Source organism: Phyllobacterium myrsinacearum, from assembly GCF_002980555.1.
In the GTDB taxonomy this organism is placed as follows: domain Bacteria; phylum Pseudomonadota; class Alphaproteobacteria; order Rhizobiales; family Rhizobiaceae; genus Phyllobacterium; species Phyllobacterium myrsinacearum.
Map to the genome: position 1 here is coordinate 278,158 of NZ_PVBT01000006.1, position 56,255 is coordinate 334,412.

A 56,255-nucleotide genomic window follows, 5' to 3' on the forward strand; every position below is an offset into this window, starting at 1 on the left:
CCGCAAGGCGACGGGGCGCGTGCGGCATGGCTTTCACGCTACGCCGCCTTTGCGGTCGCGGCCGGGCTTGATCCTGAAAAGGCTGCCAACATGCAACGGGCTGTCGACACGAAGACCCACATTCTTGCGCCCGAGGAGGACGAGGCGATCCTGATCGGGGCCGGTTTTGCACAGGTCGAGCTGTTTTATGCTGCCTTCAGCTTCCGCGGCTGGGTCGCCCATGCCTGACGGCCCGATCCGTGCCGCAAGCCACGCCATTCCCGGATTGGATAGGCTGCGCCGGGATACCGGGAGACAGGAGAATCAGATCAAGGGACGCGGCCATGTCGAATCAGCCTCTCCTCCCCCGCAACTCCGCCCGCCAGTTCCGGCCATTTCCATGGCGAAGCGAACGGCAGGCAGCAAAGTCGGCAGAAATGAGGTGGAAAAGGCCTGTCCCGCAGCGTTTGCCCGCCATTATTGATGTTTTCGGCGGGCTCACCGCTTGCACAAAATTTTGGATGAGGCCGAATAAAAGCCTTGCCAACAAAGGGTTTCCTCTTTAGTCAGCGTCCTTGGAGAGGTGGCCGAGTGGTCGAAGGCGCTCCCCTGCTAAGGGAGTAGGGCTCAAAAGGCTCTCGAGGGTTCGAATCCCTTCTTCTCCGCCATTTTCACGCTTATTTTCAAAGACCGTTGTTCCGCAGTGCAGGCGCTCGGACACTGCTGGCTGCTGCAGGACGCCCAGGCGGCTGACCTGCAACAGGGCAACCGGCCATAGAAAAGGCGGCTCTCGCGAGCCGCCCCTCTAGCGTTCAAGCGTTCCGATGGATATCAGAGACGGAAAACACCCAGCGGATACCAGTAGCCATCGCTGTGACGGCGGTAGCCGCGGCGATATTCACGGTAGCCACGCTGATTCTTCCAATATCCCGGACGATAATCGCGGTTGTTGAAATGCGGACGGCGGCGTTCGTCACGGCGGTCCCAGCGACGGTCGTCGCGGCGATCCCAACGGCGATTGTCGTGGCGGCGCCGCTCAACATACTGCACCTGCTCGACATTGGATACGACCGGCGTCTTCTGGGCCGATACCGGTGCCGCGTTCGAAGAAACGACCGAAGTCAATCCAACGAGAACCGCCAGCAAGCCAGCGGTAAACAGCGAAACAAGATTTTTCATAAGTCACTCCTATCGATTCACACCAGGGATAGGTGCGCCTTCAGTGATGAACAGAGTATGAACAGCGTTGCGTGCATCTCGTCCGCCGCCGCCCCGCGCACGGCTTATCCGGCTATCGCCGCAGGCCGGGGTCCCCGCAAACCGATACAGTTGCCCCAGGGATCGCGAACCTGACACATGGCAAGGCCATCCTGTATCGCCAGCGGCCCGCGATAGAGCGTGGCGCCCAGTTTTTCCATATGGGCGAGAGCCGCGTCAAAATCATCGACCGCCCAATAGACGACCGAGCCGAAGGGCCCCGCCCCCACCTGCGCGTCCGCAGGCACGATTTCAAGGCAGACGGAGCCGATCTGCAGGAACTCGAAATCAAACTCGTCGAGCCGCGTGCGGACAGCCTCAGGAAAACCGTGCTGATACCATGCGAGCCCGGCCTCGACATCGCTGACATGAACCAGAATTGCGGCGACGGGGTTTGCTGTCATGGGCATGGGTGCGCGATCTTCCGAGTGCTCTGTACGCGGGGGATAGCCGAGGGCGGCCATGCTGGCAATGCCGGACCGCGCCGCCGCTAGACCGCAATACCTGCCACGAAAAATCTCACGACAATGTGAAATGCACCCGCTTGCTCCTCTAGTCACTAGAGATACTACACCGATTGCAACAGCATGCACTGTCCCTATGCACAACAATGGAGACCAGAATGGCAATTGTTCCGAACATTGGCAGCCCGGTGAAAGCCCAGGGGCTTGTCTGCCCCGCCTGCGGGATCAGCCTGCTGATGGGTGACCGCCAGGGTGTTGCAGTCGATTTCTGCCCGCAGTGCCGGGGTGTCTGGCTCGAACGCGGCAAGCTGGACGACATCATCGAGCGCAGCGCGCGCTATGAAACGCGCGGCGCCCAGCAAACCATGCCGCAGGCACAACCGGTGCCGGCACCATGCCCGGAATCCGATGCATCGCACGGCTATCGCGACGGCGGGCACGGGTCGCATGGCGGGCGCCGCGGCAAGCACGGCTCCCTGCTCGGCCGCCTCTTCGACTGACGCGGCGTCCTGCGGTATTGCTGCTTTCCCGCCGATATGACGGCCGTCGGATTTGGTTATCCGGGCGGCCTGGGTTAAGTCTTTCAGACGGCTGCAAGTGCCGGGCGGCGGCTTCCAAGCCAAACGCTTTTCTGCGAAAGGAATGTTCATTGAGACCCATCACACCAAAACTTGCGGTTGCCGCATTGGCTGTTCTGAGCATTGCAGCAGTTACGCCGGCATGGTCGGCCTGCCGCTTCAACACAACCGTCATTGTCGAGGGACCGTCGAAGGCGCGCCTTCCGGCGGGATCGCAGCTCAGCCTGACGATTTTCGATGGCAATCTTGCTGACGCACCGATGTCGATGACCGCCGTCGCCACGGTTGAAAAGCGCGTTTCCGGCCAGCGTTTTCCGCTGCGGGTACCGGTCAGCGTGCGCAGCGACAAGAAATGTCCGGTCTGGCCTTCGCTTTCCGCCCGCATCGAACAGCGCGGCAAGCTGGCATTTCTCAACGATACCCAGACCCGCGTTCATCCGGGCAAGCGCACTCTTGTCAAGCTGATCGCTGTCAGCCGCTAAAAACGCGCCCTTGCCCCGGTCACGGCTGTTTGCAGGCCGTGGCCAGCAGCGCATTGATTGTTGCTATGCGCTCATCGGCAATGTCGCAGACATATTGAATTGCCGATTGCTGCCGCTTATTGCCGATATCGGCGGCTGCCATGAACAGCACTTCGACGAGATACTTCACTTCGGTCAGACGGTTTTGAGCATCAATGATTTTGCTTGATTCATGGCTCATGATAGGGCCTCAATAGGATTGAAAATTAATCTAAAAATGTTTCAGACAAACATAATAGACACCCAAGCAATAAGGCTGGGCGTCACTGTTTCAGCGGCAAAAAATCGCAACAGTGATACGGTACAGCCCCACTAGGAATGGCGTCAACAAAAATCATAACCGTGTAGCGAAAATGATCGATTTGCAATGCAAGATGGCCCGTGCGGCCTTGGGACTTGGGGTGCGTGATCTCGCGGCTCGTGCCCGCGTGTCGACGGATACAATCGCCCGGTTGGAACGGGGTGAGAAACTCAAGCCAGCGACCATCACGGCTATCGCAGCGGCGCTTGAAAAAGCGGGGGTTATATTTGAAGCGGATGGTGAGATGGTGAATGGCGGTCCGGGCGTAAGACTGCGGATGGATGAATGACCCTGCCCTCAGCTTTTCCCGCAAGAGGCTGACGCTAGTCTCCCGCCTCCCTTCTGATCTCCGCCGCTGCCGCCTCCAGCCCGGCCAGGGCAAAGCGCTGGAAATGGGCGATGATGGCGGTTTGCGGGCCGGGTTCCGGCGACTGAAGCTCCGGCAGCACCTGTGACAGCAATTGCCGGTTGCCGACCAGCAGGATGGCAAAGGGCGCCACGATGTTGAGCAGGCACCGCCCCACCGCCGGATGCTCCACCGGAACGCCGAGAATATCGGCGACAAGCCCGGCCACCACCTGTTTCTTCGGCAGAACTTCCTGCTGCAACAGCACGGGAAAGGCCTGGGATGGCGCAAGAATCTCGCGGCTCAGCACCCGCAGCACCCATGAGGACGACGCTGGCGCCGTGATTGTCCCGGCAATCAGCCCGATGAGGATTTTCAGCTTGTCGATGGAAGCCCCCGGCCCTTGTGCCAGCGCCACCAGCCGGTCGTAGGTCAGGAGCCGCCGGTGCGCCTCGACCAGCACCTCGGCATACAGTCCTTCAATGCCGCCATAATAATAATTCACCGCGGCGGAATTGCTCCCGGCCCGCCCGGCAATCTCCTTGCCCGTAGCGCGGTCAAAGCCTTTTTCGGCAAAAATTTCGCCCGCCGCTTCCAAAATCTGGGCCTTGGTCGAAGCGCCGTCTTCGCGCCGTCCAGGAAGTTTTCGAGGTGTTTTGCGTATCATGCCAGCACAGTAACCCAGATTTGAAAGGATTAAAAGTTCAAATTGAAATTCAAATTTGACATAATGTACGGGCGGCCTGTATGATGGCGCATGAGCAAAATTCTTCGCATTCTCATTTCGCTGATCCTCATTGCCGGCCTTGGCGGAGCAGCCTGGTGGTACTACCGCCCCTCGTCCGGCAATGACGCACTGACGCTGTACGGCAATGTCGACCTGCGGCAGGCATCGCTTGCCTTCAACGGATCGGAGCGGATTGCCGAGGTGCTGGCCGAAGAAGGCGATGTGGTGGGCAAGGGCCAGGTGCTGGCGCGGCTCGATACCAGCCGCCTTGCCCCGCAGGTGCAGCAGGCGGAGGCAACGGTTGCCGCCCAGCAGGCCGCGCTGCTCCAGCTGAAAAATGGCAGCCGGCCCGAGGAAATCGCCCAGGCACGCGCCAATCTGGCGTCGGCGCAGGCCGATGCGCTGAACGCCAAGGCGCAGTTCGAGCGCCAGAGCGTACTGACGGCGAACGCCACCGCCAGCAAGCAGGACCTTGATACGGCGCGCGCGGCGGCAGCGGTTGCCAACGCCAAGGTGGACGTGGCGCAAAGTGCGCTGGCGCTGGCCATCGCCGGGCCGCGCGTCGAGGAAATCAGCCAGAGCGAGGCGCAGTTGCGCGGCAGCGAGGCGCAACTGGCGCTCATGCGCCAGCAGCTTGCCGATGCGCAGCTGTTTGCGCCATTTGAGGGTGTCGTGCGCTCGCGGCTGATGGAACCGGGCGAGATCGCCGCGCCCGGCAAGCCGGTGTTTTCACTGGCAACGCGTGGCACGAAATGGGTGCGCGCCTATGTCTCCGAAACCAATCTCGGCCATCTGCGCCCCGGCATGCGGGCCAGGATCACCACGGACAGTTTTCCCGATCAGCCGCTGGACGGCTGGGTCGGCTTCATCTCGCCGGTGGCGGAGTTCACCCCGAAAACGGTGGAGACGACGGACCTGCGCACCAGCCTCGTCTATGAGGTGCGTGTCTTTGTCGAGGACCGGAAGGATGTGCTGCGGCTCGGCATGCCCGCCACGGTGCAACTGCTGCCGGAGGCCGCGCCGCACACGGCGGCACCCGAAACGGACACAAAACCATGACCGCCGCCGCGCCAGCCTCCCCCGTCACGGCGCGGTCCATCCACAAGACGTTCCACCGCGATACCGGCGAAACGGTCAAGGCGCTCGACGATGTCTCGTTTGAAGCGAGGCACGGGACGGTGACCGCCCTTGTCGGGCCCGACGGCGCGGGCAAGACGACGGTCCTGCGCCTGATGGCCGGGCTGATGGCGGCGGAAAGCGGCGAACTCAAGGTGCTCGGCATCGATGTCGCCGCCGATCCGCAGGCGGTGCAGAACCGTATCGGCTACATGCCGCAGAAATTCGGGCTCTATGAGGATCTGAGCGTTCAGCAAAATCTCGATCTTTATGCGGAGCTGCACGGCATCACCCCGGACCAGCGCCGCGCGATTTATCCGCGGCTGATGGACATGACCAATCTTGGCCGCTTCACCGACCGGCTGGCGGGAAAGCTCTCCGGCGGCATGAAGCAGAAGCTCGGCCTTGCCTGTACGCTGGTGCGCTCGCCCGAGCTGCTGCTGCTCGATGAGCCGACCGTCGGCGTCGATCCGCTGTCGCGGCGGGAATTGTGGGAGATCGTGCTCAAACTGGTGCGCGAAGACGGACTGACAGTCATCGTCAGCACCTCCTATCTCGACGAAGCCGAGTTCTGCGACCATGCGGTCGTCATGCATCTGGGCAAGGTGCTGGCGCAGGGCAAGCCCGACGAGATCACCGCCCGCGCGAAAGGCAATGTGTTCATCGCCGCGCCGCAGGACGGCATGAATGCCCGCTCGCTGCAGGCGCGGCTTTTCCGCCATGACGGCGTGGTGGATGCCGTGCCGGAGGCAGGCAAGGTGCGCATCGTCCGGCAGCCGGGTTTCAAGGGTAAACTCAGCGTCGACGGCCGGCCGGTGGCACTGACCGCAACGCCGCCGCGCTTCGAGGACGGCTTCATGGTGCTGTTCAGCGCCGTGGCGGGCGAAGGCCATTCCAGCAGCCTGGAGCTGCAGCGCTCGGCAGACCCGGCACGCAGGGACGAAATCTCCGTCGAAGTGCATGATCTCGTGCGCATGTTCGGCGATTTTGCCGCCGTGAACCACGTCAGTTTCCAGGTGAAGCGCGGCGAGATCTATGGGCTGCTCGGCCCGAACGGCGCGGGCAAGAGCACGACATTCCGTATGCTGTGCGGACTGATTCCTGCAACCAGCGGAACATTGCAGGTTGCAGGCGCGGATTTGCGCACGGCGCGGGCGCAAGCGCGGCAGAATCTGGGCTATGTCGCGCAGAAATTCTCGCTCTATGGCGACCTCTCGGTGGACGAAAACCTGGATTTCTTCGCCAGCGCCTATGGCCTGCGCGGTGCGAAAAAGCGCGAGCGCATCGACTGGTCGAAGCAACAGTTTGAACTCGGTGAACTGGCGACACTGCCGAGCGGCCAGTTGCCCGGCGGGTTCAAGCAGCGGCTGGCCATGGCCGCTGCGCTGTTGCACGAACCGGATATCCTGTTCCTCGACGAGGCGACGAGCGGCGCCGATCCCCTCGCCCGGCGCGAATTCTGGGGGCGCATCACCGCGCTGTCGGAGCAGGGCGTGACGGTCATCGTCACCACCCATTTCATGGAGGAAGCGGAATATTGCGACCGGATCATGATCATGGACGCCGGGCGCAACCTTGCCGAGGGAACGCCCGCAGACATTCGCGCCCACGCCAAGCCGCAGGCCGGACGCGAGCCGAATATGGAGGATGCGTTCATCGCCATTGTCGAGGAATCGCGCAGCGCCGCTGAAGTAAGGGGCAAGGCCGCATGAGCACGCCCGCCCCGGTCCAGCATCATGGCAGCCTGCGGCGCATTCTGGCGCTGGTGCGCAAGGAGTCCTGGCAGGTGATCCGCGATCCCAGCAGCATTGCGGTCGGCATTGTCATGCCGATGATGCTGCTGATCCTGTTCGGCTACGGCCTGTCGTTCGATCTGAAGAACCTGCCGGTTGCCCTTGTCATGGAAGACAATTCGGCAGAGGCGCGCGGCGCGGTGTCGGGGTTCGAGCTTTCGGACTATTTCCAGACCCATCCGGTCAAGACCATGGCGGAAGCCGAGCGGCTGCTCAAGGACAAGACCGTCAGCGGCATCGTGCGCATTCCGCCGCAATTTGCCCGAAACGTTGCGCTGGGCAATGGCGACATCCAGATCGTCGTCAACGGCACCGACGCCAATACGGCACGCATCTCGCTGGCCTATGCGCAAGGGGCGGTTGCCACGTGGCTGGCGCGGCAGGCGGCGGAAGGCAGGATCACAGGCAATGGCGCTTCCGTGGATATACAAACACGTCTCTGGTTCAACGAAGCCAATGAAAGCAGCTATTTCCTCGTGCCGGGGCTGATCGTGCTGGTCATGACGCTGATCGGCGCGCTCCTGACCGCGCTCGTCATGGCACGGGAGTGGGAGCGCGGCACTTTCGAAGCCCTGTTCGTTACACCGGTGCGGCCCGTCGAAATCCTGCTCGGCAAGATCATTCCCTATTTCATTCTCGGTATGCTCGGGCTGGCATTGTCCGTCGCCGGCAGCCAGATCCTGTTCCATGTGCCGCTGCGCGGCTCACTGTGGATACTCGTCATCGTCTCGATGCTCTATCTGATCGTGGCGCTCGGCATCGGCCTGCTGATCTCGTCGGTGACCAAGAGCCAGTTCGTCGCCAGTCAGGTCACCCTCGTCGTCACCTTCCTGCCTGCAATGATGCTGTCCGGCTTCATGTTCGACATCCGTAGCATGCCGCTCGTCATCCAGTGCATCACCTATATTTTCCCTGGCCGCTATTTCGTCAGCGTGCTGCAGACCCTGTTTCTCGCCGGCGATATCTGGGGGGTGATCCTGCCCAACGCCGCGGTGCTCGCGGTGATGGCAACGGTGCTGATGGCCGCGTCCGTGCGGGCAACACGCAAGAAACTCGGGTGAGGCAGCCATGATCCAGTCGCTCTTCCGCATCATCGCCCTTATCCGCAAGGAACTGCTGGCCATGCTGAAAGACCCCAAGAGCCGCATCGTTTTGGTGGTGCCGCCCATCATGCAATGCCTCGTGTTCGGCTATGCCGCAAGCTACGACCTCAACGATGTGCCCTACGCCCTTCTCGATCATGATCACAGCGCCGCCTCCATCGCGCTGGCCGCACGGTTCGATGGTTCCGCCACCTTCACCCGTGTGGCGACGCTGCAGCGGACAGGCGATATCGCCGGTTACATCAACAACAGGCGCGTTCTATTGGTGCTCGTCATCGATCAGGATTTTGAAAAGAACCTGATGGCCGGAAAACCCGCCCAGTTGCAGGTTATCGCCGACGGGCGCAATTCCAACACGGCGGGCACGGCGCAGGGCTATGTCAGCGCCATCGTGACCGATTTCACCCATCGCTGGCGCGCGGAGAACGGCCAGGCCGCCAATACCGGAATCACCGTGACGACACGCGCCTGGTACAATCCGAGCCTCGAGACGCGCTGGAACATGATCCCCTCGCTGATCGGCACCATCACCATGATGATGACGATGATGCTGACGGCCATGTCCGTGGCGCGCGAGCGCGAGGCGGGGACGCTCGACCAGTTGCTGGTGACGCCCTTCCGCCCCTCCGAAATCATGGTGGGCAAGGCCCTGCCGTCGATGATGGTGGGAACCACCCAGGCGACGCTCATCCTGCTCGTCGCGCAGCTGTGGTTCCAGATACCCTTCGCCGGGTCCTATCTCATCCTCTATATGGGATTGATCCTGTTTCTGGCGGCGGCCGTCGGCATCGGGCTTTTCCTGTCATCGCTGGCCGCCAACATGCAGCAGGCGATGATCTTTTCCTTCGTACTCCTGATGCCATTCATGCTGCTGTCGGGCCTGACAGCCCCCATCGGCAACATGCCGGATATCCTGCAGTATTTCACGCTGATCAATCCGCTGCGCTATGCCATCAGCATCACGCATCAGGTCTATCTGGAAGGCGCGGGCATTCGCCAGCTCCTGCCGGAAATGCTGGCACTCATCGGCATTTCGGTGGTGACACTGCCGGTTTCGTCGTGGCTGTTCCGCCACCGTCTGGTTTAGGTGCTTTAGCCCGGCCAGCAGCGCATGGCGATATCAATCAGCCTGTAAAGCTCTTCCCGCGCGGTTCCGCTCGATGCCTGTACCGCGGTACCTTGGGATATGGTCATGATGAACCGGGCGATGTCTTCCGCATCGCACTCGGTTTTGAGGTCACCCTCGCGCTTCGCCCGGGCAAAACGCCGCGCCAGCGCCTTCTGGCCCATATTGCGCTTTTCGATGATGGTCTTCTGGATGGCGGCGGCGGCATCGCTGCAGCCCATGGCCGCATTGATTCCCAGGCACCCCGAGGGGTTGCAATCGCAGGTCTGCGCGTCGGCAAAGCCGTGCAGAATATCCATGGCGACGGTGCGTGCATCCGGTTGTTCCAGCGCTTTCCAGAAAAACGCCATGTAATTCTGCTCATAGCGCTCGAGCGCCATGCGGAACAGTTCTTCCTTGTTGCCGAAGGCGCCATAGAGACTTGGCTTGGTGATACCCATGCCGTCGGTCAGGTCTGTGATGGATGTGCCCTCGTAGCCCTTGCGCCAAAAAAGTTCGAGCGCAGTCTGCAGTGCCTCATCGGCATCAAATTCCCTCGGCCGTCCCATGGACAAGACTCCCTAGAAGAAATATACCGCTCGGTATAAAATCCAATTGACAGCCGCTGTACCGCAGCCTTATATCTCGTTTTATACCGATCGGTATCGATCGTCAACGATCGAATTTGGTTTAGCCACTCCCAATGGCGATACAACTTTCAAAGCAGGATGACCACGATGTCAATCAGCACTTATAAAAGATCACTCTATGCCGGCGGCTTTATTGTGGCGCTCGCAGCCGCGGGCTCCACCCAGCTGTTCGACCTTGGCAAGAGCCATGCCGAAACCAGCAAACAGGCTGCTCCCGTTGCAACCCCGGTTTCCGTTGCCATTGTCCAGCCGAAGCTCATCACCCGGTGGAGTGAATTCTCCGGACGTCTCGAAGCCATTGACCATGTCGAGCTGCGCTCGCGCGTCGCCGGGGCGATCCAGTCCGTCGCTTTCAAGGAAGGCGCTCTGGTCAAGCAGGGCGATCTTCTCGTCAAGATCGATCCGGCGCCCTATGAAGCAGAGGTCGCCCGGGCAAAGGCCGCCGTCAGCGCCGCCGAATCAAAACTGTCCTTCGCCAAGAACGAACTGGAACGCGGCAAGCGCCTGATTGATTCGCGCACCGTGTCCCAGAGCGATTATGACCAGCGCAGCAATGTGCAGAGCGGCGCTCAGGCCGATCTCGAAGCCGCTCAGGCCGGTCTCAAGACCGCCATGCTCAACCTCGGTTACACCGAAATCCGCGCGCCCATCAGCGGCCGCGTCGGACGCATCGAAATCACCGCCGGCAATCTGATCGCCTCCGGCCCCAGCTCGCCGCTTTTGACAACCATCGTCTCGATCAGCCCGATCTATGCCAGCTTCGAAGCCAATGAGAACACCGTGGCCCAGGCCCTTGCCGACCTGCCGCAGGGTCTCAACAGCCGCGATTTCTCCGACCGCATCCCCGTCGTCATGGACGTGTATGGCCAGAACGACGTGAAGGGCAAGCTGCAGCTGATCAACAACAGCGTCGATGTCGCCAGCGGCACGGTCAAGGTGCGGGCGGTGTTTGACAATGCGGACGGCAAGTTCATGCCGGGCCAGTTTGCCAAGCTGCGCATGGGCACGGCCAATGAGAAGCAGGAACTGCTTGTCGATGAAAAGGCCGTCGGCACCGACCAGAGCAAGAAGTTCGTCATGGTGGTCAATGACAAGAACATCGTCGAATACCGCGAGATTTCGCTCGGGGCACCGGCAGAAGGCCTGCGCATCGTCACCAGCGGCCTGCAGCCGGAGGAAAAGATCGTCGTCAACGGCCTGCAGCGGATTCGTCCCGGTTCGCTCGTCGCTCCTGAAATGGTCGCCATGGGCACTGCAGCGCACAATTTGCAGGCCTTGGCCACCGATCCGGCCAAGACACAACAGTAATCGCATCAAAGCCCCGCAACGGGCAGGCGGATAGTGATATGAATATCTCCAATTTCTTCATCGACCGCCCGGTCTTCGCGGGCGTTCTGTCTTTCGTGATTTTCCTTGGCGGCCTGATCGCGCTGACGGCCATGCCGGTTTCGGAATATCCGGATGTCGTGCCGCCATCCATCGTGGTGCGGGCGCAATATCCGGGTGCCAACCCGAAGGTCATTGCCGAAACCGTGGCGACGCCCATCGAGGAACAAATCAACGGCGTCGAAGGCATGCTCTATATGGGCAGCCAGGCCACGACCGACGGCCAGATGACCCTGACCGTGACCTTCGCCATCGGCACCGACCCCGACAAGGCACAGCAGCTGGTGCAGAACCGTGTGTCGCAGGCGGAACCCCGCCTGCCCCAGGAGGTGCGCAGCCTCGGCATCACCACGGTGAAGAGTTCACCGGACCTGATGCTGGTGGTCAATCTCATCTCGCCCAACAACCGCTATGACATCACCTATCTGCGCAATTACGCGCTGATCAACATCAAGGACCGGCTCGCTCGCATCAATGGTGTCGGCGACGTGCAGCTGTTCGGTTCGGGCGACTATTCCATGCGCGTGTGGCTCGATCCGCAGAAAACAGCGGAACTCGGCCTTTCGGCAACGGATGTCCTCAACGAAATCCGGGCGCAGAACGTCCAGGCCGCCGCCGGCGTCATCGGCGCCTCCCCTAGCCCCAACGGCGTCGACCTGCAATTGTCGGTCAATGCGCAGGGCCGCCTGCAGACCGAGGAAGAATTCGGCCAGATCATCGTCAAGACCGCTGCCAATGGCGCCATCACGCATCTGCGCGATATCGCCCGCATCGAGCTTGGCGCTGCCCAGTATTCCCTGCGTTCGCTGCTCGACAACAAGCAGGCCGTCGCCATCCCCGTTTTCCAGGCGCCGGGCTCCAACGCCATTCAGATCGCCGACCAGGTGCGTGCGGTCATGGACGAGATGAAGCTGACCATGCCGGAAGGCGTCAGCTACGAGATCGTCTATGATACGACGCAGTTCGTCCGTGCTTCCATCGAGGCCGTCGTGCATACGCTGCTGGAAGCCGTGGTGCTCGTCGTTCTCGTGGTCATCCTGTTCCTGCAGACATGGCGCGCCTCGATCATTCCGCTGATTGCGGTTCCAATCTCGATCATCGGCACATTCGCCGTCATGCATCTCTTCGGCTTCTCGGTGAATGCGCTGAGCCTGTTCGGCCTGGTGCTCGCCATCGGTATCGTCGTGGATGATGCCATCGTGGTGGTGGAGAACGTCGAACGCAACATCGAAAACGGCCTGGCGCCACGCGCGGCGACCGTTCAGGCAATGCGCGAAGTGTCGGGTCCGATCATTGCCATCGCGCTGGTGCTGGTTGCGGTTTTCGTGCCGCTGGCCTTCATCAGCGGCCTGACCGGGCAATTCTACCGGCAGTTTGCGCTGACCATTGCCATCTCGACCGTCATCTCCGCCTTCAACTCGCTGACCCTGTCCCCGGCCCTCGCCGCCCTGCTTCTGAAAGGCCATGACGAGCCGAAGGATGCGCTGACGCGGTTCATGGACAAGACGCTGGGCTGGCTGTTCCGCGGCTTCAATGCGGTGTTCACGCGCGGCGCCAACGGCTACAGCCGCGGCGTGACCGCGGTCATCTCGCGCAAGACCGTGATGATGGGCATCTATATCCTGCTGATCGGTGCGACGGCCTTCATGTTCAAGAGTGTTCCCGGCGGGTTCGTGCCGCCGCAGGACAAGCAGTATCTCGTCGGCTTCACCCAGCTGCCGGATGGTGCAACGCTTGACCGCACGGAAGCTGTCGTTCGCCGCATCGGTGACATCGCCCTGAAGATTCCGGGCGTGCAGAGCACCATTGCCTTCCCCGGCCTGTCGATCAACGGCTTCACCAACAGTTCCAATGCCGGTATCGTCTTTGTCTCGCTCAAGCCATTCGAGGAGCGCAAGACGCCGGACCTGAGCGCCGGTGCGATTGCCAAGGCGCTGAACATGCAGTTGTTCGGCATCAAGGAATCGTTCAGTGCTGTCTTCCCGCCGCCACCCGTGCAGGGCCTGGGCGCCATTGGCGGCTTCAAGTTCCAGATCGAAGACCGCAATGGCCTCGGCTATCAGGCGCTGGACGATGCCACCAAGGCATTCCTTGCCAAGGCGGCCACCGCTCCGGAACTCACCGGCCTGTTCTCCAGCTATCAGATCAATGTTCCTCAGCTTTACGCCGATGTGGACCGTGCCAAGGCACGCCAGCTCAACGTTTCGCTGCCGGAAATCTTCAACACGCTGCAGATCTATCTCGGTTCCGTCTATGTCAACGACTTCAACAAGTTCGGCCGCACCTATTCGGTCCGCATGCAGGCCGATTCCGGCTTCCGGGCGAAGGCGGAAGACATTGGCGACCTGAAGGTCCGCTCGGGGTCGGGTGAAATGATCCCGCTATCGGCCCTGCTCAAGGTGGAGTCGAGCGCTGGACCCGACCGCGCCATGCGTTACAACGGCTTCCTTGCCGCCGATGTGAACGGCAACGCAGCGCCTGGTTTCTCTTCCGGACAGGCGCGTGCTGCCGTCGAACGCATCGCCGCCGAGACCTTCCCGGCCGGCATCGGCTATGAATGGACGGAGCTGACCTATCAGGAGATCATTGCCGGCAATTCCGCCTATCTGATCTTCCCGCTGTCGATCCTGCTGGTGTTCCTGGTGCTGTCGGCCCAATACGAAAGCCTGTCCCTGCCGCTGTCGATCATCATGATCGTTCCGCTCGGTTTGCTTGCCGCCCTCTTCGGCGTCTGGCTGACGGCCGGTGACAACAACGTCTTCACGCAGATCGGGCTAATCGTGCTTGTGGGTCTCTCCGCCAAGAATGCCATCCTGATCGTGGAATTCGCGCGGGAACTGGAGTTCGCGGGATCGACGCCGTTCAAGGCGGTGATCGAAGCCAGCCGCCTGCGGCTGCGCCCGATCCTGATGACCTCGCTTGCCTTCATCATGGGCGTGGTTCCGCTGGTCACGTCGACGGGTGCAGGTTCGGAAATGCGCAGCGCCATGGGCGTGGCGGTATTCTCGGGCATGATCGGCGTGACGCTGTTCGGCCTGTTCATGACACCGGTCTTCTACGTGCTCGTTCGCGCGATGACCGGCAACCGGCCGCTCAAGCATGCGAGTCAGGGAAGCCACTTCGATGGCGAATCGGGCCACAATTCGGCCACGGTTCATCCCGCCCCGGTTCCGGCCGAGTAGAAAAACACGCGCGGTGTGCAGGTTTTCCCGCCTGTGCACCGCGCGAATCAAGTCACTGAAACCACATTGTTTTCTTCTGCATTGACCGGCAAAAACCCCACCAAATGGGCCGTTCACAAAGACGTTTGGCACCGGAAAGTGCTTTTTGGGGTGACAAAAAGTTTCAAACTGTTACAGTTGCGTGACCAAGCCGACTATCGGCACTGACGAGCATGACCGGGTTTCGCGTTCCGCGGAGGTCGTTTAAATCAGGAGCAGACTTTGACAAGCGTTGCACCAGCCAATGACAACAGAAAGATCAGCGACGGGTTCTTCCCTCTGGTCGTGTTCCTTGTGGTCACCGAAATTGCAGCCACGGTGCTGCTGACTTTGCCAAATTGGTATTGAAACCCAAACCGGCGGAAACCAACATGTCCATCCTGCCCCTGCTGGCAGGAATGATCATTATCGTGATGCTCGCCGGGGTCCTCGTCATCTGATTGAGCCTTCTTTTTCAGGGTATTTCGTTTATCCGGCAATTCCTCCATGCAATCAATCAATTGGGATAACACGGGCGGGTGCTCTGTGATAATCTCGGTGCATTGAATTGATTTGGTCGCCGTCTTTCACCTCATAACGGCGACATGGAGAGCCCGATGAAACGTGCAACCTGTTCCGTGTTGCTTCTCATTCTGTTCGTTGCCGGATGCCAGACCATTACCCCGGAAGAGCGCCGCGCCATCGATGGCCGGACCTGTTCGTCCTATGGTTTCAAGCGGGGAACGGACGCCTTTTCCCGCTGCCTGCTCGACCTGGAGCTGGACCGCCGCGCCACAAACCGGGCCCAATTCGACGACATGCGGTTCAATTCGCCACCCCTGATTATCTATGGGGGCCGCCATTACCGCTGGTAAGATATAAACAGGGACAGCGATGTCCCTTGACGGGTTTTGAAACTTCACGAAAAGGTCGTGAACTCTTTTGGCACCCGTCAAAACACAGACGAATCAAAAAGGACATTATTGATGCGAAGCCTGTTTTTTGCCGTAGCGGTGGCTGCGGGTCTTTTTGCTGCTGAAAGCCAGGCACAAGGTACGCCCAATGCCACTGCCCCCGCTGCCAACACCCCGAGTGCCACTGCGCCAGGCGCCAATGCCCAGGCCACACGCTCCCGCTCCGAACAGGATGCCATGTCCACGCGCATCCGCAAGAACCGCCCCGCCAAGCGGACCTATGCGCGCGAAGAAAGCCGGCGGCAGCTGACGGCGGAATATAATCGCCGCGCCCGGGTTTTTGGCCGGGCCAGCGCCGACCGCTGGCTGGCGACCCAGCGCCCCTGACCACCATTGCCTCCCGCGCATCTGCCGGCCCCCCGCCGGCGGATTTTTTGTGTTGCCGGCCCGTCTTGACAAAGGCCGCCCGTTCGCACGACTATTGCCGGGCTGCGTAGGGCGCATCGGCACGAGGCCGAAAGGGCAATGCCCGCCTGCGTCAATTGACAACAGATGCGCCAATGCCGAACCTCGAAAACCTCAGAAAGCAAGCCAAGCAGTATCTGCGCTGGCATCGTGAACGGTATCATCCCGTTGCCGCCGAAATTCGGGCCGCCCTGCCGCGGTTCCGGCATCTCGATGACAATGATGTGCTGGATGCGCCATTCAGGCTCAGCGATGCGCAGGAACTTGTGGCACGCCAGCGGGGTTTCGAAGGGTGGCAGGCGCTCCTATCAGGAGCCCAGACCATGAGCACACCCAGCCAACAACCCGCGCCGCGCGCCGTCCTCAGTTCCATCGCTGCCCAGCTTTTCGTCGCCGATATCCAGCGGTCATGCGACTTCTATACCGGCAAGCTCGGCTTCGCCGTTGATTTCCTCTATGGCGAACCACCCTTCTACGGACAGCTCGGCCGCGACCGGGCCAAGCTTGCCTTGCGGCTGGTCTGCGAGCCCGTCTTTAACGGCGATATCCGCAGCCGGGAACATCTGCTTTCCGCCGCCATCGCCGTCGACAGCGCCGCCGAGATCAAGCAGCTCTTTCTCGATTTCCAGGCGGCGGGCGTGTCCTTTCACCAGACGCTGAAGAAGGAACCGTGGGGCGCGCGAAACTTCATCGTGTCCGACCCGGACGGCAACCTCATTCTGTTTGCCGGCCCGGCAGACTGAGCGGCGGGATGGCCTGCTCCACATATCCCGGCATTTTCACGGCTTGTTGTCTTGTCAGCGCCGGATTCCTGTGGATGTAAGGAACCATGTGATCAGGGAAAAGCAGCGGCGTGAGCAAGTTTCCATGGAATGACCGGGCAGGAAAACTGTCGGCCATCAAAATCGCAGCCCTCCTTGCTGCCTTTATCCCCCTGGTGTTCATCACCACGGGCTATAAGGTCAATATTCTCGGACCGCGGCCCATCACGGAAGCCATCCACCAGACCGGTGACTGGGCGATCCGCTTTTTCCTGATCTCGCTCGCCATAACGCCGCTGCGCCATATCACCCGCTGGAACAGGCTTATCCTGATCCGGCGTATCCTTGGCCTCACCGCCCTCGCCTATGCGGCCCTGCATTTTTCGCTCTATATCGCCGACCAGAACGGCAATCTGCTGCGGGTGGCCAGCGAGATCTGGCTGCGCATCTACCTGTTGATCGGCTTCACCGCATTGCTTGGCCTGGTTGCGCTCGGCGTGACCTCCACCGATGGCATGGTCCGCCGCATGGGCAGGAACTGGAACCGGCTGCACGCGCTCGCCTATCCGCTGGCGGCGCTCGGCGTCCTGCATTTTTTTATGCAGTCGAAGGCGGATGTCACGCAGGCAACGCTGATGGCGGGTTTTCTCATTGTGCTTCTGCTCTACCGCTTTGCCCATGCGCGGGGGTTTGCCCTGTCTTCGCCGTGGACGCTGCTTGCCATTGCCGTGCTGGCTGCGCTTGCAACCGCGCTTGCCGAATATGCATGGTTCGCGCTCGCCACCCGAATTCCGCCGACGCGGGTGCTGCTGGCCAACCTTTCCTTCGCCTATTCGATCCGCCCGATGTGGTGGGTGCTGGCGGCGGCGCTGCTTCCGGCCCTATGGGTTGGCATAAAGCCGGCGGCAGACCGGCAGGCGCGCAAACTCAATCCTGTTACACCGAAATAACAGACAGGTTTTGCTTTTCACCGCCGGAAAAACTGCTATCGCTGTGGCCATGGAACCGCAGCTTACACCCCTGATTGAATCGCTCCCCTCCACCGTGCCCTTCGTCGGACCGGAAACCCTGGAACGCCAGCGCAACCGGCCGTTCCGCGCCCGGCTTGGCGCCAATGAAAACGGGTTTGGACCGGCACCATCGGTGATCGCAGCCATGCGCGACGCGGCGCCGGAGGTGTGGAAATATTGCGACCCGGAGAATTTCGACCTGAAGGCGGCACTCGCCGCCCATCTCGCCGTCACCCCGCGCAATATCGTGGTCGGCGAAGGCGTCGACACCCTGCTGGGGCTGACCGTTCGCCAGTATGTGCGCGAGGGAACGCCGGTTGTCACCTCGCTCGGCGCCTATCCCACCTTCAACTTTCACGTGGCCGGGTTCGGCGGGCGGCTTGTGACGGTTCCCTACCGGAATGACCGGGAAGACCTCGATGCCCTGCTGGATGCCGTCATTCGCGAAAAGGCGCCGCTGGTCTATTTCTCCAATCCCGACAACCCCATGGGAACATGGCACACGGCATCGGAAATCAGCGCCTTCATCGCCGCCCTGCCCGAAACCACCCTGCTGATTCTTGACGAAGCCTATGGCGAGACCGCCCCGGCTTCCGCCCTGCCCGCCATCGACGTCTCGCGGCCCAATGTGCTGCGCATGCGCACCTTCTCCAAAGCCTATGGCCTCGCCGGCATGCGCTGCGGCTACGCCATTGGCGGGGAGCGCCAGATCACCGCCTTCGACAAGATCCGCAACCATTTCGGCATGAACCGTATGGTGCAGATCGCAGCGCTGGCCGCCCTTGCCGACCAACCCTATCTCAATGCGGTGGTGGCGCGGATCATTGCCGGGCGCGACCGCATCGCCGCCATCGCCGCCAGGAACGGCCTCGCTGCCATTCCGTCCGCCACCAATTTCGTCACCATCGATTGCGGACGCGATGGCACCTATGCCGCCAGCGTGCTGAGCGGCCTCATCGAGCGCGACATTTTCGTCCGCAAGCCCATGGCCCCCGTGCTTGACCGCTGCATTCGTGTCAGTGTCGGATTGGACGAGGAACTGGGCCTGTTCGAGGAAAAGCTCACCGAGACACTGGCTGCACTGAAGTAAATCTGGATCGCAGACTGCGAGAGCAGATCAGAACTGCACCGACATGGACTGGAACCGAATATGGCTTTGAATGGCGATACCCGCCCTGGTGATACCAACAGCGGCACCCCACACCGGTACGCGATCAACCGGACATTCGCGGCCCTTGGCGGCCTGATCGGCGCCGCCGGCATCGCCGCCTATGCCGCCGCCGCACACAGCGCCAGCGCCCATATGAGCACGATTGCGCCCATCTTGTTCATCCATGCCCCGGCTTTCCTCGCCCTTGCAATCCTGGCGAAAATCAGCCGCGCGGCCTATGGCGGCGGCCTCGCGCTTTTGCTCGGCCTCATCCTGTTCATCGGTGATCTCGCTTCCCGCGACATCACCGGCGACCGCCTGTTCCCCGGCGCCGCACCCGCAGGCGGCACACTGCTCATCCTTGGCTGGCTGCTCATCGCCGCCACGGGTTTCCGGGCTCTCGATTTCAAGCGGTAATCGCCTGTCTGTCCGCGCTCAACCTGGCCGAGCCGGGCAGATCACGTCGTCCCCTTCAGCCTGGCATTGCAAAGCTTGTAGTAACCACCGCCTTTCTCGATCCAGCGCATGCCGCCGAGTGTGTTGTTGTCCTTGTTGATGTGATACTGCTCCAGGCACGTATGCATACGCGCCCTGGCCGGTTTCTCCGCCGCGAACTTGCTTGAGACAGCGCTTGGAAACACCGGCGACTTCGTCACCCCGGCCGTCTCGCTGCCCTTTGGCGCGGCCTGCGTACCGGCCCCCTGCGCCTCATCCCCCACCGCCGCAAATGGCGCTTTCGCGCATTCCTCCTTGCGGAATTCGTTCCAGCTTTTCGCGCTGCCCGCCGCTTGTGCGGCTTTGTACTTTGCGCTGCATTCCTTCATTGAAACAGCCTGCGCCGGCACACCCCCTGCCAGCAGAACAATTGCAGCGGCCAGCGCAGGCAACAGATGTTTGAATTCTCGACCAACCATGGATTTCAACTCTCAGTCTTTTGAAAAACGCTATTCAATCAAAGGCATATTGAAGACTGGCAAAGGCATAGTGAAGACTGGCAATAAACTGAATCTACCCGATTTTGCGCCGCGCCACCACCAGGCGCCTCTCATCACTTCGTCTGATATCCTTCCCCTCGCAGTTGTGAAAACCGGTACCGGCAGTTGAATTTCCCGCTTGAATGAATTGAACGATCGTTTTATTAATGCCACATGGCGCGAACAATCGGCTCAGACGGCGAAAAGACTCAGGCAGCGATTCATACCGCGGCACGGCGGCTGATTGCCAAGGTGGGTTATGAGGCCATGTCGATGCGCCAGCTGGCGGAGAAAGTCGGCGTGCAGCCTGCCGCCCTCTACCGCTATCACCCCACCAAGCAGGACCTGCTCTTTGCCGTGATGCGCGACCACATGGACCGGCTGCTGGCGGCCTGGCAGGCCGAAAGCCGGGACGTGACAGTGCCGCTCGAACGTCTTGCCGCCTTCATCCGCTTTCACATCCGCTACCATGTGGAGCGCCGCGACGATGTACACATTGCCAATATGGAACTGCGCAGCCTGCAGGGGATGAAGCTGGCCATACTGGTGGCGCTGCGGGCGGTCTATGAGAACGAGCTGCGGCTGATCCTCGAGGCGGGCAGCACATCCGGTCAATTCGATATCGACGATATTCCGCTGACGACCCGGGCCATCATCGCCATGACCACCGGGGTGAATGTCTGGTTTCGCCCGGACGACAGGCTTACTGTCACGCAGATTGCGGAAAAATACGTCACTATGGGATTGCGCCTTGTGGGCGCCAAGAACTTCACGACAAAGGACATGGGAGATTAGGATGTATCAGTCAGGTCTGCGATTTGGACTTTCGGACGATCTTGAAGCGCTGCGCGAGACAGTGCACCGGTTCGCGCAGGAACGCATTGCGCCGCTTGCCGCCGAAACCGACCGGTCCAACCAGTTCCCCATGCATCTCTGGCAGGAAATGGGCGCGCTCGGCCTGCTCGGCATGACGGCAAACCCGGATTTCGGCGGCTCGGGCCTCGGCTATCTCGCCCATGCCATTGCCGTGGAGGAGATTTCCCGCGCATCGGCGTCCGTCGGCCTGTCCTACGGCGCGCATTCCAACCTCTGCGTGAACCAGATCAACCGCTGGGGCACGGACGCGCAGAAGGCGAAATACCTGCCAAAGCTGTGTTCGGGCGAGCATGTGGGGTCACTCGCCATGTCCGAACCCGGTGCCGGTTCCGATGTCGTGTCGATGAAGCTGCGGGCCGACAAGAAGAATGACCGCTATGTGCTGAACGGCAACAAGATGTGGATCACCAACGGTCCCGATGCCGATACGCTTGTCGTCTACGCCAAGACCGATCCCGCCGCCGGATCGCGCGGCATGACGGCGTTTCTGGTCGAGAAAGGCGTCAAGGGTTTTAGCACGGCGCAAAAGCTCGACAAGCTCGGCATGCGCGGCTCCAACACCTGCGAACTGGTGTTCGAGGATTGCGAGATCCCGTTCGAGAACGTGCTCGGCGAAGAGGGCAAGGGCGTGCGCATCCTCATGTCCGGCCTCGATTATGAACGGGTCGTGCTCGCCGGCGGTCCGCTCGGCATCATGGCCGCCTGCCTCGATGTGGTGGTGCCCTATGTGCATGAGCGCAAGCAGTTCGGCCAGCCGATCGGCGAATTCCAGCTGATGCAGGGCAAGCTTGCCGACATGTACACGACGATGAATGCCTCGCGCGCCTATGTCTATGCGGTTGCTGCGGCCTGCGACCGCGGCGAGACCACACGCAAGGATGCGGCCGGCTGCATTCTCTATGCGGCTGAGAAGGCCACCTGGTGTGCGCTCGAAGCCATCCAGGCGCTCGGCGGCAATGGCTACATCAATGATTACCCGACCGGACGGCTGCTGCGCGACGCCAAACTTTACGAAATCGGCGCGGGCACCAGTGAAATCCGCCGCATGCTGATCGGGCGCGAAATGTTCGGGGAGAGCGCGTGAATGGCATGAATTCTATTTTATGTCATTCTTTGGTAGAATTGCCATGTTTTATGAATGATGGCAGATTTCTGCCATTGTTCTCAAAAAGGTCTTCAACAATGGCACGCAAGAAGAATGAAGGTTTCCGTGAGGAACCGCAAGCGTTTGACCACGATGCCGACACCTCAAAGGCACCGTTTTCCTGGGCTGTGACAGCGACGATAGGTGATGGCGGCCGATTGGTTATCCCGGCCGAGATGCGCAAGCTCATGGATGTGAAGCCGGGCGACACCGTCGCCCTGCGCATGGTCGATGGTTATCTTCAGGTTGCCTCACAGAGTGCGACGTTGAAAAAGATCTGGGAGAGCGCCGAAAAGCTCAAAAGACCGGGTGTCAGCCTGGTGGATGAATTCATTGCGGATAGACTGGCCGAACAACGTGCATCCGATGCGCGGTTTGACCGGCTGGCACGCGAAGCTGCTGAAATTGGCAAGGCGCAGAAGAAATGACCACGGTGGTGCTTGATGCCTCGGCGGTGCTGGCGGTTCTTCTGCAGGAGCCAGGGGCGGAGCGCGCGCACGCCTGCCTTTCCGGTGCGCTCTGCACGACTGTCAACCTGGCAGAGATCTTGGCCGCCTGTGCCGACAAGGGGCTTTCTCTCACGGTTCCCGATGCACTGATGACCGGACACAGTGTCCGGTATGTTGATTTCGACAAGGATCTCGCGCTGACCGCCGCATTGCTCCGTCCGGCAACCCGTCACAAGGGTCTTTCGCTCGGCGACCGTGCCTGCCTTGCTCTTGCCATACGGGAAGGCGCCACTGCCATCACCACCGACCGCGCCTGGGCTGACCTTGATGTCGGCTGCCACATCGAAGTGATCCGATAGGAGAATACATGACCATACTTCAGTCCCAGATCACCACCACATCCGAAACCTTTGCCGCCAATGCGGAGCGCATGCGCGCCCTTGTCGACGACATCAAGGCCAAGGCTGCGCTGGTGAGCAAGGGCGGCACCGACGAAGCACGCAAGCGCCATACCGCGCGCAACAAACTGCTGCCGCGCGACCGGCTGGCTCAGCTGCTTGATCCCGGCTCGCCCTTTCTGGAAATCGGCCAATTTGCTGCCTGGGACATGTATGGCGACACAATCTCGTCGGCCGGACTGATCGCCGGGATCGGCCGCGTTGCCGGCAAGGAGGTGATGATCGTCGTCAACGATGCCACGGTCAAGGGCGGCACCTACTATCCGCTGACCGTGAAGAAGCATCTGCGCGCGCAGGAAATCGCCATGCAGAACAACCTCCCCTGCATCTATCTCGTCGATTCCGGCGGCGCGAACCTGCCGAACCAGGACGAGGTTTTCCCGGACCGCGAACATTTTGGCCGCATTTTCTACAATCAGGCGAACATGTCGGCGGCGGGGATTCCGCAGATTGCCGTGGTCATGGGATCGTGCACGGCGGGCGGTGCCTATGTGCCGGCCATGTCGGAAGAAACCATCATGGTCAAAGGCCAGGCGACCATCTTTCTTGCCGGCCCGCCGCTGGTGAAGGCTGCGACCGGCGAGGATGTGACAGCGGAGGACCTTGGCGGCGCCGAGGTGCATACGCGCGAGTCCGGCGTTGCCGATCACTATGCCATGGACGACGCGCATGCGCTTGCCATCGCCCGGCGCATCGTCGGAAACCTGAATCGAAAGAAAGAGATAGGGCTCGACCTTCGCAAAGTGAGTCCGCCCCTTTACGATCCGCGTGAACTCTACGGCATCGTGCCGACCGACCTGCGCCAGCCCTATGATGTGCGCGAAGTCATCGCCCGCGTGGTCGACGGTTCCGAATTCGACGAGTTCAAGCAGAATTACGGCACCAGCCTGATCACCGGCTTTGCCCATCTCTACGGCATGCCGGTCGGCATCATCGCCAACAATGGCGTGCTGTTTTCCGAGAGCGCGCTGAAAGGCACGCACTTCATCGAGCTGTGCACCCAGCGCGGCATTCCGCTGGTCTTCCTGCAGAACATCACCGGTTTCATGGTCGGCCGTTCCTACGAGGCGGGCGGTATTGCCAAGGATGGCGCCAAGCTGGTGACGGCGGTTGCCACGGCGCGCGTGCCCAAGGTGACGATGATCATCGGCGGCTCGTTCGGGGCAGGCAATTACGGCATGTGCGGCCGCGCCTTCTCGCCGCGCTTCCTGTGGATGTGGCCCAATGCCCGCATTTCCGTCATGGGCGGCGAACAGGCGGCAACGGTGCTGGCGCTGGTCAAGCGCGAGGGGATCGAGCGCAAGGGCGGTGACTGGCCGGCTGCCGAAGAGGCAGCCTTCCGGGCGCCGATCCTGGAAAAATACGAGCGCGAGGGCCATCCGCTCTACTCCTCGGCCCGCCTGTGGGACGACGGCATCATCGACCCGGCCAAAACCCGCGAGGTTCTCGCCCTTTCACTTTCCGCAGCCCTGAATGCACCCGTGGAGGATACCACATTCGGTATCTTCAGGATGTAAGGAGAAAACCATGACAAAAATGTTCTCCAGAATCCTCATTGCCAATCGCGGTGAAATTGCCTGCCGGGTCATCCGCACGGCACAGAAGATGGGCATCGGCACCGTCGCCGTCTATTCCGACGCCGATGCCGATGCGCTGCATGTGGCGATGGCCGACGAGGCCGTGCATATCGGCGGCTCCTCCGTATCGGATAGCTATCTGCGCGCCGACCGCATCATTCAGGCGGCCATCGATACGGGCGCCGAAGCCATTCATCCCGGCTATGGATTCCTGTCGGAAAACCCCGGCTTTGTCGATGCCGTGGTCAAGGCCGGCCTCGTCTTCATCGGTCCCTCGGCGGATTCCATCCGTGCCATGGGCTTGAAGGATGCTGCCAAGCGGCTGATGGAAAAGGCTGGCGTGCCTGTCGTTCCCGGCTATCACGGCGAAGCGCAGGAACTGGTCGTGCTCGCCTCCAAGGCGCGCGAGATCGGCTATCCCGTGCTGATCAAGGCGCGGGCGGGCGGCGGCGGCAAGGGCATGCGCAAGGTCGACAGCCCCGATGATTTCGCCGAGGCGCTGGGCAGCGCGCGGCGCGAAGCCAAGAGCGCTTTTGGCGACGACCGGGTGCTGGTGGAAAAATACGTCGCCAAGCCGCGCCATATCGAAGTGCAGGTGTTCGGCGACAATCACGGCAATGCGGTGCATCTCTACGAGCGCGACTGCTCGCTGCAGCGCCGCCACCAGAAGGTGATCGAGGAAGCCCCTGCTCCCGACATCACGCCGGAGATGCGCGCGGCGATGACCGATGCTGCCGTGAAGGCGGCCAAGGCCATCCACTATTCCGGCGCGGGCACGATCGAGTTCATCGTCGATGCCAGTCAGGGGCTGCGCCCGGACGGTTTCTGGTTCATGGAAATGAACACGCGCCTGCAGGTCGAGCATCCCGTGACCGAAATGATCACCGGGCTTGATCTGGTGGAATGGCAGTTGCGCGTGGCGGCAGGCGAACCCCTGCCGCTGACGCAGGCGCAGATTCCGCTGAATGGCCATGCCGTCGAAGCACGGCTTTATGCGGAAGACCCGGCCAAGGGCTTTCTGCCGGCCATCGGCACGCTGCATCACCTCACCTTCCCCGCCGCTGTCCGAGAAGGTACGGTGCGCATCGAAACCGGCGTTCGTCCGGGCGATACCATTTCCCCCTATTACGATCCGATGATTGCCAAGATCGTCGTCCACGCGAACGATCGTGCGAGCGCCCTGCGTGCCATGGAAGATGCCCTCCTGCACACGGAGATTGCCGGAACGGTCACCAATGCGGCGTTTCTGGCCGCACTGGCACGCCATCCGGGCTTTGCCGCCGGGGATGTCGATACAGGGTTGATCGACCGCGACCTTCACAGCCTTGTCGTTCCCGTGGCCATGCCCGCGGGCGCCCGGGAATTGGCCGTGCTTTATGCCAGCGGCCTCCTGACAAAGGTCGTCTCCGACGATCCCTGGACAGCCCTGCGCGGCTACAGCCATCTCGCGCCATCGCAATATCCGGTGACGCTGGGCGAGCCCGGCCATATCACCCGCTATGGCATTGCGGTTCTGGGCGATGACCGTTTCGAGGTCACCGCGCCCGATGACACCCTTGACCTGCGGGTCCGGCGCGATGGGAATGGCTGGCATATCACCGGCAAGGGCATCAACCTGCGCGCGAAAACCGCTGCAATCCCGCAAGGCATCGCAATCATCGCCAGGGGCGTCGTGGCAACCTTCGCGGTGCCGGATCCCCTGCAGCAGGCCGAAGAGGCGGGCGGCGCGGGCGACCGGCTGACCGCACCCATGCCGGGTCTGGTGAAATCCGTCCGGGTCTCCGCCGGCGATCTCGTCAAGAAGGGGCAGGTTCTCCTGGTGCTGGAGGCCATGAAAATGGAACACTCCATCACCGCCCCGCATGACGGCAGGATCGCCGAGATCGTCAGCGAGGGATCGCAGGTCAAGGAGAAGACAGCCCTTGTCCGCTTTGAAGAGACGGAAGCTGCCGTGTTGACCAAGATTTGAAGCAGAAATGACAAACAGTCGTGTTAGTCGTATATCTGTAACCAGCACCAGCCGCCTACTCAAGTCGCAGGAATTTCCCGTTCACAGCAGAGGAGATCGACCATGGCTACCAAATCACTGCAGACGATCAAACGCGCGCCCACCGCAACCCCCAGTGACCTCGGAGCAGAGGCAACCCGTGACATCGCAGCCGCCGTCAACGCGCTGCTTGCCGATACATTCGCCCTCTATCTGAAGACGAAGAATTTCCATTGGCACATGAGCGGCCCGCATTTCCGCGACTACCATCTGCTGCTGGACGAACAGGCCGCGCAGATTTTTGACATGACCGATGTCCTGGCCGAGCGCGTGCGCAAGATCGGCGGGACAACCCTGCGTTCCATCGGGCAGATTTCCGCCCAGCAGCGCCTGCTCGACAATGACGCCAATTTCGTCACGCCGGAGGACATGCTGGCCGAGCTGCGCGACGATACCAAGAGTTTCATCGGCTATCTGCGCCAGGTGCACGAGCTTTGCAGCGACTACCATGACAGTGCCACAACCAGCATCATCGAGAATTACATCGATGAATCCGAGCGCCGCCACTGGTTCCTGTTCGAAGCAACCCGCACGGGTCCCGCCAGCGTCTGATCGCAGAAAAGAGAAGATTGGCCTGAACAAACGGCATGGACCCCGCCCTCGCGGGCAAACGGCCGCATGCCGTTTCAAGCCTTTGCTGCTTCAATGGAACCAGTTCTGTTGAAGCAGCAAAGGCTCTAATCGTTCGCCTTGGTCATTTTCGCGCGCTTGTCGCGGTTCTGCGTATCGGCGATAAGGGCTTCCACGGCGGAAATATTCAACGCCAGCGTGGCTATCCTTCTCAGGGTGTTATTGTCAGGAAAACTATTGGTCTTTGCAGTCAAAATTATCAACTCTTTTTGAGCATGGCTCAACTTTGATAATAATGCCCCAAGCTCGTCCTGCATAACTTCCCCGTCTTCTTCAAGAATCAGAAAATTCCATAAACCGTTTACTTAACTGATATCCCAGTGTTCGCAACCCCTAAGAGTTGCGAAAGACTCACTAAAAAACCACATTAATTCGAATTAACTATCATAACTTTCATGACAAGTTTAATCATAGCATCTCACAGAAATTCACGCCACAAAGATAAAATAAACTAGATAATAATATTTAATACATAATCAATTCTATAAATAATAATAACTAATATATTTTAATCTATATATTCTTTAATATTTACAATAAAAATTCAATAATTACCTTAAGTTCATAAAGCACATCTCTTGCCCCTCATTTTGCACCCCTCCTCGATTAAAGCACAGCAATTCAAAACGTGCTGGGTTGCAACGACACCCTGCGAACAACGATATGCCACATCGCGACGCAGTCTAACGGCTAGGTTGCAATCAATCCGATAATCTCGTCCTGATTGCGTCAATAATGTGGAAATCGCAAAGAAGAGTGTGAGTGCCGGTCCGGCTGCGCCGTCAGCGATGACGTCTGTTCCCGCGCAGCAGGTATGCCCGCAGCCGTTTCAGGCGATAATAGCGGGCGATCCCGGCCACGTCCTGCCGCGTGACGCCAGCATCGCGCAGCAAATGTTCGTCCGGCTTGCACGACAGGGCCGCGAGTTGGCGCGCTTCCCGATCAGCGCTTTGCACAACCTTCCAAAGATTTGAAATCAGGCGGAAAACCGGCATGGCACTGGTCTCGAATGGTGAACGACCACCATGCTTGACCCAAGCATTGACATACATCAAACGAATAGAAATTATGCCTGTCATTCGAAATTTTAATCACAGGTGCCGCATGAATCCTCCGCTTGACAGTGACCTGCTGCGCACATTCCTGGCCGTGGCGACGGCCGGCAATGTCACCCGCGCGGCGGAAAAGATCGGACGCACGCAATCGGCCGTAAGCATTCAGATCAAGCGGCTTGAAGAGGTTCTGGGCGAAAGCGTTTTTGCCCGCGGCTCACGCGGCGTTGCGCTGACCGCCCAGGGCGAAGCGCTGCTCGTCAACGCGCAGCGCATCGTCGCGCTGCTGGATGAAACCATGGCGGCGATCCGGGCCAAGCCGCTTGGCGGCCCGGTGCGGATCGGCATTCCCGAAGAATATGGCTACACGGTGCTGCCGCGCGCGCTTGCCGCCTTTGCCAGCCAGCATCCGCAGGTGGAGGTAACGGTCAAATGCGGATATTCGGCGCAGCAACTGGCCGCGCTGGATGCCGATCAGCTTGACCTTGCCGTCATCTTCAACTGGGAGCCGCCGACAACCGGTGAGGTTTTGTTTGTCGACCCCACCGTCTGGGTCACGTCGGAGGTGCATTGCGTGCATGAAATCGCGCCCGTACCCATCGCGATCTACGAGCGCTCGGACTGGTGCCGGAAATTCGCCATCGGATCGCTGGAGCGCAACAGGATCGATTATCGCGTGGCCTATAGCTGCGATACGGGCGGTGGGCTGAAAATAGCCGCGGTTTCTGGCCTTGCTATCGCCCCGCTGGCGCGCAGCAATATTCCGCCGGGCTGCCGTGAACTGACCGATGCGGAGGGTTTCCCGGTCATTGATTCATCAAATGTGGTGCTGCGCCGCAATCCGCGGATGACGAGCCCGGCAATTGACGGCATGGCCAAGGTGATCCGCGATGCGTTCCAGCCCATGGGGTGAGCAATTCCCTAGGGAACCACTCTCTCGTGTCGAACCACGCAACGCGCGCCAATCATCGGCCATTCAGTGCGTGGTCATCCATTCGCGGGCTTCGCGCATGGCGGTCGCCAGATCGGCCTTGGTCATGGTTTTCACCAGTTCGGCCCGCAGCTCCGCAGCCCGTTCGCTGCCTTTGATTGCAGCGATGTTGAACCATTTGTGTGCGGCGACATGATCAACGGCGCAGTCACGGCCCGTGGCATACATGATGCCCATTTCGAAAAGGATGTCCGTTTCCGCGGTGCCGCCGACATGTCCGGCATCGATATTCTGAAGATCAAAGCGTGCCATTTTACCGAGTCCCTGTTTAAACCGATAAGCCCTGTTAGACTTCTGAGAACCGCCTGATTTGTTTGTTTTGGCGTGCTCTTTCGATGTTTTCGAGAATGCCACACAGCCCTCAAATTGCTGTTAAGGGGCATGATTAACTGGAGCCAAACAAAACAAAAACAACTGGTAAACTTCGGAATTCATTAAATATATCGCCCCAGCAATTGCAGGCATTTGGATCAAATTCGCTTAAAATGCCGTTATCCGATTTCAAGCCTTTGCTAACCAAGGCGCAGCTTCTTTTTGCCGGGCTTGCCTCCGTTCAGGCTTCAATCTCCCCACCGTTCCACGCCGCCCGGATGCAAAAAACCCCGGCCGCGAGCGCGCACAAGGCTTCCTTTCACGGTTTTTTTGAATTACGTTTACGTAAGGGACATGCAGATGGACGAGGAGAGATCCCATTTGCCGCACAACCCTTATCGGGAGGAACATATGAATCGCAAACTCTTATTGGCATGCGCCGGCGTCGTATTGATGGCAGGTCCGGCACTGGCCCAAGAACCGATCGTCGGAACGTGGAAGCGGCCGACCGGCACGCTTATCCAATACTCGTCCTGCGGAGCGGACAAGTATTGCGGCACGGTGCTGACCGGTGAATACAAAGGCAAGTCCATCGGTGAAATGTCCGGCAAGGGCGGAACCTATAAGGGGCAGGTCAACAAGCTCGACGAGGGCAAGACCTATAATGGCAAGGCCAGCGTCAGCGGCAACACCCTGTCACTGTCCGGCTGCGTTCTGGGCGGGCTCATCTGCAAGAGCGAAAGCCTGACACGCCAGTAATTTTCAAACCACTGCCCCCTGCGGGAGCGCACGGCTCCCGCAGGGGTTTGTTTGTCCGTGTCAGATATGGTCCGCAACGAGGCGCGCCACCTTCTGATGAATGAGGTTGCGGCTGTCCGGCGTCCCCTTGGGATCATAGAGATAGACGGTCAGCACAATGGGCTTGCGATCAGGCGGCCAGATCACCGCAACGTCATTGGCCATGCCGCTGTCGCTGGTTCCAGTCTTGTCGCCGACCTTCCAGTCTTTTGGCAGCCCTGCCCGCAGACGCTTGTCACCAACCTTGTTGCCGACCAGCCAATCGGTGAGCTGCTTGCGCGACGGTTCCGACAGGGCGGTCCCGAGAACGGTCTTTTCCAGATTTTCACGCATGGCGGCGGGCGTCGTTGTATCTCTCGGATCGCCGGGTTTGGCTTCATTGAGTTCAGGCTCGCGCCGGTCCAGCCGGCTGATCGTATCACCCAGACTGCGCGCATAATCCGTCATCCCCTGCGATCCGCCCAGCGCATCGAGCATCAGGTTTCCAGCAGCATTGTCGCTCCAGGTGATGGCCGCCTCGCAAATAGCCGAAAGCGTCATGCCGTCGGCCACATGCTTTTCGGTAACGGGTGAATAGGTCACAAGATCGGACTTCCCATATCGGATGACCCGGTCGAGTTTCTCCTTCTTCTGATCCACCCGTGAAAGAATGGCAGCGGCGGCAAAGAACTTGAACGTGCTGCACATGGCAAACAACTCTTTCTCGCGGTAGCCGATGCGTTTACCGCTGCCCGTATCGTGCACCGAAACCCCAAGGCGCGCACCGCTTGCCTTCTCCAGGTCTTTGAACGCGGTTTCGAAATCCCATTCCTGCGCCGCGCCGGCCGACCTGATCGGCAGCGACAGAGCCGGAACAACCAGCATCGACCCAACAAGTGCAGCGCGGCGTGTAATATGACCTGACATGCTTCATCTCCATCTCCGACATCGTGAATCGCAAGGCGGTCCTTGCCGGAGCGGAAACTGATGCCAGATGTGGCGCTTTCCAAGGAAAATGTGTGACGCAAAAAAGTGAGCCCCGGCAATGTTGACCTTGGCAAAATCAAAGTGTAATAAACCATCAGGTTATTTAACCTATCAGTTATGAGCAAACGGTTCGCCACAGGGAGCAAGAGCAATCATGACCGCAGCGCTGGCCCGCAGAGACAATGATCACGAACTGACAATCGTCCGGATCCTCGATGCACCTGTAGCGCTTGTCTTCAAGGCATGGTCGCAGCCGGAACATGTCATGCGCTGGTGGGGACCGAAGAATTTCACCTGCCCGAGCTGCCAGATGGATTTCAAAGAGGGCGGCGCCTATCGCTCGTCCATCCGCTCTCCCGATGGCGAGGAGGCCTGGATGGTCGGCCACTACACGCAAATCGTCGAGCCGGAGCGGATCGTCTTCACCTTTGCCTGGGAGGACACCGACGGACTGCAGGGGCCGCAGACACTGGTGACGGTCACCCTGAGCGCACAGGGACAACGCACAAAGCTCGTCTTCCACCAGGCACCGTTCGATTCCGCCGAAGATCGGGATTCGCATCAGAATGGCTGGACCGAATGCATGCAGCGCCTGGAAGCCTATGTCGAGCCGCTGGGCCGCCCCCACTGACGGACATATACCCTGCCTATGGACTGATTATCGCTGGAGCCAATATCGAGGAGGAAACGATGAACACCCATGCAACCCCTGACGGCCGCAAGGTCGTTTCCCGCGCCGAGTGGGACAAGGCCAGAAAGGCCTTTCTGCTGAAGGAAAAGGCGTTCACCAGACAGCGCGATGCCCTGAACCGCGAGCGCCGTGCGCTTCCGATGGTGCAGATCGAAAAGGATTATGTGTTCGAGGGGCCGGAGGGCAAACTTAGCCTGTCCGATCTCTTCGCGGGCCGCCGCCAGCTGATCGTCTATCATTTCATGCTGGGACCGGGCGAAGGCCAAGGATGCCCCGGTTGCTCCTTCCTTGCCGACAGCATCGGCAATCTGGCGCACCTGCACGCCCGTGACACCACGCTGGTGGTTGTATCGCGCGCGCCCCTCGCCGAAATCGAAGCCTACAGGAAACGCATGGGCTGGACATTCCCGTGGGTGTCGTCTCACGGCAGCGATTTCAACTATGATTTTCACGTGACATTGGATGAGGCCGTCATGCCGCCCGTCTACAACTACACAACGGCCGAGGAATATGAACGCAAGGGCATGCCCTGGTTCATGCGGGGCGAGCAGCCCGGAACAAGCGTCTTCCTGCGCGACGGCGATACGGTCTACCACACCTATTCAAGTTATGGCCGCGGCGGCGACCTGCAGCTGGGCACCTACAACTATCTCGACCTGACGCCGCTCGGCCGGCAGGAGGGCTGGGATGGCACGCCCGATCTCGACGGCCTCGGCAAGAACTGGGTCAAGCGCCATGACGAATATGCCGGCACGGCCAAATCCGCCGATGACGCGTGCTGCCACTGATTTGCCCAGGAGCTATCCGATGAAAAAAACCTATCATGGCAGCTGTCATTGCCAGGCCGTGCGTTTCGTATGCAGCATCGATCTCGATGCCGGTACGAGCAAATGCAATTGCTCGTTCTGCGGCAAGCTGCGGTTCTGGAAAGCCTTTATCGGCGGCGATGCGCTACAGATTCTCGCAGGGGCTGACAATCTCACGCAATATCAGTTCGGCAGCAAGACCATCACGCATTCCTTCTGCAGGACCTGCGGCGTCAAGCCGTTCGGACAGGGCAATCTGGAGGTGATGGGCGGGCCGTTCTATGCCGTCAACCTGTCCGTTCTCGATGACCTTTCGCTGGAGGAGCTGCTGGCGGCCCCATTGGAATATCAGGACGGCCTGCACGACAACTGGGAAGAGGCGCCGGCAGAAATCCGGCACCTGTAACATCATGAGAAATCCCCGGGATTGCAGCGGCAAATCCGGGGATTTGACGATTTTCTGCAGCTGCTTGCCGGTCAGCGCGCCCGTTGGCCGAACAGGATTTTCTGCGCTTCCTTGTCGTCGGCAAGATTACGGCGTGCTTCCTTGCCCAGATCCCTGCCCCTTTGAACAGCCGGCCGTGCAGCTACGGCCTCGAACCAGCGCTTGAGATTGGGAAAATCATTGAGATCCTGCCCCTGATTGGCGTAGGAGACAACCCAGCCGAATGACGCCATATCGGCGATGGAATAGTCACCGGCAAGATAGTCCCGGCCTTCCAGACGCCGGTTCATCACGCCATAAAGACGGTTGACCTCGTTGGTGTAGCGGTTGATGCCGTATTCGATCTTTTCAGGCGCATATTGCCGGAAATGATGTGCCTGCCCCGCCATCGGGCCGAGGCCGCCGACCTGCCAGAACAGCCACTCTTCCACGGCGACGCGCTTGCGCTCGTCCTGCGGATAGAACTTGCCGAACTTGCGGCCGAGATATTGCAGGATGGCACCGGATTCAAACACGGAGATCGGCTCACCGCCCGGCCCTTCCGGGTCGATGATCGCGGGCATGCGATTGTTGGGCGCGATCTTGAGGAATGACGGTTCGAATTGCTCGCCCTTGCCGATATTGACCAGCTTGAGATCGTAGGGAACCCCAAGCTCTTCCAGCATGATGGAAATTTTCCAGCCGTTGGGTGTCGGCCAATAATAGAGTTCAATCGGCTTCGTCTGCGTCGTCATATCGATCTCCCGGGAGCAAAGTCTATCCGGTCAAACATAGGTGCCCGATGCCCGATCGCAATAGCCGGAACCCGATTTTCGCGGACTTTGACGGGAGCTCTGAAACGAATTGAAATTTCAGGCTTTTTGCCATCTCCCAACTGACATCCGTTTTCACTATATTAAGGGCATGAACAATCGAATCGGAACAAAGAAACCCGTCGCCATCAGCATGCCGCCCCATGTTGAACCAGAGGAATTTACCGACGCGAAAGCCGCCGTACAGGCGCTGATCGCCCTTTACGAACGGAACACGCAGTTTCTGCGCGATGGCTTCGACAGGGTCGCCAAGGGCGAAGTGGAGAACAACACCCATTTTCGCGCCTTCTATCCGGAAGTGCGCCTGTCCACATCAAGCTATGCGCAGATCGACTCCCGCCTTGCCTTCGGCCACGTCTCTGCGCCCGGCCAGTACTCTGCCAACATCACCCGGCCAGACCTTTTTGAAAACTATCTGGAAGAACAGATCAGGCTGCTGATCCGCAATCATGGCGGCCCGGTGACCGTACAGGAATCGACCACGCCGATCCCCATTCACTTTGCCTTCCTCGAAGGCACCTATGTGGAATCCTCGGTCGCCGATGCATTTCAGCGCCCGCTGCGCGATCTCTTCGACGTTCCCGATCTCAACGCTACGGACGACCGGATCGTCAATGGCGAGTATGAGACCGACGATATTGACGGGATCATGCCGCTATCGCCGTTCACGGCGCAGCGCGTGGACTATTCCCTGCATCGCCTGTCGCACTACACCGCGACCCGCCCGGTGCATTTCCAGAACTATGTCCTCTTCACCAACTATCAGTTCTACATCGACGAGTTCTGTGCCCTGGCGCGGCGGCTGATGGCCGAGGGCGGCGGCGGCTACGAGCGGTTCATCGAGCCGGGCAACCTGATCACCGAAGCCGGTGACGATGCACCGACGTCGGGCGTACCGATTGGACGGCTGCCGCAAATGCCTGCCTATCATCTGGCGAAGAAAGACAATGCCGGCATCACCATGGTCAATATCGGCGTCGGCCCGTCCAACGCCAAGACCATCACGGACCACATCGCCGTTCTACGGCCGCATGCATGGCTGATGCTCGGCCATTGCGCCGGGCTGCGCAACACGCAGGCGCTCGGCGACTATGTGCTGGCCCATGCCTATGTGCGTGAGGATCACGTGCTTGACGACGACCTGCCGGTCTGGGTACCGATCCCGGCGCTGGCTGAAGTGCAGGTAGCGCTCGAACAGGCGGTCGCTGAAGTCACCGGACTTGAGGGCTACGACCTGAAGCGCATCATGCGCACGGGTACGGTTGCCACCATCGACAACCGCAACTGGGAACTGCGCGACCAGCGCGGACCGGTGAAGCGGCTGTCGCAATCGCGCGCCATTGCACTCGACATGGAATCGGCAACCATTGCCGCCAACGGCTTCCGCTTCCGCGTGCCCTATGGAACGCTGCTGTGCGTCTCCGACAAACCGCTGCATGGCGAATTGAAGCTGCCGGGCATGGCAACGGAGTTCTACAAGCGTCAGGTCGCCCAGCATTTGCAGATCGGTATTCGCGCCCTGGAGAAGCTGGCGGAAATGCCGCCGGAAAAACTGCACTCGCGCAAGTTGCGCAGCTTCTTCGAGATGGCCTTTCAGTAGTAGAGTAGGCTTTCTATCGGCGGGTTGCCCACCAAACCGGGCAAATCCTGCTTGGAAACGAAACCAAAATACGTTATTCTTCTGGAGTGGAGATGGACTTTCGCCCACCTCCTTTTTCTAGATCGTGAATTGAACCCGGATGACCAGCGTCCAGCTAGTCCGGGTTCTTTTCACTTCCAGTGTGATGCTCAGCGGCAGATACCACATCGCGTCACCTCCAGTTTTGAGAGCAAGGCCATTGCTATGGTCGGGTGGCCCATCCTCCCGATGCACCGGCTGGCTCGGTGCATGCTGCTTCACTCTCAAATGCCTGCGTGACGGGCACCTTTGCAAATTCCACGAAAACAGCAACGAATACAGGGTTGAGCGCTGAGAAGCTCTGCATTTCACGGTTGTTGCAGCAGGCCGTTTTGAAGTGATAGGCGGATCATCGACGGAAAATCGGCTTGGAATTTGGGCCAGAATACCGTATTCTTCTGGAGTGGAGATGGGCTTTCACCCACCTCCTTTTTCTAGGATATGAAATGAACCCGGAGGATCAGTGACCAGCTGCTCCGGGTTTTTTTCATTTCCAGCGTGATGCTCAGCGGCAGATACCACATCGCGTCACCTCCAGTTTTGAGAGCAAGGCCATTGCCATGGTCGGGTGGCCCATCCTCCCGATGCACCGGCTGGCTCGGTGCATGCTGCTTCACTCTCAAATGCCTGCGTGACAGGCACCTTTGCAAATTCCACGAAAACAGCAACGAATGCAGGGTTGAGCGCTGAGAAGCTCTGCATTTCACGGTTGTTGCAGCAGGCTGTTTTGAAGTGATAGGCGGATCATCGACGGAAAATCGGCTTGGAATTTGGGCCAGAATACCGTATTCTTCTGGAGTGGAGATGGGCTTTCACCCACCTCCGTTTTCTAGATAATGAATCGAACCCGGAGGGTCAGTGTCCAACTGCTCCGGGTTCTTTTCATTTCCAGAGTGATAACAAGCGGTCTATACCACATTGCTTCACCTCCAGTTTTGAGAGCAAGGCCATTGCCATGGTCGAGAGGCCCATCTTCTCGATGCACCGGCTGGCTCAGTGCATGCTGCTTCACTCTCAAACTCAGGATCACTCAATCCGCAACTTCGCAAATCCCGCACAAACAGCAACGAATGCAGGGTTGAAGTTTGAAGGCGGTGTGCATGTGAGAGTTGCGGTGATGGTCCGTCACGGAAGGAGCGGAGAATGCGATCCGGCATTCGGCATCTTGATTGCGTCGCAATTGACCGTTTAAAGCGTGACCATGACCACAACGACAAAATCATCCTGGATAAAGCTCGCGGCCGTGCTTGTACCGGTCCTGCTGTCGGTGCCGCTGGTGCTTGGATTTTTCGGTGCCGTGCATCCAGTTTTCGATGCCTTTGCGCACTTCCGCATGCACCTCGCCGCGCTCATGATCCTCACGGCACTGCCGGCCCTTTTCATGGGGTTGTGGCGGGAGGGTCTGATGACCATCATTCTGGCGGTCATGGCCCTGTCGACCGTGCTGGCCCCTGCTCCCGCACCCGCATCAGCGGGAACGCCGTCAGCCGCGGCGCCATCCAGCCAGCCGCAATACACGCTGCTGCAGTTGAATCTTCGCTTCGACAATGCCGACCAGACGCAGGCTATCCGTCTGATTGCGCAGCAGAGCCCCGACGTCATCACCCTGCAGGAGGTTTCGGACAGCTGGCGGGCGAAGCTTGCGGCGATCGAAGCGCGGTATCCCTACAATCTCTACTGCCCCAGCAGCAAACGCATCGGCGGCGTGGCGATCCTCTCCCGCCGCCCCTTTGCGCTGGGCACGACGCCGCAATGCATCGGCAACGCCCTTGCCGGCCTCGCACGGATTGATTTCGGCGGACGCACGGCACTGGTTGCCGCGCTGCACCTGGACTGGCCCTGGCCATTTGCGCAACCGGATAATGTCGAGGAAATGCGGCCCTATTTCGAACGGCTGCAGGGACCGATGATTGTTGCCGGTGATTTCAATGCGGCACCGTGGAGCCAAACCGTTCGCCAGATCGCCGCGGCCAGCAAAACCATGCCGGCAGATGGCTTGCGCCCGAGCTGGCTGATCAACGGCACGCTGGCGAAGGCGGCCAGATGGGTCGGCCTGCCGCTTGATCATATTCTCGTATCAAGCCGCATATCGGGCACGAGCGTCGAAACGCTCGGGCCGGCCGGCTCGGATCACCTGCCGCTGCTTCTGCGGTTCGCAATCGATGCGGCAGCCGATGACGGCCCGGATTTGCAGACTGTGATGCTTGGCCGCGATGCCACGGAGCCTCTGCTGCAGGGCCAGTAAAAAGCCCGGATCAACCGGGCTCTTCATCACATGCTGGTATAGACCGGCCCCTCACCGCCCTGCGGCGGCACCCAGTTGATATTCTGGTTCGGGTCCTTGATATCGCAGGTCTTGCAGTGAACGCAGTTCTGCGCGTTGATCACGAATTTCGGTCCGGTGCTTTCCTCGACCCATTCATAAACGCCCGCCGGGCAATAGCGCGTCGATGGCCCGGCAAAGACATCGTGTTCCGACGATTTCTGCAGCGCCGGATCCTTGACGATGAGGTGGACCGGTTCGTTTTCCTCGTGGTTGGTGTTGGACAGAAACACCGAGGACAGGCGGTCGAAGGTCAAGACGCCATCGGGTTTGGGATAGGCGATCGGCTTGTGCCTGGCTGCCGGTTCCAGCGATGCCGCGTCGGACTTGCCGTGCTTCCACGTGCCAAAGGGTGACCAGCCGCCGAAAATCGTGTTCAGCCACATATCGATGCCGCCAAGCACCACGCCGCCGACGGTGCCGAGTTTCGACCACATCGGCTTGACGTTGCGTACGCGCTTCAGGTCCTTGCCGATTTCGCTGGTGCGCCAGGCGTTTTCGTAGGAGATCAGCTCGTCATTGGCCCGTCCCGCCGCCAGTGCCTCGGCCGCATGTTCGGCCGCCAGCATGCCCGAGAGCATGGCATTGTGCGATCCCTTGATGCGCGGCACATTGACGAAACCAGCCGAGCAACCGATCAGCACGCCGCCGGGGAAAGACAGTTTCGGCACCGACTGCCAGCCGCCTTCTGTGATCGCCCGTGCGCCATAGCCAAGGCGCTTGCCGCCCTCGAACGTGCCGCGGATGGCCGGATGCGTCTTGAAGCGCTGGAATTCCTCGAACGGCGACAGATAGGGATTCTTGTAGTTGAGGTGCATGACGAAGCCGACGGCCACCGTATTGTCCTCAAGGTGATAGAGGAACGAACCGCCGCCCGTCTTCAGGTCAAGCGGCCAGCCGAAGGAATGTTGCACGAGGCCCAGCTTGTGCTTGGCCGGATCGATCTGCCAGAGCTCCTTCAGGCCGATGCCGAACTTGGCCGGTTCCTTGCCTTCGTCGAGCTTGAACTTGCTGATGAGCTGCTTGGCGAGCGAGCCGCGCGCGCCTTCGGCAATCAGCGTGTATTTGCCGAGCAGCGCCATGCCGCGCGTATAGGCCGGGCCGTGCGAACCGTCCTTTTCGATGCCCATGTCACCGGTGGCCACGCCGATGACCGCGCCGCTATCGTCATAGAGAACTTCGGAACCGGCAAATCCGGGATAAATCTCGACGCCCAGCTCTTCGGCCTTGGTGCCAAGCCAGCGGCAGACATTGCCGAGCGAAACAATGAAATTGCCGTGATTGTTCATCAGCGGCGGCATGGCAAAATTCGGCAGCCGGACGGAGCCCGCCGGTCCCAGAACCAGAAAATGATCCGCTGTCACGGGTGTCTTGAAGGGGTGCCCCTCCTCGTCCCGCCAGCCCGGCAGCAGCTTGTCAACGCCGATGGGATCAACGACCGCGCCGGAGAGAATGTGGGCTCCGACCTCGCCGCCTTTTTCCAGCACGACGACCGACAGTTCAGGATTGATCTGCTTGAGCCTGATCGCCGCAGACAGGCCCGATGGGCCGCCGCCGACAATCACGACATCAAACTCCATGCTCTCCCGCTCTGGAAGTTCGTGTGTCTCGCTCATGAAGTCCTCCTGAATGCTATGCCCCGCAAACACTTCGCCTGTGTTTTTCCCATTTGTAACGCAACAATAGCCGTATGACAGAGGCTAGCATCCATTCAAGATGCGGCCAATTGCCCTCATCCTACGACCATTTCCACAATTTATAAGTTACCTTGACGTAAACGTCAATATTTCGGCCGCCTATGCGACGGAATTTCCGATGTTCGGAGACGGAATGGCGGCTGTGACAGCAAGGGCGGGCAAGAGGCATTTGCCGGTGTCCTTCAGGTGCATGATCGTGGTTCGCCCTTCGACAAGCTCACCAGCAATCCGCAGGCAGATGGACCCAGTTGCGCCTTTACACATTTCGTTCATACTCGCATCAATTGAAATGTCTCGCATAAAAAACTGCTGGTGGATCGGGGATAACCAACAAGCGGAGACGGGATGAGATCACTTTGGATGATCTGGACAATGGGCAGCGTTCTGGCTGCCACGATGATTTTCACCCATTCTGCGGCGCAAGAGCAGAAAAAATGGACCGTTGGGCCCTATAGTTTTTCCGATGAAATGGGCGGGTTCAGCATCCGTTCGGTCACCGGCACCGGCACGACCGAAGATCCGATCGTCATCACCGAAGAGCTGAATGATATCGTTCCGGTCACGCTCGTCATTCGCAACGCCAGCGTGGGCCAGCCAGGATTCGCGCCCAAGGGTTTTGGCCTGCTGTTCCATCTGCAGATCCGGGCCGTCAACGGCAGCGGCCGTCCGTGGCAGGAGTTTTTCTTCGAATTGCAGTCATTGCTGGGGGAGCCGAGTGACTATAGTGACGGGCTTTCCTTCTGCCAGCCCTGCGACGTGACCGGGATGATTCACTCCAATCTGTTTGCCGCCTACGACGATGATTTCGAGCCCTATGACCGCATGCTGTTTCATGATGGCAAGGTAGACCCGAAGGCAAATGTGACGATGGATTTCCCCATTGGCGATTTTACCCCCAAGCGCATATTTTATCTGGTGCAGGAGCCGCGCATTCCCTCCACCTGACCTTGCAATCACGCGCGCAATTTGCGACTTGAAGGGAAGGCCCGCTCCAATCCGGGTTCAAGGATCAGCCATTGCCCGACCTGCGTGAACTCTTGCACTTTTATGCCGAAGCCGGTGCCGACACACCGCTCGAAGACGTGCCGGTCGATCGCTTTGCCGCCGTGGAGCCCGCCCGCCAGCCTGTTCAGCCGCCGCCTGCTGCAACGCGCCAAGCCGCACCGCAGGCCGAGCGGCCGCGACCGGAACCGCAACCGGTGGCAGCGCCGGCTTTGAACAAGACCTCCGTTCCCGACGACACCAAGATTGCGCTGGCGCGCCAGCTCGCCTCGAGCGCCACGACGCTTGAACAGTTACGCGAGCAACTCGCATCCTTCGACGGCTGCAATCTGAAATTCACCGCCAAGAACCTGGTGTTTGCCGATGGCAATCCGCACGCCCCCATCATGTTCGTCGGCGAGGCGCCCGGACGCGAGGAGGATCTGGAAGGCGTGCCATTCATTGGCCGTTCCGGACAATTGCTCGACCGCATGCTCGCCGCCATCGGCCTTGACCGCACCGGCGTCTACATCGCCAATACCATTCCCTGGCGCCCGCCGGGCAACCGCACGCCGACGCCGCTGGAAACCGAGATTTGCCGCCCCTTCTTCGAACGGCAGATCGAACTTGCCGCCCCCAGACTGCTAGTTGCCCTCGGCGGGCCTGCCGCCAAGGCGTTGACCCATGCGCCGGAAGGCATTTTGCGGCTGCGCGGCAACTGGAAGACCCATCGGACCGCAGCGGGCATCGACATCCCCGTCATGCCGACGCTGCATCCGGCCTATCTCCTGCGCAATTCGGCCCAGAAACGCTTTGCCTGGCGTGATTTCATTGCCGCCAAAATGCAGTTGCGCGCCCTCACGCAATAATCCATATGCCATGCCGCAAAACTGGAATGACAGTGTCGTAATTTCCGGCTCTGAAGCCCGGTGAAACCTGTACTTTCCGGTGCAGAAACGCAGGGTACCCACATGTTTCGCCAGCTCTTGCCGATCACGGCGTTGTTGACCAGCACCTTTCTGATGCTGACCGCCGGAGGTTTGGCAGGCATTCTGCTGCCGTTGCGCGCCGGGATGGAAGGCTGGTCGCCGACCACGGTCGGCTGGCTTGGCACGGGCTATGCCCTCGCCTTCACCGGCGGCTGCATTGTCGTTCCGCGGCTGGTGCGCCGCGTCGGCCATGTCCGCGTTTTTGCCGTTCTTTTGACCCTGCTCAGCATGTCGATGCTGCTGCATGGGCTCATCATCGATCCCTGGGCCTGGACCCTGTTCCGGGCGCTTGCCGGTTTCTCGCTGGCCGGCAGCTACATGGTGATTGAAAGCTGGCTGAACGAGCGCGTGACCAACGCCACGCGCGGCATGGTGTTTTCAATCTACATGATCGTGTCGATGATCGGCCTGCTGGTCGGGCAATACATCCTGCCGTTCGGCAATCCGGCGACACAGGCGCTGTTCATGATCGGGGCGCTGATCTATGCGGCGGCCCTCGTGCCAACCGGGCTATCCAATGCCCAGTCGCCGCGCCCGCTGACCGAGGTTTCGCTCGACCTGCCCGGCCTCTACCGCAAATCGCCCGCGGCGATGATCGGCTCGCTGATTGCCGGTATCATTGCAGGCGCGTGGAATTTCCTGTCAGCGATCTATGGCCGCGAAATCGGCCTGTCGACCTTCGATATCGCCACGATGATTGCCAGCGCCATGATCGGCGGCGCCATCTTCCAGTATCCCATCGGGCGCATCTCCGACTTTGTCGACCGGCGCTATGTGATGGTGGTGGCCGGTATGGTCGGCGTGCTGTTGTCCGTGACCATGATCATCGTGCAGCCTGTAACCCCCTGGGTCATCTATTCCCTGATGTTCGCCTTCGGCACGGTGCTGTTTCCGATCTATTCGCTCAACGTCGCCCATGCCAATGATTTTGCCGAGCCGAGTGAATTCGTCAAAGTCTCGAGCGGGCTGCTGATCGTCTATGGCATCGGCAGCATGATCGGCCCGCAGATTGCCGGACGGCTGATGGATGTCACCGGCCCCGCCGGGTTCTTCATGACCATGGCGGGCTGCTATGCGGCCTATGGTTCCTACGCCTTCTGGCGCAGCCTGCGCCGGGCCCGGCAGGTGCCATCCGAGCGGCCGGATTTCGTCTACCGCGCGCCGGACAGGCCGCAGACGCCGGAAACCCTTCAGCTCAACCCGGCCATCAGCACGGCCAAGGACGACTAGGTCAGCCCTGCGGCGTCGAGGCCTTGCGCGCCCTCGCCCGGGCAAGCCCGAGCTGGCGCTCGCGATAGATAATGAAGATGCCGGCACTGATGACGATGACCGCACCCGTCATCATTTCGCTGGACGGAATATCGCCGAACAGCATGTAGCCGATGACCAGGCCGAGCAGCATCGACGTATATTCAAACGGCGCGATGGTCGACATGTCGGCATGCCGGTAGCTCTCGGTCAAAAGGATTTGCGCCACGCCGCCGGCAATCCCGGCCATGACCAGGAATGTCGCCTGCACCGGCGTGGGCCAGACCCAGCCGAAAGGCAGACTGACCAGAGCGATCACGCTTGAGGCAATCGAAAAATAAACGACGATGGTCGGGGTGCGTTCGGTCTGGACCAGACGCCGCACCAGCAGCATGGCGATGGCCGCGAGCCCCGCCCCGCAGAGGGTAGCCAGCGCACCAACGGCCTCTTCGCCGCCGAATTCGCTTGCGCCGGTGAAGAAGGTCATGCGCGGCCAGAGAATGATCAGCACGCCGATGAGCCCGACAAACACCGCGCTCCAGCGGTAGAGCCGCACCGTCTCGCGCAGGAAGACCGCGCTGCACAATACGGTCAGCAGAGGCGTGGCATAGCTGAGGGCAATCGCTTCCGGCAGCGGCAGCTTGGTAAGGCCGTAGAAACTGGCGCTCATGGCGCTGACGCCGACAAAACCGCGCCAGAAATGGCTGAAGGGTTCATTCGTCTTGAACGCGACGTTCAACTGGCCCTGCCACGCGATGAAGACGATGACCGGAAAGATGGCGAAGAAGGAGCGGAAGAACACCAGCTGTCCGGCGGGGATGCCATCCGACGCCTTGAGCAGGCTGGACATGCAGACGAAGACGCAGACCGAAGCGACCTTGAGGCCAATTCCGAGCATGACATTGGTGCTGCGCACCTTATCCGTGAGGGGTGGTCCACCGTCTTTCTGGTGAACGATAGTTGTCACGACTGGTTTTCCTTGAGGGAGCGAACGGAGAGAAACAGAATTGATATATCTGTATAGGTTACTTTGAAGAATCCTTCCAGATACCAATGCGATCACGTTGCATGTTTCAAGCACATACGGAAGTGAACAAAAGCAACAGCATACGCGGAAAAAGCCGGCCGCTTTGTTGTGCGGCGGGACAAACACGGTTACGGTCCGGCACCACAAAAAGGACAGTTTCCCAATGCGTACCGATACCGGCCAGATCTTTCATCTTGAAGATTACAAGCCAACCGATTTTCTTATTCCTGAAACCCATCTCGAATTCTCGCTCCATGCGGAGCGCACCATCGTCAGGTCGACACTGCATATCGAACGCCGGCCGGGTGTTGCCGCCGATGCACCGCTTGTCCTTGACGGTGACGAACTCACACTCCTCGACATCAGCATCGATGGCGTCGCATTGGGCGACAATGCTTACGTCGCAACGCCGGATCGCCTTGAAATCAGTGCCCTGCCCGAGAGCGGCACGTTCAAGCTGCAGATCACCACGCAGGTCAATCCGACAACCAACCGCCAGTTGACCGGCCTCTACCGCTCCAGCGGCGTCTACTGCACCCAGTGCGAGGCGGAGGGTTTCCGCCGCATCACCTATTACTATGACCGTCCAGACCTTCTGTCGGTCTATACGGTGCGCGTCGAAGCCGATGCCGGGGAAGCGCCGCTGCTTCTGGCCAACGGCAATCCGGGCGAAAAGGGCGCCCTTCCCGATGGAAGGCACTTTGCCGTCTGGCACGATCCCCATCCCAAGCCTGCCTACCTCTTTGCACTTGTGGCGGGCGACCTCGGCGTCATCACCGACCGTTTCACCACCGCCTCTGGCCGTCCTGTCGATCTTGGCATCTATGTGGAGCACGGCAAGGAACCGCGCGCGCTCTATGCCATGGATGCGCTCAAGCGCTCGATGAAGTGGGACGAGGAGGTGTTCGGCCGCGAATATGATCTCGAGGTGTTCAACATCGTCGCCGTGTCCGACTTCAACATGGGCGCGATGGAAAACAAGGGGCTCAACGTCTTCAACGACAAATACGTGCTCGCCGACCACGAAACCGCGACCGACATCGACTATGCCGGCATCGAAGCGGTGATCGCCCATGAATATTTCCACAACTGGACGGGCAACCGCATCACCTGCCGTGACTGGTTCCAGCTGTGCCTGAAGGAAGGCCTGACGGTTTACCGCGACCACGAATTTTCCGCCGACATGCGCTCGCGCGCCGTCAAGCGCATCGCCGAGGTCAAGGGCCTTAAGGCCCACCAGTTCCCGGAAGATGCCGGGCCCCTCGCCCATCCCGTGCGCCCGCGCCAGTTCCGCGAGATCAACAATTTCTACACGGCAACCGTCTATGAAAAGGGCTCGGAAGTCGTGCGCATGATCCGCACCATCCTTGGCGCCGAACTCTTCCGCAAGGGGATGGACCTCTATTTCGAGCGTCATGACGGCGACGCGGCGACAATCGAAGACTTCATCAAGGTGTTCGAGGATGCCTCCGGCGAGGATCTGAGCCAGTTTGCCCTGTGGTATGATCAGGCGGGTACGCCCAACCTTGCCGTCACCTATGATTACGACCAGGCGACGCAGACTTTTGAAATCGAGATCGAACAATCGCTGAAGGCCACCCCCGGACAATCGTCGAAGAAGCCCATGCACATCCCCGTGCAGTTTGCCCTGCTGGGCGCCAAGGGCCGCGAGCTGAAGCCGAAATCCGTCAAGGGCGGCACGGTCAAGGGCGATGTCATCCACCTGTTCAAGCGCAAGGAGCGGTTGAGCTTTTCCGGCATCACCGAACGGCCAGTGCCGTCGCTCTTGCGCGGCTTCTCCGCTCCGGTCACCATGACCAGCGAACTCACCCGCTCCGATCTGACCTTCCTTGCCCGGCACGACGGCGATGCCGTCAACCGCTGGCAGGCGCTGACGCAGCTGCTCACGGCGAAACTGACCAGCAACGCCAAGCGCGTGCGCGGCGGCAAGTCCGCCACCATTGAAAGCTCGTCGATCAAGCTTCTCGGCGAAATCGCCTTCAACAGCAATCTGGACGAGGCCTTCCGGGCGCTGTGCCTTGGCCTGCCATCGGAAAGCGATATCGCCCGGGAACTCGGCAGCAATATCGACCCCGACGCCATTCTGGGCAGCCGCGAGGCATTCATTCGCGCCGTTGCCGAAACCCATGCCGCCAAATTCGATCAGCTGTATGACGATCTTGACCACAGCGGCCCGTTCCGGCCCGATGCGGCCAGCGCCGGGCGGCGTTCGCTGCGCAATGTGCTGCTCGACTATCTCAGCACTGCCGACGGCAGCCCGAAACGCGCGGCGGCCCAGTTCAGCCATGCGGACAATATGACCGACCGCGTCGCGGCGCTGGCGGTGCTCGTGCAGCGGTTCGGCGACAGCAGCCAGACAAAGAGTGCGCTCAAGGCGTTCGAGGACCGCTTCGGCAATGATGCCCTCGTCATGGACAAATGGTTCATCGTCCAGGCGACCCAGCCGGGCGAAGGCGCCCTGGCCCGCGTCCGCCATCTGATGACCCACAAACTGTTCTCGCTCGACAATCCCAACCGGACGCGCGGCCTCATCGGCGCCTTCTCCAGCGGCAACCAGACCGGGTTCAACCGTGCCGATGGCGAGGGCTACAGGTTCTTCGCCGAGACGATCCTGACCGTCGACAAGAAGAACCCCCAGCTCGCGGCGCGGCTCCTGACCGCCATGCGGTCCTGGCGGTCGTTCGAGGCGGTGCGGCGTGAGCATGCGCGTGAGGCCCTGGCCTCCATCGCCGTGGTCAAGGACCTCTCCGCCGACGTCAGCGACATCGTTCAAAGGACGCTTGCCTGAGCCGGCTTCGCACCGGTTTTGCCTCAAGATTCGGCTGCCTCCTCCCCGTTTTGATGCCCCGGCCGGTTATCCACCGGCCGGGGTGTCGTTTTACCCCTCGCCGGCCTTTTCCGGACTTGGAGTCTTTTCAAAGGCTTAGTCGAACCGGCTGCAAAACTGATTCATGCCTGCCACAATGATTGCTAAATATTTAACAAAAGGACTGGACACACCGAATCAGTTTTGATTCACTACAGGTGCTTCGGATGTGCGGCGTGGCGAAGCAAATCACTGATTATAAAGGCAATTGAGGGGGCCATTCGATGGCAAATGCGGACGCGTATCGCGCGCCGACGGGGAAGGATTATGCCGGAAAGCGGGAGACTGCGCGGGGGCGCACCCGTCTTTCCGGTCATATCAAACTTCTCGCTGACCCTGCCTACGGCAAGCTGCTGGCGGCCGAGCCTTACCTGCGCCGTGCCATTCCGCCGCTGATCATTGTTTTCCTCATCATCCTTGCAACAGCCCGTGCGATGTCGCTCCTGTCCTGGCGTGACGATACGGAGCGGACAGCCCGCGCCACGCTGGCGCTGGCCGCGAGCCACATGGCAAGCATCATCGACAACCGCATGAAGGCCGGCCAGAAACTCGACAGCGGCGAGCTGCAGAACATCATCGCCGAAATGCGCTCCAACGACCTCATCCCGCATGGCATGTGGATCGCCATTGCCTCGGGTGAATCGAAGATCGTCGCCTCGTCGGATGGCGGCGACCGCTGGCGCGACAAGAACCTCGAAAGCTTCGTCACCGACGGCCAGCCGCTGTTCCTCTTCGGCGAGCGCGCCGGGGTGATGGAAGTGCGGATGAACGGCACGAAGGGTCTTGCCGCCTTCAGCCGGACCGGCAGCGGCGGCTATTCCGTCTTCGTCATGCATCCGGTTGACGCGATCTTTGCCGAATGGCGGCGGATGATATCCGTCAATGTCACGCTCTTCGCCGGAACCGCCGCGATCATGCTGGTGGTCCTCTATGCCTATTTCAGCCAGTCGGCCCGGGCGCAGGATGCCGATGCGCTCTACCAGCACACCCAGGCGCGGGTGGATACGGCGCTTGCGCGCGGGCGCTGCGGGCTGTGGGATTGGGACATGGCGCGCGGCCGGGTCTACTGGTCGCGGTCCATGTATGAAATGCTCGGCTATGAAGCCTATGACGCGATCCTGTCGCTCGGCGATATCTCGTCCATCATACACGAGGACGACGACAAGCTTTACAGCCTGGCCGCCCAGGTGGCGGCGGGCGAGATCAGCCAGATCGACCGGGTGTTCCGCATGCGCCACGCCGAGGGCCACTGGGTCTGGATGCGGGTGCGCGCGCAGGTTGCCGATGCCACTGTCGGCGATACGCATCTCGTCGGCGTTGCCGTCGATGTCAGCGAACAGCACCGTTTTGCCCAGCAGACCGCGCAAGCCGACCAGCGCATCCGCGAGGCCATCGAGAGCATTTCCGAAACCTTCGTTCTCTGGGATGCGGACAATCGCCTCGTCATGTCCAACAGCAAGTTCAACGAATATTCCGGCCTCGCCAATGAATGCCTGCTTCCCGGCATCGGCAGGGATGAACTGGAGCCGCGCATCCGTGCGGTTGCGTTTGAAAAGCGCATGGCCAACGAGCATGGCCGCGCCGGCGCCCTCACCTTCGAACGGCAGCTGGCGGACGGCCGCTGGCTGCAGGTCAATGAACGGCGCACGCAGGATGGCGGGCTTGTTTCCGTGGGCACGGACATTACCCAATTGAAGGTGCACGAGGAGCGGCTGGTGGACAGCGAGCGGCGCTTGATGGCGACCATTCACGACCTCAGCCTTGCGCGCAAATCCGAAATCGAGCGCACGCTCGAACTCACCGAACTCAACAGCAAATATGCGGTGGAGAAGGAACGCGCCGAGGCCGCCAACCGGGCGAAATCCGAATTCCTCGCCAACATGTCGCACGAGCTGCGCACGCCGCTCAACGCCATCATCGGCTTCTCCGAAATCATGCATTCCGGCACGTTCGGGCCGCTCGGTTCCGACCGCTACGAGGAGTATGTGCACGATATCCACACCAGCGGCAATTACCTGCTCAACGTGATCAATGACATTCTCGACATGTCGAAGATCGAAGCCGGTCACTTCTCGCTCGACCGCGAGGAGATCGACCTTTGCCCGCTGATCAACGAGACGGTGCGCGTCGTCTCGCTGCAGGCGCTCAACAAGGACGTGAAGGTCGAGACGAAGATCGCCGACAGCGTCACGCTCAATGCCGACCGGCGAGCGATCAAGCAGATCCTGATCAACCTTCTGTCAAATGCGGTCAAATTCACCGATACGGGCGGACGCATCTCGGTGCGGGCGCGCAAAGTGTCGGGCGCGCTGGTGTTCACCATCGAGGATACGGGCTGCGGCATCCCGAAATCGGCGCTGAAGAAGATCGGTCAGCCGTTCGAACAGGTGGAAAACCAGTTCACCAAGACGCATACGGGTTCGGGCCTCGGGCTTGCCATTTCCCGCTCGCTGACTGAGCTGCATGGCGGCGCGCTGAAAATCCGTTCGACCGAGGGCGTCGGCACCATCGTCTCCGTGCGCATCCCCACCCGGACCATCGGCCCGGTGCGGGAGGAATGGCCGGTTTAGAACGCTCTATTTTCCGTTGGATTTACTCGCCCGGACGTCACGCAGCACCGCGTTGAATGTCTTGCGGACCGATTTGGCCGTGTCTTCCAGATGGGTTTCCACCCGCCCGAGGTCGGGAAGATCGCAGGCGCGGCAGAGCAAATCGCCAAGACCGGGCGGAAAATCCTCGCGCCGTGTGTCGCTGTTCAGGCAAAGCCGGATGATCTGCGTCAGTTCCGTATAGAGATTGGCAGCGCCCACCAGCTGATCCGTCACGTCGGGCGCGGCGAAACCCGCCTTGAGTTTCGTCAGCACCTCGGCCGTCGAATGAGCAATGATCGGGCCCTCGACATTGCCGGTAAGCACGGCGAACTGGGCAATGAATTCCAGATCGATGATGCCGCCGGGGATCAGCTTCATGTCCCAGGCATCGCGCGGCGGCTTCTCGGTTTCCAGCAGCGCCCGCATTTCGGCTACGTCCTTGGCGATCTTGGCCGGATCGCGCGGCAGCGCGAGAATGGCGCTGATATCCGTCTCGATCTCGCCGAACAGCGCGGTATCGCCCGCCACCGGCCGCGCCCGCGTCAGCGCCATGTGTTCCCAGGTCCAGGCTTCGGTACGCTGATACTTACGGAAGGAATCGATGTGCGTTGCCACAGGCCCCTTGTTGCCGGAGGGGCGCAGACGGAAATCCACCTCGTAGAGAACGCCCTCCGCCGTCGGCGCGGACAGCGCTGCAATCAGGCGCTGGGTCAGCCGCATATAATATTGCGACGGCGCCAGCTGCTTTTCGCCATCGGACTCCTCGGCATCCGCATCGTGATCATAGAGCAGGATGAGATCGATATCGGACCCCGCCGTCAGCTCGCGGCTGCCGAGCTTGCCCATGCCCAGAATGGCGATGCGCCCGCCCGACACCACGCCATGCTTGCTGGCAAATTCGTCAATCACCGCCTGCAGGGCCCGGTCGATGACGAGATCAGCGAGATCGGAAAAGGCTTTGCCGGCCCGAATACCGTCAATAGCGCCGGTCAGAAGCCGGATGCCGATGAGAAAGCGGTGCTCCGCCGCGAAAATCCGCAGGCGGTCGAGAATATCCTCATAGACCTGGGCAGGCCCGAGAAAGTTTTCCAGCCGGTCGGCCAGATAGGCGCGGGTCGGGATATCGGCGAAGATGGCGGGATCGAGCATACCATCGAAGACATGCGGTTTGCGTGTGATGATGTCTGCAAGGCGCGGTGCCGCGCCCATGATCAGGACGAGCAGGTCGAGCAGCCGCGGGTTGGACTGCAAAAGGCTGAACAGCTGGATGCCCGCGGGCAGGCCCTTGATCATCTCGTCGAAGCGCATCAGCGCTTCATCGGCCCGGCTCGTCGCACCAAACGCCTTGAGCAGCACCGGCGTGAGTTCAGTCAGGCGTTCGCGCGATTCCGCCGATTGGGTGGCGCGGTAGCGGCCGAAATGCCAGGTGCGGATGACGCGGCAGATATCGCTCGGGCGCTCGAAGCCGAATTTTGTCAGGGTTTCCAGCGTGTCGGGATCGTCGACATCGCCGGTGAACACCAGATTGCCGGCCTCGCCCGCCAGCTCCTGCGCCTGTTCGAACAGCGCCGCATAGTGTGTCTCGACGGTTTTCAGCGACTGGCGGAAATCGGCGGCAAAGGTCTCGCCGTCGCGATAGCCCATCATGTGGGCCACCCGCAGGAAATTCTCGTCGTCTTCCGGCAGCATGTGGGTCTGCTCATCGGCGATCATCTGGATGCGGTGTTCCACATCGCGCAGAAACCCGTATTTCTCCACCAGCGTGTCGCGTGCCTCCGCACTGATCCAGCCAAGACCGTTGAGCGCCGCCAGCATGTCCACCGTGCGCGAGCCGCGCAGCTGCGGAAAGCGGCCGCCGGCAATCAGCTGCTGGGTCTGAACGAAAAATTCGATTTCACGGATGCCGCCCCGGCCAAGCTTGACATTGTGCCCGCGCACGGCAATTTCGCCGTGGCCCTTATGGGCATGGATTTGCCGCTTGATCGAATGCACGTCGGCAATGGCCGCATAGTCGAGATATTTGCGCCAGACATAGGGCGCAAGCTCCGCCAGCACCTGCTTGCCCGCCGCGATATCGCCGGCGACGGGCCGCGCCTTGATCATGGCCGCGCGTTCCCAGTTCTGGCCGCGCCCCTCGTAATAGTTGAGCGCTGCACCGACGGGAATTGCCAGCGGGGTTGATCCGGGATCCGGGCGCAGGCGCAGATCCGTGCGGAAGACATAGCCGTCGGCGGTGCGGTCCTGCAGAATGCGCACCAGACGCCGCGTCAGCCGCGAAAACGTTTCGACGCATTCATAGGGATCGGGAATGGCCGGGCTGTGCTCGTCAATGAAGACGATCAGGTCGATATCGGAGGAATAGTTCAGTTCGAACGCGCCGAACTTGCCCATGGCGAGGATGATCCAGCCGCACTGCTTTTCCGGGTGTTGCGGGTCCGGAAGCTTGAGTTTGCCGGACTCGTGCGCATCGCGCAGCAGGAACCGCACCGCCGCCCGCACGCTTTCTTCCGCCAGCCGCGACAGCCAGCGGGTTGTTTCTGCCGTATCGAACACGCCGGAAAGATCGCCCAGCGCAATCAGCACATGCCCCTCCAGCTTCAGCTGGCGCAGGACAGCCATGATGCCGGTTTCTGTGATGTTTTCGGCTTCCGAGCTTGCCGCCACACTCTGCATGAGCGCCTCAAGACGCTGTGCCAGCGGCATGGCGAACAGCGGTTCCAGGATGGCAGGGCGGCGGATGAAGACCGTGCGCAGATAGGGCGAAAGGTCGAGGACAGCCGCGAGGAAGGCCGCCGCCTGTGCATGGCCCTTCACACCGGCGGTGGCAGGGCATTCCTTGTCGGCTGCGCTGCCGGCAAGCTCGGCCAGAAAGGCGGCAGCCGCCTTCTTGTCCAGCGGTGTCAGCGGGCGCAGATCGCGGGCGAAAAACGCTGCATCATCAAGGCCGGATGCCCTGGTCCTGACATTCATTTGGTCTCCTCCCCCACCGGGAAAGCGAGCACAGCGCGCAGCCCCGGAGCATTGTCCTGCAATTCCAGAGTACCACCGTGCAATTTCATCACCGCCTTGGCAAGACTGAGACCCAGTCCTGACCCCGGTTGCGAACGGCTTTCCTCAAGGCGCACAAAACGCTCCGTGGCCCGATCCACCTGATCGGGCGGGATGCCCGGGCCATTGTCCGCGACAATCACCCGGATGGTGTGGTCCTGCTTTTCCACAGCGAGGGATATTTCCACCGGCTTTTCACCGCCGCCGGCATATTTGATGGCATTGTCGACGAGATTGGAGATGGTCTGCCCGACCAATTCGCGGTTGATGCGGACCGGCGTTGCATCCTCCGCACCCAACGCGAAGCGGATGCCCGCGTCTTCAGCCGTGGGCTCGTACAGCTCGTAGACGTCCTGCACAACAGTCGAGAGCGGCAACAGCTCCATCGTTTCGGAGGAATAACCGGATTCCAGCCGCGAGATCATCAGAATGGCATTGAAGGTGCGGATCAGCTGGTCGGAATCGGCAATCATCCCGTCCAGCGCAGCCCGATAGGCCTTGGTGGTCGTGGCATTGGCAAGGGCCGATTCCGCCCGGTTGTGCATGCGGGTCAGCGGTGTCTTGAGGTCATGCGCAATATTGTCGGAGACGTGGCGCACCCCCTCGTTCAATTCCTGAATGCGCGCCAGCATGCCGTTGAGATTGGCGGCCAGACGGTCGAACTCATCACCCGAACCGCTGACGGGCAAACGCCCGGCGAGATCGCCGCCCATGATACGCTGCGACGCGGCGGAAACCTCGTCGATCCGGTGCAATGCGCGCCGCCCGACGAAAAACCAGATCAGGAATGCGCCGATGCCCATGATGCCCAGCGCCGCGCCGAGCGAGCGCCGGACCACGAGCCTGATCTTTTCCGGCTCGCCCAGATCGCGGCCGACCATGACACGGATGCCATTGGGCATGACGATCACCCGCGCGATGGCGGTGTGCACCTGCGGATCGCTGCTGGTTTCGCCGTAGCGTTCATAGGCAATCGGCCGCTCGATCCAGCCATCGGTCTGCAGAACGCCCGCCTCGATGCTCTGGACATTGCCGGCGACGATGCGTCCGGCGGGATCGGCGACGAGATAGAGATAGGCGCCGGGCTGACGGCTGCGCCGGTCAACCGAGCGCACAAGACCGGCAATACCCGCACGCTGATAGGACTGGCCGACGCTTTCGACCTCCTCGTTGACAGCGGCCTCAGTCTGGGATGTGAGAAGATTGACGGAAAGACTGGTCATGTAGAAGACCAGCACGATGGCGCAAACGGTAAAGAGCAGAAGATACAGCGCTGACAGCCGGACGGCTGTCATTTTCATCATGGCAAGAAATCGGCTCATGCATCGAGTCCGCCAGCCTTGAGCATATAGCCGGCGCCGCGCACCGTGTGCAGCAGGGGCGTTTCAAATCCCTTCTCGATCTTGCCGCGCAGGCGCGAGACATGCACGTCGATCACATTGGTCTGCGGGTCGAAGTGATAATCCCAGACATGCTCGAGCAGCATGGTACGGGTCACCACCTGACCGGAATGGCGCATCAGATATTCCAGCAGGCGGAATTCGCGCGGCTGCAGGACAATGGCCTGTCCGGCACGCTTGGCCGTGTGGGACAGGCGGTCGAGTTCCAGATCGCCGACCCGGTACATGGTTTCCGCCTCTTTCGGGCTGGAACGGCGCTGCAGCACTTCGATGCGCGCCAGCAATTCCGAGAATGCGTAGGGTTTGGTGAGATAATCATCCCCGCCGGCGCGCAGGCCGGTCACCCGGTCATCCACCTGGCCCAGCGCGGAAAGAATGAGTGCCGGCGTATCGATGCCCTGGGCGCGCAGGGCCGCGACAACGGACAGGCCGTCACGGCGCGGCAGCATGCGGTCAACGATCAGCGCATCATAGCTGCCCTGCTCGGCCAGGGCATAGCCGGTCTCGCCATCCCCCGCCAGATCGGCGGAGTGACCCGCCTCGGCAAAGGCCTTTTCCAGATAACGGGCCGCTTCACGGTCGTCTTCAATAACGAGAATCTTCATGGCAATTATACTAAGCCGGTTTTGAGACGGAGGTAAGCACCATTGCGATGGCACCCTTTACGGCAAGCTGGCAGCAGATCTGTCGACAATCTGCTGCCCTTTGCTTTGGCGCTAACGGGGGACAGGTGCAGCGCCGCTGCAATCCCATCCTGACCGGTTAGCCCTGGTTGATGGGCAGAGCGATGAACCGCGACTGGTCATTGGTCTGCACCTGCAGGAGAACTGCCTTGCGGCCGCTCTTCGTCGCTTCGGCAATCGCCGCATCGATGTCGGAGCCGCTCTTGACCGGCTTGTTGTTGACCGAGACGATGATGTCGCCGGTCGTGATGCCCTTGTCGGCGGCATCGCCGGAGCGATCCACGTCGGTCACCACGACACCCTTGCCATCGTCGGAAGGAACAACCGTCAGGCCGTAATCATCCAGCACCGAAGCCGGGTCCTGATGCTTGCCGCCGCTGTCCTTGTTCGATGCCTGTTTGTCATCGCCGGGCATCGACTTGATGGACACATTGAGCGACTTGGCCTCGCCCTTGCGCCAGACTGTCAGTTCGGCATCCTTGCCCGGATTGATCGCGGCAATCTTCTTGGCCAGATCACGCGGATCGGAAACCGTGTCGCCATTGACGGCGGTGATCACGTCGCCCGACTGGATACCGGCCTTGGCGGCAGGACCATCGGACTGCGGTTCGGCAACCAGCGCACCCTTTTCTTCGGAAAGACCGAGCGATTCGGCAATTTCCTTGCTGACGGGCTGTATCTGCACGCCGATCCAGCCGCGCGATACGGTGCCGGTCTTGATCAGCTGGTCCACGACCATCTTGGCCGTCGTCGACGGGATGGCGAAGGCAATGCCGACGCTGCCGCCGGACGGCGAGTAGATTGCGGTGTTGATGCCGACGACTTCACCGTTCAGGTTGAAAGCCGGCCCGCCGGAATTGCCCTTGTTGACGGCCGCATCGATCTGCAGGAAGTCGTCATAGGGACCGGCGCCGATATCGCGGCCGCGGGCCGAGATGATACCGGCCGTCACCGTGCCGCCGAGACCGAACGGATTGCCGACCGCAACGACCCACTGGCCGACACGCATCTTGTTGTCGTCGCCGAAGGACACGTAGGTGAACTTGCGCTTGTCATCGACCTTGAGCACGGCGAGATCGGTGCGCTTGTCCTTGCCGATCAGCTTGGCATCGAGTTCGGTGCCGTCATTGAGAACAACCGTATAGGTGCTGCCATCTTCGACCACGTGGTCGTTGGTGACGAGATAGCCATCCTCCGAAATGAAGAAACCCGACCCTTGAGCGGTGGGGCGCATGCGGTCTGGACGGTTCTGGTGATCGCGCGGACCCTTGCGCTGCTGCATGCCGCGCTGGCCGTTCGGACCGCCGAATTCATAGAAGAAGCGCTTGAGCGGATGATTGTCGGGAAGCTGGTCGAAGCCGGGAATGCCCGACCCGTCATCGGCGGTCTGCTGGACCGAACTCTTCACCCGGACGCTGACAACAGCGGGACTCACCTTTTCAACGACATCGGCAAAGCCGGGCTGCTGCGAGCCGTCAACACGCACGGCTTCAGCCTGCGCAGGCACAACGGCAGCGAGCGGGCCAGTCGCCAGCAGTCCCCCGGCGAGCGCCGAAGCGAGCAGCGCGGCAGCAATGCCCTTGCGGTAAGTGGAGGACGTACGATTGTTAGACATAAAACTTTCTCCTTGGACGCCCGATCGGAAATCCGACCGTTTAATAACCAACAGTGATACAGATAAGAACGTTACGCCGCCATTTCCGCAACATGACAAATTTGTAAGATAATTTTCTGGCGCTGCGATTCGTCAGTCACTGGAGGATAGTCCATATGCCATCAATGCCGCCGCTCGGATCTACAATGCGTACGCACCAGCCCTATCCGGGCGTTTATGCATTTTACGATGGCA

At 60.5% G+C, this 56,255-nt stretch carries 54 protein-coding genes and 1 tRNA gene (2 of these 55 only partly in view); 37 read left to right on the plus strand and 18 right to left on the minus strand.

The annotated features are described in order from the left end of the window. Together C5750_RS19860 and C5750_RS19865 are read left to right on the plus strand one after the other, a co-directional pair. Window positions 1-228, plus strand: the 3' end of a protein-coding gene (locus C5750_RS19860; protein ID WP_105735954.1) for a class I SAM-dependent methyltransferase. It extends 444 nt beyond the left edge of the window; the window shows 228 of its 672 coding nt (coding positions 445-672); the start codon falls outside the window, past its left edge; its stop codon occupies window positions 226-228. 328 nt (window positions 229-556) lie between these two features. Beyond that, a tRNA-Ser gene (locus C5750_RS19865) sits at window positions 557-647 on the plus strand. A gap of 163 nt (window positions 648-810) precedes the next feature. Here C5750_RS19865 and C5750_RS19870 read toward each other — a convergent pair. Then, a complete protein-coding gene (locus tag C5750_RS19870) occupies window positions 811-1,158 on the minus strand; it encodes a hypothetical protein (RefSeq protein WP_105735956.1) in 348 nt (115 codons plus the stop codon). A 104-nt stretch (window positions 1,159-1,262) separates the two neighbouring features. Continuing rightward, window positions 1,263-1,646 (minus strand): VOC family protein, encoded by a 384-nt coding sequence (locus C5750_RS19875; RefSeq protein WP_245421173.1) that lies wholly within the window; start codon window positions 1,644-1,646, stop codon window positions 1,263-1,265. Window positions 1,647-1,858: 212 nt separating this feature from the next. On the opposite strand from C5750_RS19875, the gene C5750_RS19880 reads away from it, so the two are divergent. Both C5750_RS19880 and C5750_RS26635 read left to right on the plus strand, forming a co-directional pair. Further along, a complete protein-coding gene (locus C5750_RS19880) occupies window positions 1,859-2,200 on the plus strand; it encodes a TFIIB-type zinc ribbon-containing protein (protein ID WP_105735958.1) in 342 nt (113 codons plus the stop codon). A 149-nt stretch (window positions 2,201-2,349) separates the two neighbouring features. Next, window positions 2,350-2,760 (plus strand): YbaY family lipoprotein, encoded by a 411-nt coding sequence (locus C5750_RS26635; protein ID WP_158531342.1) that lies wholly within the window; start codon window positions 2,350-2,352, stop codon window positions 2,758-2,760. A 19-nt stretch (window positions 2,761-2,779) separates the two neighbouring features. On the opposite strand, the gene C5750_RS19890 is transcribed toward C5750_RS26635, so the two are convergent. Next, window positions 2,780-2,980, minus strand: coding sequence for a hypothetical protein (locus C5750_RS19890; protein WP_105735962.1), 201 nt, complete (start codon window positions 2,978-2,980; stop codon window positions 2,780-2,782). Window positions 2,981-3,152: 172 nt separating this feature from the next. On the opposite strand from C5750_RS19890, the gene C5750_RS19895 reads away from it, so the two are divergent. Continuing rightward, window positions 3,153-3,389 (plus strand): helix-turn-helix domain-containing protein, encoded by a 237-nt coding sequence (locus C5750_RS19895; protein WP_105735964.1) that lies wholly within the window; start codon window positions 3,153-3,155, stop codon window positions 3,387-3,389. Window positions 3,390-3,423: 34 nt separating this feature from the next. Here the strand turns inward: C5750_RS19895 and C5750_RS19900 are convergent, their stop codons facing one another. Continuing rightward, entirely contained in the window at window positions 3,424-4,113 is a 690-nt protein-coding gene (locus tag C5750_RS19900) for a CerR family C-terminal domain-containing protein (protein WP_105735966.1), read from the minus strand. 90 nt (window positions 4,114-4,203) lie between these two features. Between C5750_RS19900 and C5750_RS19905 the strand changes: the two genes are divergently transcribed. From C5750_RS19905 to C5750_RS19920, 4 genes are read left to right on the plus strand one after another with little or no spacing between them, the layout of a single operon-like run. Beyond that, window positions 4,204-5,232 (plus strand): HlyD family secretion protein, encoded by a 1,029-nt coding sequence (locus C5750_RS19905; protein WP_105735968.1) that lies wholly within the window; start codon window positions 4,204-4,206, stop codon window positions 5,230-5,232. Then, complete coding sequence (locus tag C5750_RS19910) at window positions 5,229-7,001, plus strand: ATP-binding cassette domain-containing protein (RefSeq protein ID WP_105735970.1); 1,773 nt, start codon at window positions 5,229-5,231, stop codon at window positions 6,999-7,001. The genes C5750_RS19905 and C5750_RS19910 overlap by 4 nt, the downstream gene beginning before the upstream one ends. Further along, entirely contained in the window at window positions 6,998-8,143 is a 1,146-nt protein-coding gene (locus C5750_RS19915) for an ABC transporter permease (protein ID WP_105735971.1), read from the plus strand. The genes C5750_RS19910 and C5750_RS19915 overlap by 4 nt, the downstream gene beginning before the upstream one ends. Window positions 8,144-8,150: 7 nt before the next feature. Next, a complete protein-coding gene (locus tag C5750_RS19920; RefSeq protein ID WP_105735972.1) occupies window positions 8,151-9,272 on the plus strand; it encodes an ABC transporter permease in 1,122 nt (373 codons plus the stop codon). A gap of 5 nt (window positions 9,273-9,277) precedes the next feature. Here C5750_RS19920 and C5750_RS19925 read toward each other — a convergent pair whose 3' ends face one another. Beyond that, the gene (locus C5750_RS19925; RefSeq protein WP_105735974.1) at window positions 9,278-9,859 is read right to left on the minus strand and encodes a TetR/AcrR family transcriptional regulator; all 582 of its coding nucleotides are present in this window, start codon (window positions 9,857-9,859) and stop codon (window positions 9,278-9,280) included. Window positions 9,860-10,027: 168 nt separating this feature from the next. Here C5750_RS19925 and C5750_RS19930 point away from each other — a divergent pair, with 168 nt between their 5' ends. Both C5750_RS19930 and C5750_RS19935 read left to right on the plus strand, forming a co-directional pair. Continuing rightward, a complete protein-coding gene (locus tag C5750_RS19930) occupies window positions 10,028-11,248 on the plus strand; it encodes an efflux RND transporter periplasmic adaptor subunit (protein ID WP_105736159.1) in 1,221 nt (406 codons plus the stop codon). A gap of 38 nt (window positions 11,249-11,286) precedes the next feature. After that, window positions 11,287-14,508, plus strand: coding sequence for an efflux RND transporter permease subunit (locus C5750_RS19935; protein WP_105735977.1), 3,222 nt, complete (start codon window positions 11,287-11,289; stop codon window positions 14,506-14,508). A gap of 248 nt (window positions 14,509-14,756) precedes the next feature. Here the strand turns inward: C5750_RS19935 and C5750_RS26395 are convergent, their stop codons facing one another. Next, window positions 14,757-15,035 (minus strand): hypothetical protein, encoded by a 279-nt coding sequence (locus tag C5750_RS26395; protein ID WP_130502121.1) that lies wholly within the window; start codon window positions 15,033-15,035, stop codon window positions 14,757-14,759. Window positions 15,036-15,143: 108 nt separating this feature from the next. Here C5750_RS26395 and C5750_RS19940 point away from each other — a divergent pair, with 108 nt between their 5' ends. The 6 genes from C5750_RS19940 (at window position 15,144) to C5750_RS19965 (ending at window position 19,243) form a co-directional block, all read left to right on the plus strand. After that, a complete protein-coding gene (locus C5750_RS19940; RefSeq protein ID WP_105735979.1) occupies window positions 15,144-15,401 on the plus strand; it encodes a hypothetical protein in 258 nt (85 codons plus the stop codon). Window positions 15,402-15,512: 111 nt separating this feature from the next. Further along, window positions 15,513-15,827: a hypothetical protein gene (locus C5750_RS19945; protein ID WP_105735981.1), complete on the plus strand. Its 315-nt coding sequence runs from the start codon at window positions 15,513-15,515 to the stop codon at window positions 15,825-15,827. 173 nt (window positions 15,828-16,000) lie between these two features. Further along, window positions 16,001-16,648 carry a VOC family protein gene (locus C5750_RS19950; RefSeq protein ID WP_105735983.1) on the plus strand — a complete coding sequence of 216 codons (648 nt, stop codon included), beginning with the start codon at window positions 16,001-16,003 and terminating at the stop codon, window positions 16,646-16,648. A gap of 110 nt (window positions 16,649-16,758) precedes the next feature. Next, window positions 16,759-17,616: a protein-methionine-sulfoxide reductase heme-binding subunit MsrQ gene (locus C5750_RS19955; protein ID WP_105735985.1), complete on the plus strand. Its 858-nt coding sequence runs from the start codon at window positions 16,759-16,761 to the stop codon at window positions 17,614-17,616. Between the two features lie 49 nt (window positions 17,617-17,665). Continuing rightward, entirely contained in the window at window positions 17,666-18,766 is a 1,101-nt protein-coding gene (locus tag C5750_RS19960) for a pyridoxal phosphate-dependent aminotransferase (protein WP_425350494.1), read from the plus strand. A gap of 60 nt (window positions 18,767-18,826) precedes the next feature. Next, window positions 18,827-19,243 carry a DUF423 domain-containing protein gene (locus C5750_RS19965; protein ID WP_158531341.1) on the plus strand — a complete coding sequence of 139 codons (417 nt, stop codon included), beginning with the start codon at window positions 18,827-18,829 and terminating at the stop codon, window positions 19,241-19,243. A 41-nt stretch (window positions 19,244-19,284) separates the two neighbouring features. Here the strand turns inward: C5750_RS19965 and C5750_RS19970 are convergent, their stop codons facing one another. Continuing rightward, on the minus strand, window positions 19,285-19,740 hold the full coding sequence (locus tag C5750_RS19970; RefSeq protein WP_105735989.1) for a hypothetical protein: 456 nt from the start codon (window positions 19,738-19,740) through the stop codon (window positions 19,285-19,287). A 234-nt stretch (window positions 19,741-19,974) separates the two neighbouring features. Here C5750_RS19970 and C5750_RS19980 point away from each other — a divergent pair, with 234 nt between their 5' ends. The 7 genes from C5750_RS19980 (at window position 19,975) to C5750_RS20010 (ending at window position 26,903) form a co-directional block, all read left to right on the plus strand. Continuing rightward, window positions 19,975-20,595 carry a TetR/AcrR family transcriptional regulator gene (locus C5750_RS19980; protein ID WP_105735993.1) on the plus strand — a complete coding sequence of 207 codons (621 nt, stop codon included), beginning with the start codon at window positions 19,975-19,977 and terminating at the stop codon, window positions 20,593-20,595. Between the two features lie 16 nt (window positions 20,596-20,611). Next, on the plus strand, window positions 20,612-21,760 hold the full coding sequence (locus C5750_RS19985) for an isovaleryl-CoA dehydrogenase (protein ID WP_483428610.1): 1,149 nt from the start codon (window positions 20,612-20,614) through the stop codon (window positions 21,758-21,760). Window positions 21,761-21,858: 98 nt separating this feature from the next. After that, the gene (locus C5750_RS19990; RefSeq protein ID WP_105735997.1) at window positions 21,859-22,248 is read left to right on the plus strand and encodes an AbrB/MazE/SpoVT family DNA-binding domain-containing protein; all 390 of its coding nucleotides are present in this window, start codon (window positions 21,859-21,861) and stop codon (window positions 22,246-22,248) included. Further along, window positions 22,245-22,628, plus strand: coding sequence for a type II toxin-antitoxin system VapC family toxin (locus C5750_RS19995; RefSeq protein ID WP_105735999.1), 384 nt, complete (start codon window positions 22,245-22,247; stop codon window positions 22,626-22,628). The genes C5750_RS19990 and C5750_RS19995 overlap by 4 nt, the downstream gene beginning before the upstream one ends. Before the next feature lie 8 nt (window positions 22,629-22,636). After that, window positions 22,637-24,244 carry a carboxyl transferase domain-containing protein gene (locus tag C5750_RS20000; protein ID WP_105736001.1) on the plus strand — a complete coding sequence of 536 codons (1,608 nt, stop codon included), beginning with the start codon at window positions 22,637-22,639 and terminating at the stop codon, window positions 24,242-24,244. Window positions 24,245-24,263: 19 nt separating this feature from the next. Beyond that, window positions 24,264-26,273 carry an acetyl-CoA carboxylase biotin carboxylase subunit gene (locus tag C5750_RS20005; RefSeq protein ID WP_105736164.1) on the plus strand — a complete coding sequence of 670 codons (2,010 nt, stop codon included), beginning with the start codon at window positions 24,264-24,266 and terminating at the stop codon, window positions 26,271-26,273. Window positions 26,274-26,375: 102 nt separating this feature from the next. Next, entirely contained in the window at window positions 26,376-26,903 is a 528-nt protein-coding gene (locus C5750_RS20010; protein WP_105736003.1) for a Dps family protein, read from the plus strand. A 125-nt stretch (window positions 26,904-27,028) separates the two neighbouring features. Here C5750_RS20010 and C5750_RS20015 read toward each other — a convergent pair whose 3' ends face one another. Further along, on the minus strand, window positions 27,029-27,238 hold the full coding sequence (locus C5750_RS20015) for a hypothetical protein (protein ID WP_105736005.1): 210 nt from the start codon (window positions 27,236-27,238) through the stop codon (window positions 27,029-27,031). Between the two features lie 525 nt (window positions 27,239-27,763). Next, window positions 27,764-28,060 carry a hypothetical protein gene (locus C5750_RS20020; protein WP_130502120.1) on the minus strand — a complete coding sequence of 99 codons (297 nt, stop codon included), beginning with the start codon at window positions 28,058-28,060 and terminating at the stop codon, window positions 27,764-27,766. Window positions 28,061-28,085: 25 nt separating this feature from the next. On the opposite strand from C5750_RS20020, the gene C5750_RS20025 reads away from it, so the two are divergent. Beyond that, window positions 28,086-28,946: a LysR family transcriptional regulator gene (locus C5750_RS20025; protein WP_105736009.1), complete on the plus strand. Its 861-nt coding sequence runs from the start codon at window positions 28,086-28,088 to the stop codon at window positions 28,944-28,946. Window positions 28,947-29,009: 63 nt separating this feature from the next. Here the strand turns inward: C5750_RS20025 and C5750_RS20030 are convergent, their stop codons facing one another. Then, window positions 29,010-29,276 carry an SEL1-like repeat protein gene (locus C5750_RS20030; protein WP_105736011.1) on the minus strand — a complete coding sequence of 89 codons (267 nt, stop codon included), beginning with the start codon at window positions 29,274-29,276 and terminating at the stop codon, window positions 29,010-29,012. A 471-nt stretch (window positions 29,277-29,747) separates the two neighbouring features. Here C5750_RS20030 and C5750_RS20035 point away from each other — a divergent pair, with 471 nt between their 5' ends. Continuing rightward, the gene (locus C5750_RS20035; protein ID WP_105736013.1) at window positions 29,748-30,095 is read left to right on the plus strand and encodes a DUF2147 domain-containing protein; all 348 of its coding nucleotides are present in this window, start codon (window positions 29,748-29,750) and stop codon (window positions 30,093-30,095) included. A 60-nt stretch (window positions 30,096-30,155) separates the two neighbouring features. On the opposite strand, the gene bla is transcribed toward C5750_RS20035, so the two are convergent. Further along, window positions 30,156-31,040 carry a class A beta-lactamase gene (bla, locus tag C5750_RS20040; protein ID WP_105736015.1) on the minus strand — a complete coding sequence of 295 codons (885 nt, stop codon included), beginning with the start codon at window positions 31,038-31,040 and terminating at the stop codon, window positions 30,156-30,158. Window positions 31,041-31,254: 214 nt separating this feature from the next. Here bla and C5750_RS20045 point away from each other — a divergent pair, with 214 nt between their 5' ends. From C5750_RS20045 to C5750_RS20055, 3 genes are read left to right on the plus strand one after another with little or no spacing between them, the layout of a single operon-like run. Then, window positions 31,255-31,731: an SRPBCC family protein gene (locus tag C5750_RS20045; protein ID WP_105736017.1), complete on the plus strand. Its 477-nt coding sequence runs from the start codon at window positions 31,255-31,257 to the stop codon at window positions 31,729-31,731. A 59-nt stretch (window positions 31,732-31,790) separates the two neighbouring features. Further along, a complete protein-coding gene (locus tag C5750_RS20050) occupies window positions 31,791-32,579 on the plus strand; it encodes a DUF899 domain-containing protein (RefSeq protein ID WP_105736019.1) in 789 nt (262 codons plus the stop codon). A 19-nt stretch (window positions 32,580-32,598) separates the two neighbouring features. Further along, window positions 32,599-33,003, plus strand: a complete 405-nt coding sequence (locus C5750_RS20055) for a GFA family protein (RefSeq protein WP_105736021.1) — start codon at window positions 32,599-32,601, stop codon at window positions 33,001-33,003. A 71-nt stretch (window positions 33,004-33,074) separates the two neighbouring features. Here C5750_RS20055 and C5750_RS20060 read toward each other — a convergent pair whose 3' ends face one another. Then, entirely contained in the window at window positions 33,075-33,776 is a 702-nt protein-coding gene (locus C5750_RS20060) for a glutathione S-transferase N-terminal domain-containing protein (protein ID WP_105736022.1), read from the minus strand. Window positions 33,777-33,945: 169 nt separating this feature from the next. Here C5750_RS20060 and C5750_RS20065 point away from each other — a divergent pair, with 169 nt between their 5' ends. Together C5750_RS20065 and C5750_RS20075 are read left to right on the plus strand one after the other, a co-directional pair. Further along, a complete protein-coding gene (locus C5750_RS20065; RefSeq protein WP_105736024.1) occupies window positions 33,946-35,454 on the plus strand; it encodes an AMP nucleosidase in 1,509 nt (502 codons plus the stop codon). A 1,279-nt stretch (window positions 35,455-36,733) separates the two neighbouring features. Beyond that, window positions 36,734-37,777, plus strand: a complete 1,044-nt coding sequence (locus C5750_RS20075) for an endonuclease/exonuclease/phosphatase family protein (RefSeq protein WP_105736028.1) — start codon at window positions 36,734-36,736, stop codon at window positions 37,775-37,777. A 26-nt stretch (window positions 37,778-37,803) separates the two neighbouring features. Here the strand turns inward: C5750_RS20075 and C5750_RS20080 are convergent, their stop codons facing one another. Continuing rightward, window positions 37,804-39,471, minus strand: coding sequence for an electron transfer flavoprotein-ubiquinone oxidoreductase (locus tag C5750_RS20080; protein ID WP_105736030.1), 1,668 nt, complete (start codon window positions 39,469-39,471; stop codon window positions 37,804-37,806). A gap of 426 nt (window positions 39,472-39,897) precedes the next feature. Between C5750_RS20080 and C5750_RS20090 the strand changes: the two genes are divergently transcribed. The 3 genes from C5750_RS20090 to C5750_RS20100 all read left to right on the plus strand — a co-directional run bounded on the left by C5750_RS20090 (window position 39,898) and on the right by C5750_RS20100 (window position 42,752). After that, on the plus strand, window positions 39,898-40,497 hold the full coding sequence (locus C5750_RS20090) for a hypothetical protein (RefSeq protein ID WP_245421174.1): 600 nt from the start codon (window positions 39,898-39,900) through the stop codon (window positions 40,495-40,497). Window positions 40,498-40,568: 71 nt separating this feature from the next. Then, a complete protein-coding gene (locus tag C5750_RS20095) occupies window positions 40,569-41,402 on the plus strand; it encodes a uracil-DNA glycosylase (protein WP_105736034.1) in 834 nt (277 codons plus the stop codon). A 102-nt stretch (window positions 41,403-41,504) separates the two neighbouring features. Then, window positions 41,505-42,752 carry an MFS transporter gene (locus C5750_RS20100; protein WP_105736036.1) on the plus strand — a complete coding sequence of 416 codons (1,248 nt, stop codon included), beginning with the start codon at window positions 41,505-41,507 and terminating at the stop codon, window positions 42,750-42,752. A 1-nt stretch (window position 42,753) separates the two neighbouring features. Here C5750_RS20100 and C5750_RS20105 read toward each other — a convergent pair whose 3' ends face one another. Continuing rightward, window positions 42,754-43,668, minus strand: coding sequence for a DMT family transporter (locus tag C5750_RS20105; protein ID WP_105736168.1), 915 nt, complete (start codon window positions 43,666-43,668; stop codon window positions 42,754-42,756). Window positions 43,669-43,960: 292 nt separating this feature from the next. On the opposite strand from C5750_RS20105, the gene pepN reads away from it, so the two are divergent. Together pepN and C5750_RS20115 are read left to right on the plus strand one after the other, a co-directional pair. After that, entirely contained in the window at window positions 43,961-46,606 is a 2,646-nt protein-coding gene (gene pepN, locus C5750_RS20110) for an aminopeptidase N (RefSeq protein ID WP_105736038.1), read from the plus strand. Between the two features lie 302 nt (window positions 46,607-46,908). Next, window positions 46,909-49,254, plus strand: a complete 2,346-nt coding sequence (locus tag C5750_RS20115) for a PAS domain-containing sensor histidine kinase (protein ID WP_105736040.1) — start codon at window positions 46,909-46,911, stop codon at window positions 49,252-49,254. 6 nt (window positions 49,255-49,260) lie between these two features. Here C5750_RS20115 and C5750_RS20120 read toward each other — a convergent pair whose 3' ends face one another. From C5750_RS20120 to C5750_RS20135, 4 genes are all read right to left on the minus strand, one after another. Then, on the minus strand, window positions 49,261-52,245 hold the full coding sequence (locus C5750_RS20120; protein ID WP_105736042.1) for a bifunctional [glutamine synthetase] adenylyltransferase/[glutamine synthetase]-adenylyl-L-tyrosine phosphorylase: 2,985 nt from the start codon (window positions 52,243-52,245) through the stop codon (window positions 49,261-49,263). After that, on the minus strand, window positions 52,242-53,645 hold the full coding sequence (locus C5750_RS20125; protein ID WP_105736044.1) for a sensor histidine kinase: 1,404 nt from the start codon (window positions 53,643-53,645) through the stop codon (window positions 52,242-52,244). The genes C5750_RS20120 and C5750_RS20125 overlap by 4 nt, the downstream gene beginning before the upstream one ends. Next, window positions 53,642-54,328, minus strand: a complete 687-nt coding sequence (locus C5750_RS20130; protein ID WP_105736046.1) for a response regulator transcription factor — start codon at window positions 54,326-54,328, stop codon at window positions 53,642-53,644. Before C5750_RS20130 ends, C5750_RS20125 begins: the two co-directional genes overlap by 4 nt. Window positions 54,329-54,485: 157 nt before the next feature. Then, entirely contained in the window at window positions 54,486-56,021 is a 1,536-nt protein-coding gene (locus C5750_RS20135) for a Do family serine endopeptidase (RefSeq protein WP_105736048.1), read from the minus strand. Between the two features lie 185 nt (window positions 56,022-56,206). Here C5750_RS20135 and C5750_RS20140 point away from each other — a divergent pair, with 185 nt between their 5' ends. After that, window positions 56,207-56,255, plus strand: the 5' end (the start) of a protein-coding gene (locus tag C5750_RS20140; protein WP_245421175.1) for an MBL fold metallo-hydrolase. Its footprint extends 818 nt past the window's final position; 49 of the gene's 867 nt are visible here — the first part of the coding sequence; it begins with the start codon at window positions 56,207-56,209; its stop codon lies beyond the right edge, outside the window.

What these genes read in the sequence shown, in the direction of transcription:
- C5750_RS20130 (WP_105736046.1), bottom strand. Translation starts at nt 54,328, where the DNA reads ATGAAGATTCTCGTTATTGAAGACGACCGTGAAGCGGCCCGTTATCTG.
- C5750_RS20120 (WP_105736042.1), bottom strand. Translation starts at nt 52,245, where the DNA reads ATGAATGTCAGGACCAGGGCATCCGGCCTTGATGATGCAGCGTTTTTC.
- C5750_RS20055 (WP_105736021.1), top strand. Translation starts at nt 32,599, where the DNA reads ATGAAAAAAACCTATCATGGCAGCTGTCATTGCCAGGCCGTGCGTTTC.
- C5750_RS20000 (WP_105736001.1), top strand. Translation starts at nt 22,637, where the DNA reads ATGACCATACTTCAGTCCCAGATCACCACCACATCCGAAACCTTTGCC.
- C5750_RS19880 (WP_105735958.1), top strand. Translation starts at nt 1,859, where the DNA reads ATGGCAATTGTTCCGAACATTGGCAGCCCGGTGAAAGCCCAGGGGCTT.
- C5750_RS20030 (WP_105736011.1), bottom strand. Translation starts at nt 29,276, where the DNA reads ATGGCACGCTTTGATCTTCAGAATATCGATGCCGGACATGTCGGCGGC.
- C5750_RS20100 (WP_105736036.1), top strand. Translation starts at nt 41,505, where the DNA reads ATGTTTCGCCAGCTCTTGCCGATCACGGCGTTGTTGACCAGCACCTTT.
- C5750_RS20135 (WP_105736048.1), bottom strand. Translation starts at nt 56,021, where the DNA reads ATGTCTAACAATCGTACGTCCTCCACTTACCGCAAGGGCATTGCTGCC.
- C5750_RS20065 (WP_105736024.1), top strand. Translation starts at nt 33,946, where the DNA reads ATGAACAATCGAATCGGAACAAAGAAACCCGTCGCCATCAGCATGCCG.
- C5750_RS20015 (WP_105736005.1), bottom strand. Translation starts at nt 27,238, where the DNA reads ATGCAGGACGAGCTTGGGGCATTATTATCAAAGTTGAGCCATGCTCAA.
- C5750_RS19925 (WP_105735974.1), bottom strand. Translation starts at nt 9,859, where the DNA reads ATGGGACGGCCGAGGGAATTTGATGCCGATGAGGCACTGCAGACTGCG.
- bla (WP_105736015.1), bottom strand. Translation starts at nt 31,040, where the DNA reads ATGTCAGGTCATATTACACGCCGCGCTGCACTTGTTGGGTCGATGCTG.
- C5750_RS20010 (WP_105736003.1), top strand. Translation starts at nt 26,376, where the DNA reads ATGGCTACCAAATCACTGCAGACGATCAAACGCGCGCCCACCGCAACC.
- C5750_RS19890 (WP_105735962.1), bottom strand. Translation starts at nt 2,980, where the DNA reads ATGAGCCATGAATCAAGCAAAATCATTGATGCTCAAAACCGTCTGACC.
- C5750_RS19915 (WP_105735971.1), top strand. Translation starts at nt 6,998, where the DNA reads ATGAGCACGCCCGCCCCGGTCCAGCATCATGGCAGCCTGCGGCGCATT.
- C5750_RS19960 (WP_425350494.1), top strand. Translation starts at nt 17,666, where the DNA reads ATGGAACCGCAGCTTACACCCCTGATTGAATCGCTCCCCTCCACCGTG.
- C5750_RS20025 (WP_105736009.1), top strand. Translation starts at nt 28,086, where the DNA reads ATGAATCCTCCGCTTGACAGTGACCTGCTGCGCACATTCCTGGCCGTG.
- C5750_RS19950 (WP_105735983.1), top strand. Translation starts at nt 16,001, where the DNA reads ATGCCGAACCTCGAAAACCTCAGAAAGCAAGCCAAGCAGTATCTGCGC.
- C5750_RS19920 (WP_105735972.1), top strand. Translation starts at nt 8,151, where the DNA reads ATGATCCAGTCGCTCTTCCGCATCATCGCCCTTATCCGCAAGGAACTG.
- C5750_RS19965 (WP_158531341.1), top strand. Translation starts at nt 18,827, where the DNA reads ATGGCTTTGAATGGCGATACCCGCCCTGGTGATACCAACAGCGGCACC.
- C5750_RS20115 (WP_105736040.1), top strand. Translation starts at nt 46,909, where the DNA reads ATGGCAAATGCGGACGCGTATCGCGCGCCGACGGGGAAGGATTATGCC.
- C5750_RS20125 (WP_105736044.1), bottom strand. Translation starts at nt 53,645, where the DNA reads ATGAGCCGATTTCTTGCCATGATGAAAATGACAGCCGTCCGGCTGTCA.
- C5750_RS19905 (WP_105735968.1), top strand. Translation starts at nt 4,204, where the DNA reads ATGAGCAAAATTCTTCGCATTCTCATTTCGCTGATCCTCATTGCCGGC.
- C5750_RS20045 (WP_105736017.1), top strand. Translation starts at nt 31,255, where the DNA reads ATGACCGCAGCGCTGGCCCGCAGAGACAATGATCACGAACTGACAATC.
- C5750_RS26395 (WP_130502121.1), bottom strand. Translation starts at nt 15,035, where the DNA reads ATGGAGGAATTGCCGGATAAACGAAATACCCTGAAAAAGAAGGCTCAA.
- C5750_RS19940 (WP_105735979.1), top strand. Translation starts at nt 15,144, where the DNA reads ATGAAACGTGCAACCTGTTCCGTGTTGCTTCTCATTCTGTTCGTTGCC.
- C5750_RS19995 (WP_105735999.1), top strand. Translation starts at nt 22,245, where the DNA reads ATGACCACGGTGGTGCTTGATGCCTCGGCGGTGCTGGCGGTTCTTCTG.
- C5750_RS20090 (WP_245421174.1), top strand. Translation starts at nt 39,898, where the DNA reads ATGAGATCACTTTGGATGATCTGGACAATGGGCAGCGTTCTGGCTGCC.
- C5750_RS19875 (WP_245421173.1), bottom strand. Translation starts at nt 1,646, where the DNA reads ATGCCCATGACAGCAAACCCCGTCGCCGCAATTCTGGTTCATGTCAGC.
- C5750_RS19980 (WP_105735993.1), top strand. Translation starts at nt 19,975, where the DNA reads ATGGCGCGAACAATCGGCTCAGACGGCGAAAAGACTCAGGCAGCGATT.
- C5750_RS19945 (WP_105735981.1), top strand. Translation starts at nt 15,513, where the DNA reads ATGCGAAGCCTGTTTTTTGCCGTAGCGGTGGCTGCGGGTCTTTTTGCT.
- C5750_RS20035 (WP_105736013.1), top strand. Translation starts at nt 29,748, where the DNA reads ATGAATCGCAAACTCTTATTGGCATGCGCCGGCGTCGTATTGATGGCA.
- C5750_RS19930 (WP_105736159.1), top strand. Translation starts at nt 10,028, where the DNA reads ATGTCAATCAGCACTTATAAAAGATCACTCTATGCCGGCGGCTTTATT.
- C5750_RS20075 (WP_105736028.1), top strand. Translation starts at nt 36,734, where the DNA reads ATGACCACAACGACAAAATCATCCTGGATAAAGCTCGCGGCCGTGCTT.
- C5750_RS19900 (WP_105735966.1), bottom strand. Translation starts at nt 4,113, where the DNA reads ATGATACGCAAAACACCTCGAAAACTTCCTGGACGGCGCGAAGACGGC.
- C5750_RS19935 (WP_105735977.1), top strand. Translation starts at nt 11,287, where the DNA reads ATGAATATCTCCAATTTCTTCATCGACCGCCCGGTCTTCGCGGGCGTT.
- C5750_RS19990 (WP_105735997.1), top strand. Translation starts at nt 21,859, where the DNA reads ATGGCACGCAAGAAGAATGAAGGTTTCCGTGAGGAACCGCAAGCGTTT.
- C5750_RS20050 (WP_105736019.1), top strand. Translation starts at nt 31,791, where the DNA reads ATGAACACCCATGCAACCCCTGACGGCCGCAAGGTCGTTTCCCGCGCC.
- C5750_RS20020 (WP_130502120.1), bottom strand. Translation starts at nt 28,060, where the DNA reads ATGACAGGCATAATTTCTATTCGTTTGATGTATGTCAATGCTTGGGTC.
- C5750_RS20005 (WP_105736164.1), top strand. Translation starts at nt 24,264, where the DNA reads ATGTTCTCCAGAATCCTCATTGCCAATCGCGGTGAAATTGCCTGCCGG.
- C5750_RS19970 (WP_105735989.1), bottom strand. Translation starts at nt 19,740, where the DNA reads ATGGTTGGTCGAGAATTCAAACATCTGTTGCCTGCGCTGGCCGCTGCA.
- C5750_RS19870 (WP_105735956.1), bottom strand. Translation starts at nt 1,158, where the DNA reads ATGAAAAATCTTGTTTCGCTGTTTACCGCTGGCTTGCTGGCGGTTCTC.
- C5750_RS20080 (WP_105736030.1), bottom strand. Translation starts at nt 39,471, where the DNA reads ATGAGCGAGACACACGAACTTCCAGAGCGGGAGAGCATGGAGTTTGAT.
- C5750_RS19895 (WP_105735964.1), top strand. Translation starts at nt 3,153, where the DNA reads ATGATCGATTTGCAATGCAAGATGGCCCGTGCGGCCTTGGGACTTGGG.
- C5750_RS19910 (WP_105735970.1), top strand. Translation starts at nt 5,229, where the DNA reads ATGACCGCCGCCGCGCCAGCCTCCCCCGTCACGGCGCGGTCCATCCAC.
- pepN (WP_105736038.1), top strand. Translation starts at nt 43,961, where the DNA reads ATGCGTACCGATACCGGCCAGATCTTTCATCTTGAAGATTACAAGCCA.
- C5750_RS20105 (WP_105736168.1), bottom strand. Translation starts at nt 43,668, where the DNA reads ATGCTCGGAATTGGCCTCAAGGTCGCTTCGGTCTGCGTCTTCGTCTGC.
- C5750_RS20060 (WP_105736022.1), bottom strand. Translation starts at nt 33,776, where the DNA reads ATGACGACGCAGACGAAGCCGATTGAACTCTATTATTGGCCGACACCC.